The organism is Natrinema thermotolerans, assembly GCF_031165565.1.
Taxonomy (GTDB): domain Archaea; phylum Halobacteriota; class Halobacteria; order Halobacteriales; family Natrialbaceae; genus Natrinema; species Natrinema thermotolerans.
In genome coordinates this window covers 2,012,167-2,066,482 of the sequence record NZ_CP101873.1, presented here as the reverse complement: position 1 = coordinate 2,066,482, position 54,316 = coordinate 2,012,167, and the positions used below count along the sequence as shown (strand labels likewise).

Here is a 54,316-nt window from a genome sequence, read left to right as displayed (position 1 = left end):
CCAGGCGGTCACACAGCTCTCGGCCGACCAGCGCCGACGGCTGACCGACGGCCGCGTCGAAGCCGAACTCGAGGAGTTGCGGGACGAACGCGAGCGGCTCGAGGACGCGCTCGAAACCGAGGACCCGGTCTGAGGCGTCGACCGGACGCGAGTCTCCGCGTCGGCGCACCCCCCTCGAGCCGCCCCCCGTACTTTAGCCGCCGCCAGCCGAACGACGCGTATGGGCAGACACGTCCTCGTGCCGATGGACGACTCCGAGCCGGCGCGGGCGGCACTGGACCACGCCCTCGAGTGGGTGCCGGCCGACCGCGTGACGGTCGTCCACGCGGTCGACGACCTCACGGCCGACTACGAGGGCATCGTTTCGGGGGCCGACGAGCCGGATTTCTTCGCCGACGCGCGGGCGATCGCCGAGGAGTATGGCCGGTCGCTCGAGACGACCGTCGTCGAGGGCGAGGGGGCGGCCGAGGCGATCCTCGAGTACGTCGACGAGGCCGACGTCGACGCGATCGTGATGGGCAGCGAGGGGAAGGCGGGCGTCTCGCGGCTGTTGTTGGGCAGCGTCGCAGAGGGGGTTACGCGGCGGGCCGCGGTTCCGGTAACGATTGTTCCCTGAGTCGGTCGCGCTGTTCAGTACAGATGCGTATGAAACACGATAGATTGAGCTACGAATTGTCAGAAGTTTGAAAGAGAGAATACAGACAAATAGCGATACTAATGAAAATCAGATATACTGTCCACGATTTGTCTCCACTTATAATAGTCACAACAGCAAGAACTGCAAACGCTAAGGCAACGATAGCCGAACGAATCGAACGGAGATGTGCTGTTAACAGCAAATACTGATCGTCATTCATAGATAATATATAGTATTTCTATAATATATGCCTTCTGTTAATAGAGGGTAGAGCTAATTACTACTTCGAGACCTGCATGGCCTGTACTGAACAGTTAGGCCGCTCGAGCGGACGATAGAAACCGGGTTCAGGCGTCGGCCTTCGCGTCGGCCAGCGCGTCGTACATGTCCGCGACGAGTTCCTCGGCGCGGTCGCCCTCGCGGGCCTCGGCGTAGATCCGGACGAGCGGCTCGGTGCCGGAGGGGCGGGCCAGCACCCACGCGTCGCCGTAATCCAGCCGGTAGCCGTCTCGAGTGTTGAGGTCCGCATCGGCCGCTTTGGCCTGGTTAGCGGCCGCATCGAGCATCGCGTCGCGTTCCGCCGTCGACTCGTACTCGAGGTTGCGCCGGACGTTGACGTAGCCGTCGTAGGGGGCGACGATCTCGCTGACCGGCCGCTCGGCGACCAGTTCGAGAAACCGGGCCGCGGTGAAGGCCCCGTCCCGCGAGAGCCGGTAGTTCGGGAAGAAGATCCCGCCGTTGCCCTCGCCGGCGATCGGGACCCGCTGGCCCGAGGCCTCGAGTTCGCGGATGCGGGTGATGATGTTCGTCGAACCGATCGGGGTGAGTTCGAGGTCGGCCCCGACCTCGTTCACGACGTCGACGAGCCGCTGGGAGACGTTGACCGCCGAGACGGTCGTGTCGCCGGCCTCGAGTTCGGCGGCGGAAAGCGCCGCGAGGGTGGCGTCGCCCTCGACGTACTCGCCGTCCTCGTCGAAGAAGATGGCCCGGTCGGCGTCGCCGTCGTGGGCGATCCCGACGTCGGCGTCGGTCGACCGGACGAGCCGGCCCAGATCGGCGAGGTTGTCGGGGACGGGTTCGGGGTCGCGCCCGGGGAAGTGGCCGTCGGGCTGGCCGTTGACGGTGACGACCCGACAGCCCAACTCCCGGAAGAACTCCGGGCTGGTCAGCGCGCCAGCGCCGTGGCCGGGATCCAGCGCGACGGTCAGGTCCGCGTCGGCGATCGGCTGGCGGTCGGCGGCCGCGAGCAACCCCTCGACGTAGGCCCGGCGAACGCCGTCGATCTCGCGGACCCGGCCCGTCTCGTCCCAGGCGGCCGCGGTGAACGATTCGGTCAGCAGTCGGTCCTCGATGGTCTCGAGGGTCGCGACCGAGAGTTCGACGCCGTCGGCCCCGACGAGTTTGATCCCGTTGTACTGGGGCGGGTTGTGCGAGGCCGTGACGACGATCACCGGGACCGCCTCGTGTTCGGCGTAGGTTTGTGCCCCCGGCGTCGGAACGATCCCCAGTCGGTCGACGTCGATGCCGATACTCGCCAGCCCGCTCGCGGCCGCATCGGCCAGCATTCGTCCGGTGTAGCGGGTGTCGCGGGCGATCCCGACCCGTTCCGCGCCGGCGTCCTCGGCCCAGATCGTCCCCGCCGCCTTCGCGACGCGGAGGACGAACGCGGGCGTCAACTCCTCGTTGGCGACGCCCCGCGTCCCGCTCGATCCGAATATCTCCATTACGCGTTAGTCGGCGGGGACGCCCCATAGTGATTCCGCAAACCGCTCCCGAAGACGGCCCCGGGACGGAACGTTTTCGGCCCGTCCCGTCCACGGTCACGTATGCACTCGATCGAGGAGAAACGCGTCTACGGCGACCGAGAGGGCGCGATCACCGCCTACGTCGCGAGCGCGTTCGGTGTCGTTCGGGTCCGCGTCGCCGGCGACACCGTCGGCGAGTTCGGTCTCTGCGACCGCCATCCGGCTCGAGGCGTCGCGACGACCGACGAGAGCGTCGCGATCGCGACCGACGAGGACGTCCGGGTGGCCCCGCTCGAGGACGGAGACGGGGGCGAGGAGACGTTCGCCGAGACCGGGTTCGGCCCGGCGGTCGCCGTCGGGTACGACGACGGCGACCTGATCGCTGCCGGTCCCGACGGCCGGATCGCCCGCCGGGAAACTGAGGCGGAGGAGTGGGCCGCGCTCGAGGGCGAGCCCGTCGCGGCAGTGCGGGCGATCGACGGCGACCTCGTCGGCACCGCGGACGGCGTCTACCGCGTTCACGACGGCGGACTCGACCACGCTGGTCTGACCGACGTACGAGACGTCTCGGCCGCCGGCGTCCCGCTCGCGGCCACCGCCGAGGGCCTATACAAACTGGGCAACGGGTGGATGGCGGTCCGCGGGGGACCGTTCGATGCCGTCTCGGCGGACCCCCAATCGGAACAGGGGACGCTGACGCGCGCACACGCAGTCGCGAGCGAGGAAGTATACGGCTACGCCGGCGACGACGAGTGGGACGCGCTCCCGGACGCGAGCGAACCGATCGTCGACGTCGGCTACGGCGAGACGGTCTACGCCGTGACCGAGGACGGAACATTCCTAGCGGCCGCCGAGGACGGATGGCGACCGCACCCGATCGGGGTCCGAGACGTGACCGGGCTGGCCGTGCGATAGCGGGAGACCGCCGATCCGCGTCTGACGGAGGTTTAATTACGTGGGCTGCTACCCACGGGATATATGGGAGCGCTACCACGACGGAAACTGCTCGCCGTAAGCGGTACTGCCCTCACCGGCACGGTCGCCGGCTGCATGGGCGGTGACGACGGCGACGACGGGAACGGTGACGGATCCGGGGACGGCGGGACCGACGACCCCGCCGACGGGGAAACCGAAAGCGAAACGGTCGACGGGACGATCCTCGGCGAGATCACCGTCGACAACCTAGACGGCGATGCCCACACGGTCGACATCATCGTCGAATTCGACCGGGAAATCGAGGACTGGGCGACCGAGGAACTCGAGGCCGGCGGCGGGACGACCCTCGATCGAAACTGGCCGACCGAGTCGGGGCAGTTCCGCGTGACGACGCGGCTCGATCAGGGCGAGCCGGTCGAAGTCACGCCGGCGGACTGGAACGACCCGTCGTGTCTGAACCTCTTCGTTCGGATCGATCGGAACGGGGAACTGACGCTCCTGAGCGATACGACCAGCGGACCGTGTGGTGCCGGCGATCCGAGCGTCGACGACACCGACACGTGACAGGCCCCGCCGGCCGCGCTCACGCCTGCCCGAACGAGGGTGTGGGTCCAGAACGAAAACTGGTTTAGCCCCCGCGCTGTCGAACCGACTATGATCGTCAGCGGATCCGCGTCGCAGGCCCTGGCCGCGGCGCTGGCACGCGAACTCGAGGAATCGCTCGCCGCCGTCGAGTACGACCGCTTTCCCGACGGCGAACTGCTCGCGGCCGCCCCCGGCGTTGCCGAGGCCGACCCCGATCGAGCCGTGATCGTCGCCTCGACCGTCTCGAGCGACGCCCACCTCGAACTACTCCAGCTCCAGGACGCCGTCCGCGAGGCCGGCGTCGAGGAGGTCGTCACCGTCCTCCCCTACATGGGATACGGCCGTCAGGACGCGGCGTTCGAACCGGGCCATCCCGTCTCCGCGCGAGCGGTCGCCCGCGCGATTTCGACCGGGAGCGACCGCGTGCTGACGGTCAACCCCCACGAAACCGCCGTCTGCGAGTTCTTCGAGCCGACGGCGACGGCCGTCGACGCGGCGGGCCGGCTAGCCGATCCCCTTCCCGACGACCTCACCGAACCCGTCTTTCTCTCGCCGGACGCTGGCGCGATCGAGTTGGCCGAGACGGCCCGCGACGCCTACGGGACGGGCGAAACCGACTACTTCGAGAAGACCCGCCACTCCGGTACCGAGGTCGAAATCTCGCCAAGCGACGTCGACGTGGCCGGCCGCGACGTCGTCGTCGTCGACGACATCATCGCGACGGGATCGACGATGAGCGAGGCCGTCAGCGTCCTCTGCGATCGCGACGCCGGCCGCCTGTTCGTCACCTGCGTTCACCCGCTGTTGGCCCGCGATGCCGTCACGAAGCTCTCTCGAGCCGGTGTCGAAGCGATCTACGGCACCGACACCATCGAGCGGGGCGTCGATACCGTCTCGGTCGCCCCCACGATCGCCGAACACCTGTAAGTAAACGATTAAGTAGCCGCCGAACACGGGTCTAGGTGGTATCGCGTCGCACGACTGCGGTCGGATCGACCGCTCGGCGACGCGGGGGAGCCCGATGCACGGAATCGTCCACAAGACCCTCGAGGAGTACGTCGTCGAACGGACCGACGACGACACCTGGGACACGATCGTCGAACGCTCGGAACTGGAGCCACAGCTGTACCTGCCCGTCTCGCATTACGACGACGACGAGATCGACGCCATCCTCGAGACGCTCTCGGGGATGGCGACGCAGGACAGGGACGCGATCGAACGCGATTTCGGCCGGCGGCTGGCCCCGGAACTACTCTCGACGTTCAGCGCACACGTCGGCAGCGACTGGGACCTGCCCGAGTTGCTGGTCGGTCTCGAAGACGTCTACGACGACATCGAAACCGCAACCGACGAGACGTCGCTGCCGAAGCTGTCCTGTACTCGCGAGTCCGATCACGCGATCGTCACGTACGACACTCACCGAGATCGCCAGTACTGCGGGCTCGCCCACGGAATTCTCGACGGGCTCGTCGCTGCGTTCGACGCCGACGCGACGGTCACGAAAACCGACTGCGTCGCGGACGGGGCCGACGCCTGTCGGTTCCGGGTCGACTTCGAGTGAGTGCCGGCACGGGAATTATCGTCGCCGAGCCGCCAGAACGGTCACGACCAGCAGAAGGAACGCGCCGAGCGTCGCCAAAACCCCGAAGCCGGGGACGTCGTCGATCGCCGCGGCCGGCCCCGTCTCGCCGACGCTGACCGTCGCCGTTCGCTCGCCGACGCCGACCTCGTACCGACTCGCCTCGTCGAACCGGAGTTCGGCTTCGACCGTCGCCGTCCCGTCGGGACGAACCGCTACCGGTCGCTTGGCGGCGACGCCGTCGACGGTCCGGAACGCGAGAACGGCAGCCCCGGGCCCGTCACCGGCGGCCTCGACGGTTGCGGTCGCCGTCACCGGCTCGCCGGGGTCGACCGCCTCGGGCTCGAGCCGGAGGTCGGTGACGGTCACGCTCGGCGACGAGCGGACGACGGCCGTCACTCGATCCGAGCCGATCCGCAGGACGTACGTCCCGGGTTCTGCGGGTGTCCACGAGAGCCGGTGGGACCGCTCCCCGCCGGGTGCGAGCGTCCCCTGCCGGTGATCGACGGTTCGGCCGTCGGCCCCCAGCGTCAAATCGTACGTCCCCTCGCGCTCGCCGACGTTGGTGACCGTCGCCGGGAGCGTCACCGACTCGCCGGCGGGCACGACGATCACCTCGTCAGTGCCGGCGTCGACGCCCGCCTCGGACGCCGACCACCGCGGCCACTCCTCGCCAGCGACCTCGATCGGACCCGTCCCGAACCCGTACTCGAAGCTCGCGACCGACTGGTCGAACGCGGCGCGGTGGTCCGTTCGACTCCACACGGCGGGCGTCGCGTCCGTGCGAGTGTAGCGCTCGGCATCGGTCCGGACCGCCGTGCCGCCGTACTCCCCGATCGTCCCGAGGAAGTCCGACTCGGTCACCGTTCCGTTGTCGGCGTTCAGTTCCCGGACGACATCCGCCAGCGTTCGATCACCGTCGGTCGCAACGCGTAACTGGCGGTCGATCTCGCCGGCCACGAGCGCGCCTTTGACGTAATCGGTCCGTTCGTGCTCCCACGTCCCGGGGTCGGCGAGCGCGCCGTCGGCGTAGGGCGACTCCGTCCCGCGCTCGAGCAGTCGGCTGAACCCCTCGAAATCGGTGTAACCGGCCTCGAGAGCAAGCAGTCCCGCGTGGTAATCGGCCTGTCCCTCGACGACCCACTCCGTCTCGGTCGTCGTCCCGTCGGCGGTGTTGGCAAAGCGCTGGCGGACGTGGACGTACTCGTGGAGCCAGGCCGGGTTCGGACTGTCGAGCGGTTCGTCCGCGACGACCCAGGCGTCGGACTCGCCGTACTGGATGCCCCGCGGCCCCCAGTCGACGGTGTCGGGGACCGCGACGACGAACACCTCGTCGGGTCGCGCGCCGACCTCGAGCCGGTCGCTCGCGTCGACCAGTGCGGAGAGGATCGTGTCGGGCGACTCCTCGAGCGTCGCGGCCTCGGGGACGGCCAGCCGGAACCGCTCCCCATCGACGGTCCGTTCGCGTTCGGTCACCGCGCCGAAGAAGGCGATATCGCCGCCGGTCGCGCCGGGGCCGTCCACCCGAACCGTCTCCTCGATGCCGACCGGATCCGTCCGACGCAGCGAGATCGCCACGTCCGGGACCGGGACGACCGCCCACTCGCCGGTGTCGACGAAGGAATATCCCTCGCCGGTCGCGCTGGCACCCTGGGTACCCGTTCGATCGGCCGGCATCGTATATCGGACCGTCGGCTCGTCGGTCGCCCCCGTCCACTCGAGGGTCCGCTCGCCGGTCCGCTCGAACCCCGTCGTCGACTCGACGGTCGCACCTCGCTCGAGTTCGATCTCGAGTTCAGTCACCGAGTCGGGCACCCGAAACGTCGTTTCCGTCTCGAAGACATCGGTGTCGGTCGGCCGATGGCGGAGCGTCGTCGTTCGATGGAGGACGTCCGACGAACTCCCAGTCGCTGCCGCGCCGACGGATGGACTCTCGAGATCGGCGCTCGCGGGCGCTCGATCGGTCGGTGTCCCGGCGGCGATGCCGGCCGGGAGGCTACAGGCGAGCAAGACGACGAACGCGAGGGTCACGAACCGGGAGGTCACTACCCCCCACTGGTGAATCAGCGGACAAGACTTTTATGGCAGCGTTACTGTCACTCGGTCTCGAAATATCCGGAATCGAGTGATTCTCGAGACGCAGTCGGTGGACGAACTGCGCTCACTGCCCTCACTCGCTGCGGGTGGCGCGCGCTGTCGGCCGCCTGAGTGCGAACGAAGGCGGCCGTCGACGCTGCGCGAGGGATGAGTGAAGCGACCATCGGGAGCGAACGAATCGGCTGGGGAGGGCGTGGCAATTCCGTATTGCCACGGTAGCAGGACACTCCGTTCCGGTCACGGCCAGTCGAACAGAGTGTGAATGGAACAGCAGTTCGTGATATGGTTCTCACACAAAGTATCCTGCTACCGTGGCAACGATGAGAACCACGCCCTCCCCAGCCGATTCGTTCGCTCCCGATGGTCGCTTCGCTCATCCCTCGCACGGTGGCGTCGACCGTCCTCGCTATCGCTCGGACAGTCGACAGCGCGCGCCACCGCAGGCTGGACAATCAATCTGCGAATGCAGTGGTAGCGCTGGCTTGACGAAGGAGAGATTCGGCTACTACTAGTCCGACGCCTCAGCAGCCGCCAGCGGCTCGAGCGCGATTTCCATCGTCACACCTTCGACCCCCCACTCCTTGCGGTGGCCGTCCTCGACCGCGCGGCGCTCGTCGGCACGGACTTCCTCGCTGATGAGGTCCGTGCGCTCGGCGACGAGATCGGCCACGCGGTCGTCCTCAATCGTGAGATCCAGCGCGATCCGTTCCTCGACGTCGAGGTCGAGGTCCTTACGCATCTCCTGGACCCGGCGGATGACTTCGCGGGCATAGCCCTCGCTCTCGATGTCGTCGGTCAGCGAGGCGTCGACGTAGACGACGCCGCGGTCGTCGCCGTCGAGGCCGAAGGCGGTGCCGGCGACGCCGTCGGGGGTCTGGGTGACGAAGGAAACCATCTCGTCGGTGATCCCCTCGTCGTCCTCGAGGACGTCCGAAACGGCGTCTTCGATGGCCTCGAGGCCGGGCTCATCGATGCGGGCCTCGTTGAGTGCGTTCATGACCTGCCCGGCGCGGTCGCCGAAGGCCGGCCCGAGTTCGCTCATGTCGGCCTCGGCGCTGTAGGAGAGTTCGCCCCAGCGCTCGCCGGGCGAGACGAGTTCGATCTCACGGGCGTTGAGTCGCTCCTCGAGCAGGCCGGGGTGGCGGGACACGGCCTCGACGACCCGGTCATCGTCGGCGGCGACGACGACCCGCGGGACGGGCCAGCGCAGCTTCCGGCCGGCCTGCTGACGGGCGTTCGCGCCGGCCTCCTCGATCGCACGGAGGAGCGCGACGTCGGTCTCGAGCTGGTCGTCGGCCCAGTACTCCTCGACGGCGGGCCAGTCCTCCATGTGGACGGTCGGGTGGCCGTCGTCGCCGGTCAGCGTCCCGTAGATCTCCTCGCTGATGAACGGCGCGTAGGGGGCAAGCAGCGCGACCGTCTCCCGCAGCACGCGGTAGAGCGTCGCGTAGGCGGCCTGCTTCGAATCGCTGTCGGCCTCGTCCCACATGCGCTCGCGGACCGCCTGCACGTAGAACCGCGAGACGTCCTCGACGACGAACTCGAGGAGGGCGTCGATCGCCTTGTCCTGGCGGAACTCCTCGAAGGCCGCGGTCATCTCGGCTTTCGTGGACTGCAGTCGGGCCAGCACCCACTCGTCGAGGGGCTCGAGGTGGTCGTCGACCGACTCGAGGGTCGTCTCGGTGGGATCGAACTCGTCCAACCGCATGTACGGCAGCGGGAACCGGAAGACGTTCCACAGCGTCCGGAGGTGGTTCTCCATCGTCTGCATCCCGTCCCAGTCGAAGCGCATGTCCTCGCCCTGTGGGTTGTTCGACAGCAGGAACAGCCGCATCACGTCCCGGCCGTGGCGGTCGATCGCCTCGTGGGGATCGATCAGGATGTCCTTGGACTTGGACATCGCGCGGCCGTCGGGCATCAGCGCGTGGCCGTGCATCAGGACCTCCTGATAGGGACTCTCGCCGAGCGCGGCGGTTCCCATCCCCAGCTGGGACCAGAACCAGCCCCGGGTCTGGTCGTGGGCCTCGAGGATGAAATCGGCGGGCCAGAGTTCGTCGAACCGGCTGTCGTCCTCGGGGTAGTTCAGGGTGCCCCACGAGGCGACCGAGGAGTCGAGCCAGACGTCGAAGACGTCGGGGACGCGGGTGTAGGTGGTGCCGTCCTCGGTGATCGTCAACTCGTCGACGGTGTCCTTGTGGAGGTCCACGGTTTGGGAATCGATCTCCTGATCGACCCGCTCGGCGAGTTCCTCGCGGTCGCTGATGACGATTCGATCCTCGTCGTCGTCGCGGTCCTCGGGGGTCCAGACGGGCAGCGGGATGCCCCAGTAGCGCTGGCGGGAGACGTTCCAGTCCGGCGCTTCCTCGACGAAGTCCCGGAAGCGGTTGTCGCGGGCCCACTCGGGGTGCCACTCGCTGTCCTCGATGTTGTCGAGCAGCTCGTCTTTCACGTCGGTGATCGTGATGAACCACTGGTCGGTGACGATCTGGACGATCCCCGTGTCACAGCGCCAGCAGTGGCCGTAGCTGTGGGAGATCGTCTCCGACGCGAGCAGGTCGCCGTCGGCCTCGAGGTCGGCGATGATCTCCTCGTTGGCGTCGCGGACAAACTGGCCCTCGTATTCGCCGCCCTGATCGGTGTAGACGCCGTCGCTGCCGACGGGACAGAAGATCGGGAAGCCCAGTTCCCGGCCGCGCTCGAAGTCCTCCTCACCGTGGCCGGGCGCGGAGTGAACGAGGCCGGTCCCGTCGCCGTGCGTGTCGACGTAGTCGGCCGCGTAGACCTCGCATGCTCCCTCGTGGTCGGGGTGGGCGGGGACGCGATCGGCCATCGGATGGTCGTAGGCCCAGCCGAGCAGGTCCTCGCCGGTGTGTTCCTCGACGACCTCGTAGTCGTCGTACCGGCCCGCTTTCAGCACGTCCTCGAACTTCGGCTCGGCGACGTACAGCAGTTCCTCCTCGCCGTCTTTCTCCGCGCGGACGCCGACGTAGTCGCCCTCTTCGTCGACCGCGACGAAGGTATTGGCGGGAATCGTCCACGGCGTCGTCGTCCAGATGACGAGTTTCCCGTCCCGATCCTCGAGGTCGAACTTCACGTAGACCGAGGGGTCCTCGACGTCCTCGTACTCGACCTCGTTGTTCGCGATCGCGGTCTCACAGCGGGGGCACTGCGAGATCGAGCGGTGGCCCTTCTCGACGAGCCCGCGGTCGGCGGCGTTCGAAAAGCCCCACCAGGCGGCCTCCATGTACTCCGGTTCGACCGTCCGGTAGGGGTCGTCCCAGTCCATCCAGACGCCGAAGTCCTGGAAGTCCTCCTGGAGGCCCTCGAGCTGCTCGTCGGCGTAGTCCTTGCACTCCTGGATGAAGTTCTCCTCGCCGAACTCCTCGATGTCCTTCTTGTTCTCGAAGCCGAGCCGCTCCTCGACGCGGGTCTCGATGGGGAGCCCGTGCATGTCGTAGCCCGGGCGGTCGGTGACGTCGTACCCCTGCATCCGGAAGAAGCGGAGGTAGACGTCCTTCAGCGACTTGTTCCAGGTCGTCCCCATGTGGGCCGATCCCGACGTGTACGGCGGGCCGTCGACGAAGAAGAACGACTCACCGTCCGACCGATGCTCGACCGTCTGCTCGTAGGCGTCGACGTCGTCCCAGTACTCGAAGACCCGCTGCTCGAGTTCGTGGGGGTCGTACTGGTCGTCGACCTCGGCGAACCTGCTCATACCCGACCTAATCGCCTCCGGCAGTAAAGAGGAATCGATATCGCGGGTCCCGCGCTAGCCGCAGTGTCGGCTCGGCGTCGTGGCGGGCAGCTCAGTCCGTGACGACGACGACCCGCTCGGCCGCCAGATCGACCTGCGCTTCGTATCGCACCTCGTTCGAGTCGGGATCGCTGATCGCGACGGTGACGTCGTCCTCGGCGTACGTCTGCTCGGCCGGCGAAACCACGACTGCGTCGGCTCCGCGCTCGACGGTGAAGTCCCCGGATTCGCCGGTGAACGTCCGGGCCGTGGTCCCGTTTTCCGCCTCGACGGTCGTCGGCCCCGAAAGGGAGACCGACGTTTGCTGCATCGAATCGGCGTGGATCCCCTTGATGGGTTCGACCGCGAGTTCGTACTCGTCCATCGATTCGAGCCGCCGCGTGACGGTCTCGTTGGCGCGCGCGATCTCGAGCGCGCGGTCTCGTTCCGCGTCCGTCAGCGGATCGGCCGGCTCGGAATCGACGGTCAGCCGACCGTCGGCCGCCGCGATCTCGATCGATTCGGTTCCGGAGACGTTCTCGAGGACGGTGACCTCGCTGTCGCCGTCCGAAAACGTCACCCCGTTCTCGGAGACGCTGAACTCGCCGCCGGAGCCGGTCGCGATCGGGTCGCCGAGTCCGACGGCGGCCCCCGCCCACGCCGTTCCGACGCCGAACGACGCGAGAGCGAGCAGCGCGATCAGCCGGACGGCGACGGGACGGTTCATACGTTCTCCGTTGTCCGGAAGCCCTCATCAACGTTGTGTCGAAACTCGTTTGAAACGCGTTTCAAGCGCGTTTCAGTGGTGTTTCACGGCGGTTCTCCCGGTCAGAATCGGTGGTCATTAGGAGACGTGTTCGAATGGCGAACTATGAATCTGCGGGCCCTCCACACGAGACAACTCTTTGCGGCGGTCCTCTTTCTCGCATCGACGGTCGTACTGGCGATCCAGCTGATCAACCCGTCGCCGGTCATGGTCACGGTCGGCGAAAACGGGACCGAAGTCGCCGAGTTGGGCGGTTACTTCGAATACACCGACGTTGCAGTAATCGCGATCGCGGCGTGTTCGCTCGGTGCGAGCGGCACGTACGTCCTCCTCGGCGGGTCTGTCGGGGACCCGGCGAGCGCACGGGAACGGCGAACCGGCGACGGGGACGTAGCGGGGCCGGCTCCCGTCGAGACGGAACCCGACGGTGAACCGAGCGACGAACTCCTCGAGGCCCGCCGCCGGGAGTGGGAGGAGACGGCCGAGCGGCTCGCGAACAACGAGCGGACGATCTACGAGACGCTGCTCGAGGCCGACGGCGTGTTGCCCCAGAGCGAGATCGTCGAGCGGACCGACCTCTCGAAAGCGACCGTCAGTCGGGGATTGGACGGGCTCGAGACCAAGAACCTCGTCGAGCGGAAGCGCCGCGGGATGGGGAACACGGTCTTGCTGTTGTAGCCACAACCGGCGTATCGGCCGAAATTCGGCCCGTAACCGTTCCGAAACACGTTTTCAACGGGTGACTAAGGGGGCTTTCAAACGACCCGTAACCGGGCGGCGCGAACGACCGACCCGACGAACGACCGACGCTCGTCGACGGCCGGTCGACGCGCTCGCCCGAGAGAGACATCATGCAAACGAAAACGAAACTGACCGCACTCGCGCTCGCAGTGTTGCTTGCCATCGGGACCGGTGGCATCGCCGCCGCGACCGGCGCGAGTTCCGGGACTGACGAACTGGCCGACGAACCGCACCACCAGTCGACGGTCGACGTCGACGGATACGAGTTCACGGTTTCGACCGAAGACGACGGGTTCGGCGCGGATCGAACCGCCGACCTCGAGGCGATACCGGCGATGGTACTGAACGACGACGAAGCCGGGGACTGGCTCCGCGATCACGTCGGAACGGACGACGACCTCGTCCTCGAAGTCTACGGCTCGCTACAGCGAGACGACGACAGCGCACACGTCCGTATCCATCCGGACCGAACGGCCGAACACGGGGACGCGCGTCCCCTGCTGGAGGCGACGGTCGACACCGAGACCGGCACCGTCGACGTCGTCGGCACCGACACCGAGCCCGTCGAGTCGGCTCACCGACTCGAGGCCGCCGAATCGACCGATATCGACATGTCCGACCGACGGGTCACACTCGTCGATGACGGCGCAGTCGTGGACGAACTGACGACTGACGTGGTGTCCACCGTGGAGTCCATCACCCGGTTCGACATCCGATCGGTAGCGGCCGTCGACGACGGGGAGACGTTCACCGTCGATACCGACGCCGACGACACCGATCGAGCGACGACCGACGCCGATCTCGCGGTCCGCGATCCGAACGATGAACTGACCGACGCCGAACTCGAGACGGTTCGAACGCTCGTGACGAACGACGAAGCGGCGACGGAGCGGTTACGGGATCGGTTCCCGACCGCCGAGACGATCACGCTGACCGTCCACGGCGTCGAGCCGAGCGGAGACGTACACGTCGACGCTACTGCACCGGGTGACAACCCCGAGACGGCAGTCGTCGTCTCCCCGTCCAGCGGCAACGTGTCGGTCGATGCGGCTACGCTGCTCGAAGCCAGTGAGAGTAGCCGGATCGACACCGATGGCTCGACGGTCGTCTGGAAAACCAACGCAGCGTAACTGACCGGCGTCCACTGACGACCGGCAAGCGGAATTCGAAGCGGCGCTCACGACGATCGCACGACGGACGTGCGATCGGCCGTGACGTACTGTCAGCGGCTGGTCGGTAGAGCAGGTGCGACGCGGGGTTCAAAATAGACCGGCGAACGGACGACTCAGACGTACTCCGAGAGGACCTTCTGGTAGCCGACGCCGTACGCACCGGCATACAGCATGAGGCCGCCGAGCGCGCCGAGCCACAGGGCGATCATCGCCTCGCCGGTACCGAGGTGTTGGAGACTCGCCTGCTCGACGAGGACGCCACCGACCGTCAAGACGCCGGCGACGACGGTATACAGGACCAGTTGCAGTGATTCCGCGAGCAGTTCCGGGCCGAGGGATGTCATTAGGACTTCTCTACCCACCCACCCAACGTAAACCTGTCCCCTCGAGTGCGACGCATCCACACGGTCGGCGACGACTACTCGACCGGCAGCCGCAGCCGGGAACCGACTCGGCTAAACCGCTGGGAACGTAGTCCGGACCGTGCCCGCGTCCGATTCCGAGGCCGACGCCGACGACGGGTCGGCGACCGGCGACGATCCCGCCGTTCCGACCGAGCGCAACGTCCTCGAGCCCGACTGTACGCGCTGTCCGAAACTGGCCGAGAGCCGCGAATGCATCTCGTGGGGGACCGGCCCGCTCGACGCGAGCGTCGTGGTCGTCGGCGAAGCACCCGGCTACGGGACCCCCGACGCGGACCGCTGGCAGGGCGGCAACTGGACCGGGAAGGCCTACACCTCGCGCCATTCGGGCCGACGCATCCGCCAGATGCTCGCCGACGTGGGCTACGGCGACGACGCCTACTACACGAACGCGGTGAAGTGTTTTCCAGCAGATCCGGACGACCCCACCACCAACCGCGAGCCGACGCCCGAGGAACGAACGAACTGCCGATCGCATCTGCTGACCGAACTCGAGGAGATCGATCCGACGGTCGTCCTCGCGACCGGCAAACACGCGACGAAGACGGTACTTTCGGCCGAAGGACGGGACCTCGAGGGGTTTCTCGACAGCGTCCTCGAGCCGGTGTGGTGTGACCGCCTCGGCGTGTGGCTCGTACCGATCCTCCATCCCTCGTATCAGGACGTCTGGATCGGCCGGCTGGGATACGAACCCGAAGAGTATCTCGCGGCGATCCGCGAGACGCTCGACGACCTGTGTCGTGGCCGGGACAGCGGTGGCGGCGAGTAAGCTTCTTACGACGAGACGACACATACCCGCGTATGAGTACGATCTTCAGCCAGATCGTGGCGGGGGAGATCCCCGCACGGATCGTGTACGAGGACGAGACGACGATCGCCTTCCTGGATGCCAATCCGCTCGCGCCGGGCCACACGCTCGTCATCCCGAAAGACGAGTACGAGCGGCTGAACGACGTCCCCGACGACGTCGCCACGGACCTCTACGAGACCGTCCACCACATGGTCCCCGTCGTCGAGGACGCGGTCGACGCCGATGCGACCACCGTCGCGTTCAACAACGGCGAAGAAGCCGGCCAGGAAGTACCCCACGTCCACTGTCACATCGTCCCCCGATTCGAGGGCGACGGCGGCGGCCCGATCCACGCCGTCGCGGGCGACCGCCCGGATCTCGACGACGACGAACTCGACGACATCGCTGACGACATCGAGTCCAGCGCCTGAGATCGGCGGCTCAGTTCTCGCCGTCGCTCGAGCGGCCCACCCGCTCGAGCGCGCCGGCCACGTTCCGTGAGCGGAGCGCTCGTCCCTCGGTCGTCCGCCGCCGGCGAATATATTCGTCCCGAGGGCTTTGCACCGTCGCCCCGAGGTCGGGAACGAATGAGCGATCGGGAGGAGACCCTGCGGGAGCTGGCGGCGCGGCTGTGCGAGAAGGAGGTCGTCGCCGACGCGTTCGTCGCGAAGAGCTTCACCGACCACCACCTGCTGGTCGACCTCGAGGACGGGGAGTCGATGCCGACGGAGATCCGCGAGCTGCTTGCGGCCCACGACCTTCGTGGGGCGAACGCGGAGTACGACACCGACGCGGATGATCCCTCGTTCGCGGGCGAGTTAGAAGACGGAACGCGTCACCAGTTCGTCGATACCGAAACACGGGGTGACCACCAGTCCTACGTCGTGGACTGACGGCGGTGCCGTCGGTGGACGACCCGTTGGCTGCCACGGTATGGCTGTCGTGACGTTTTTGCCGTCCGCACGCGACGCTGGCGTATGGCCTTCGCCGGCATCGTCGCCCAGTTTCGCGCCCACCCCGTTGCCACCGTCCTCGAACTCGGCAGCGTCCTCGTCTGCTGTCTGCTGTTTGCCGGTACCTTCGTCCTGCTCTCGACTGGCGTGCCGACCGGGCGGGGCGACCCGTGGCTCGTCCTGATCGGGATCGGTGTCGCGTTCGTCCTCTTCTGGACGGCGCTGGTGCCGCTCTACGAGCGGACCCTAGAGTAGGGTCCCAAGCAGCAGGTCGCCGTAGACCAGTGCGATCACCAACCCGGCGAAGATTGGCACCAGGAACGGCGTCCCCGGCGAGATCCAGACCGTCTCGTTTTCGCATAGCACCGCGAGTCCCTCCCGGAGCGTCTCGGGCGTCGTCCCGTAGGCCGAGCCCTCGATGTCGTCGAGGAACGCCTCGGCACCCCACGGATCGTCGACCGTGGGCGCTCCCTGCGGGTCGGTCGCCGCGGTCACGGCCGTCTCGGTTTCGGCCCCCTCGAGCGCGCCGCCGTCGCCCCGGAGATCGGCGTCGGCAGTCACCGCACCGTCGGTCGGCGGGTTCGGCTCGTCGGGGAGGGTGGCGGGGTCGCGGTACCGCTCGGGGGCTTCGCGCAACTGCGCCAGCGAGAGCCCCCGCCAGCGCAGGTACATCCGCAGGGCGTCGAGGTCGAGGCCGCCCCGCGAGAGCCCCGTCGGCGTCTCGAGCAGGCGGCCGTGGGTCTCCGGAATCCGCTCCCACGGGACCGGCCAGCCGACGAGCATCACGGGCGCGATCCGGCCCGCGGCGGCGTTGCGGATCGCCAGCACGACCGGGAGCGCGACCGCGACGAGGACGGCGTTGGTCAGGATCGTAAACGAGAAGGCACCGATCCGGGTCGGCTCGAGCGGCAGCGTCACCGGCCCCAGCGCGTACTCGGGGAAGGTCGGGAACAGGACCGCGAGGACGAGTAAGGCCTTCGCGTCGGCCCCGCCGAAGCCGCCGACCCACCAGAACAGGTAGGCGATGGGGACGACCAGCCCCAGGCTGATCGCCGTCGGGACGAGGAAGTCGTAGCTCCAGGCGGTCCCGCCGGCGACCCACGCCAGTCGGGCGTCCCAGAGCAGCAGGACGGCCCCGAGGAGCGCGAGGGGGATCCAGACGGTACTCGAGACGCGCCTGGTCTCGATGTCGCGGTAGGCGGTCCAGGCGAAGACGGGGACGGCGACGAGTCGAAGGAGGTCCGGCCCGGTCGCAACGGTACCAGCGAGCGTCACGGGCGTCCCTGCGAAGCGCGGTGCCGTTACGTTTTCGGCCTCCGGGCGGCATCGGGGGCGACCGCGACCGTACCGGTTTCCCCGGGTGTGCCGGTATCGGACAGCGAACCGGCCGGGAACTGAACGCAAGAGCAGCGGTGGTCGCTCACGGTCGAATTCCGACACCGGCTCGCGCGTTCGGCCGGTGATCGTCACAGCAAACGGCATATCCGTCCGTCCCCCGAACGCCTCGAGCATGAGGGACGGCGCGGCCTTCTCGACTCTGTACACCGGCGTCTTACTCGCGGTACCGGGCCTGCTGGCGTGGGTGACCGGGCAGGCACTGCTCTTTCCGAGCCTGGGGCCCACGGCGTTCCTGCTGGCGACAGTTCGGGAGGGAGAGGTGACCGCGCCGCGGCGGGTCATCGGCGGCCACGTCGTCGGGATCGTCGCCGGGCTCATCGCCTACCACACCATCGCGCCCGGCCTCGCGGTCACGACGGCTGCACCGATGTTCGCGGTCGGCCAGCTACGGCTGGTCACGAGCGGCGTCGCCGCCGTCGCACTGACCGCGGGTGGGATGCTCGCGACCGAGACGGTCCATCCGCCGGCCTGCGCGACGACGCTGATCGTCTCGCTGGGGCTGCTGGCGTCGCCGCTCGAGGGCGCGCTGATCGCGCTTTCGGTCGTCGTCCTCGTCGGCGCACACGAACTGGTCACCCACGACCGCCCGTTCCGGGAATACGTCCCGGTCGGGCGCTAGGGGAGTTCTCAGGGCGCGTCGTCCAACTCGTCGAACAGCGCCGTAACCCGGCGCTCGATCTCGTCGCGGATCTCCCGTACCGCCTCGGGGTCGCCGCCGTCCGGATCGGGCAGCGCCCAGTCGCGGACGTCGACGCCGTCGACGTCGCCCAGCTCGAGCGTCGAACAACCCATCGTCGCGACGTAGTCACACGAGCGGAGTTCCTCGGTGGTGACCTCCTGCGGCGTTCGGTCGGACAGGTCGAACTCGAGTTCGGCCATGGCGTCGATCACGCCCGCGTGAACCTCGTCGGCCGGGTCCGTGCCGCCGGTCAGAATCTCGAGGGAGTCCGCGAGGCCGCGACGCTCGCGTTCGCGCTCGGCGAAGGCGGTCGACATCTGGGAGCGGCCGGCGTTTTGCACGCAGACGAAAGCGATGCGGATCGGGTCGTCGGAGTCGGTATCGGTGGTCATGGTGTGTTCTCGTAATCAGTCGTCGGTCGGTGTCTCTCGCGGTGTCGGCTCGAGGCTCCCCGTATCGCGCTCGCCCCAGTCGAACCGGCGCTGGAAGTACAGCGCGACGTTGACCAGCGCGAGCAGGACGGGGACCTCGATGAGTGGGCCGACGACGGTGGCGAAGGCGACGCCGGAGCCGACGCCGAAGACGGCGACGGCGACGGCGATCGCGAGTTCGAAGTTGTTCGAGGCCGCGGTGAAGCCGATCGCGGTCGTCGTCGAGTAGTCCGCGCCGATCCCCCGGCCCATCCCGAAGCTGATGAGGAACATGACGACGAAGTAGATCGTCAGCGGGACGGCGATCAGCAACACGTCGGCAGGCGCGGCGACGATGTTCGCGCCCTGCGTGGCGAACATCACGACGATGGTGAACAGCAGGGCGACCAGCGTGAGCGGGTCGATCGTCGGGACGAACTCGTCGTCGTACCACTCCTCGCCTTTGGTTCGGGTCCCCACGTAGCGAGTGAGGATCCCGCCGGCGAAGGGGATGCCGAGGAAGACGACGATCGCCCGGAACACCTGTTCGGGCGAGACGTTGAACGTCGTGATCTCGGCCGCGAGCGCCTCCATTCCGAGCAACGGCGGGAGGACGAGCGCGAAGAACCAGACGTACACCCCGTAGGTGACGATCTGGAAGAGGCTGTTAAAGGCCACGAGGCCGGTCACGTACTCGGTCGAGCCCTCTGCGAGTTCGTTCCAGACCAACACCATGGCGATACACCGGGCCATCCCGATGAAGACGAGCCCGAGGAAGTACTCCGGACGGGCGGGTAGGCCGGGCACGAGCCCGCTGAAGAAGAAGACCGCCAGTCCGAACATCAGCGTCGGCCCGATGAGCCAGTTCTGGACGAGGCTCAGACCCAGCACCCGCCAGTTGCTGAAGACCGTCGGGAGTCGCGAGTAGTCGGCCTTCGCCAGGGGCGGGTACATCATCGCGACGAGTCCGATTTCCACGAGGTGCAGGTCTCGAATCGGCTCGGTCACCGACGGCGCGACCTGCCCCAGGCCGACGCCGACGATCATCGCCGCGAAGATCCACACGGTGAGATACTTGTCGAGGAAATCCATCGACCGCGGATCCCCACAGCCCTCACAGTCGCAGTTCGGTCCGTGGTCGTGTGACCCGCTACTCATCCACGCTCCCCTCGAGGACGGTCACGAGCGCTACGGCGCGGTTGGTCGCCCGGTACTTCTTCCAGCGGCCGTCCTTGCGGCCCTCGACGAGGCCGGCCTCGACCAGCCCCGAGAGCGCGTGACTGAGCCCGCTCTCGGTAACGTCGACGACCGCGTGGAGTTCGCAGACACAGAGTTCTGCCTCTGCGGCGACGAGAACGCGAACGAGCGTATAACGCGTCTCGTTGGCCAGTGCGGAAAGAACGTCGAGTTCGGTGTTGACCTGTTCCGGCCCGATCGCTGCCTCGAGCGTACTGAGTTCGTCGAGCCGTTCTTCGACATCTTCGCTGCGACACTCCCCGAGTTCGTCCTCGAGATATCGTTGGAGTCGCTCCGTCGCTCGTGCCATCGCTAGTTGGTTGAGTAGTAGCTCAATTAATGCTTCCGGTAGAAATCCATGCTAGTGGAAAGAGCCCTATATAGCGGGCATAGGACTAGAGTGTTGGAATCAGCCGAATACTTTTAGTTGAGCATTTTCTAAACTGTCATATGGAGAATCAGCAGAGAGGCGAGTCTCGTCTCGATCGTGTCAGTGAAAGCAGTCGGAAGCAACGGGACGGAGCAGAATTCGTCGGTGCGTTCGGGAAGAAAACCGGGAGTTCCGATCTCGTCTTTCTCGAGGGGTTGCTCCCAGAACGGGACGGTGAGGTCGCTCGTAGGGAACCGCCGTCACGGCAGCTAGAAATCTGTCTCCAAACGCTCAAAGCGGAACTGGACCGGTATGGCAAAGACCCGTCAGACGTTCTTCAATTAACGGTGTATCTCACAGACATGGATGCGTACGGGGAAATCAATGACACGTACGAGCAGTTCTTCGAGACGACATGCCCCGCACGTACGACGGTGGGCGTCTGTGAACTCCTCGGAGGGGCAGCAGTGACCGTTGACGGTGTTATCGCCATCGAATGAACGCGACGTTCGCGTACGCCCGTACCGAATCACCCCGTTACGTTCGACGCGGTAAACAGTGGGAGACTACTGATACCGTAGCGGTCGCCGTCGAAGCGGTAAATCGGTGATGGAATCGTGGAATTCGCCGAAGATGGGGATACTCTCGGGCGGAATCTCGTCCGTACCTGACTGAGAACGGCTGCCGGCAGTTCCTGTCGTCGCCGGAGACACGGTAGAAAAGAGTCGAGACTACCCGCGGGTTGGGCGGCACTTGTCGGTTCGAAAAAACGTTGTTGTGGCCACGATGTGGCCCGCTCAAATTTTAAATGACGCGGTTCTGCAGGTAGTCGAGGTGCTTGGCGTTGTAGACGATCTTGACCTCGTCGGTCTCGGGCGAGCCGATGCAGGTCAGGCGGACGTTCTTCTCTTCGACTTCCTCGTCGGAGAGGATCTGCTGCATGTCCATGTCGATCTCGCCCTCCTTGACGATCGCCGCACAGTTCGCACAGGCACCCGCGCGACACGAGAACGGCCAGTCGTAGCCCTGGGCCTCGGCCGCCTCGAGGATGTATTCGCCCTCGGCGACGTCGAGCGAGCCGTAGTCCTCGTCGTCGAGGCCGGCGTCTGCGGCCTCGTCGAAGAGGTCCTCGTCGTCCATGTCCCAGCCGTGGTCGTCCAGTACTTCGTAGTTGAGGTATTCTACCGTGGGCATCAGTCTTCGGTTCGGGTCCCGCACTGGTATAGCTTGCTGTTCAGTCCTAAATTGTCTATGAGTCAGAATCGACTAATTCGAAGGAAAGAATCCCCGTGTTCGTTATAGAATCGGTGGATAGGAACGAGAAGAAAAAGAAATGTCGGAAAGAACCCGCCAAATGGTGGTGGTATTTGCCGAATCCGAAACCCGCCGCTGTACGGACATGAATCGTTGCTGGTCGCCGTCAGCGACGGCTCCGGATCGCGTACGGTCCGGCCACAGCGGGACGACGGAACGAACGTATCGAACAATCCGGCCAAAACGGAGAGACCAATGAGAGGGTACGCGACGAACCGACCGGGACCCGCGGGCGGTCAGAACCCGAAGATCGGGACGAACCGGAAGGTGAAGTAGGCCCCGATCGTCGAGATGGCCGGGACGACGTTTTGCATCAGGATCACGCGGGCGGTCGTCGAGGGATCGAATAGATCCGACGCCTTCGGGATGTCCTCGACGTCTTCCTCGCCGATTTCGGGGGAGCGTTCGCCCTCCGCTTCCGCGGTCAGCGCGCCGACGGAGACGCGGGTTTCCTCGCCGCGGGCGGCGTCGGACAGCGTCGTCGTCCGGGTGGCTCGCCCCCAGCCCAGCCCGACGATGCTCATCGTCGCGATGACGACGAAGCTCGCGGGGATCCCGATCCACGAGAGGCTGACGACGATCCCCGAACTGATAACCGCGACGACGATCGCCGCGGTCAGCGGGAGGTTCGTGATGTCGCTCCCGAGCGTGTCGAGGGTCCGGCGAGCGATCGTGAAACAGCCGACCGCGACCGCCGCACAGCCGATCAGGATCAGCGGCACCATGTCGACGTCGCCGGTGCCGTAGATCGGCGCGATCGCGTTGGCGATGTTGCTCGTCCCGGACGCAAAGCCCATCAGACACCCGATGGCGACGACAGTCAGTGCGCCGGTGATTTCCCGGCGGTCGGCATCGGCGCCGAACTGGAGCCGCGGGACGAGCCCCGACCGGTCGATCGAGACCATCGGCCGGCCCTCGTCTTTGGATTCGATGGCGATCCAGGCGTTGATCTGCGGATAGAAGTATCGTCCGACCACGCCGGCCACCCAGAACCCGATGATCGGCGCGACGATCCACCAAACGGCGATTTCGCCGAGTTCGTTCCAGTTGAGTTCGCCGGTCGCCATCCCCAGCGCGGCGATAGCGCCGACCGCGGTCATCGACGTCGAGGCGGGGACGCCGGCGTAGTTGCCGACGAACAGTGCGCCGCCGATAAAGAAGAGGACGGCGACGTTCGAGCGCAGCGTGAAGATCGAGGTGTCGGTAACGAGTTCCTCGCCGAGCGTCGTAACGACCTGCGGACCGATGGTGTAGGCCCCGACGAAGAAGAAAATCGACATCAGGCCGGCGGCCATCACCTTCGTGATCACGTTCGCGCCGACGGCCGGCCCGAACGCGGGGCCGGTCGTCGAGCCGCCGATGTTGTAGCCGACGAAGATGGCGGTGAGGATCCCGACGATAAGCAGCGGTTCCGCGTTCACGGTCAGTAGTCATGCGATCGGATATTAAAAATACGCCTATTCATCGCGCCGGTCGTCCGCTCGTGTCGTCAGGGAAGGAACTCGCAGCTGACGGAATCGGCGCGCGTCTGCTACAGTCACGACGGTGGATCACACCACGGGACCGCGCGCTCGAGCGAGTCGCGGAAGGCGGCGAGCGGGTCGTGATCGATCGCCGTGCCGACCGGCGGGTCGTCGGCCCGTCGGCCCGCGGCTTACCGGACGACGACGACCGGAACCGGGGAACTCCGGAAGACCTTCTCGGCGACGTTGCCAACGAAGATACGATCCGCGACGGATCCACTGTGAGTCCCGATAACGACCGTCTCGTAGTCGTCCGACCGGTTGATGATCGCACGCGCGGGATGGCCGAATTCGATCGCGGTCTCGAGTTCCGCGTCGCCGTCGGCGTCCGCGACGATGTCGCGTGCGCGATCGAACACCTCTTTCGCGCGTTCCTCCGCCGCTTCCTCGAGATCGTCGGCGAGCGCGAGCCCCGTCGCGTGTCCCCACATCTGTGACGGTTCGCCGACGACGTGTAAGGCGGTTATCTCGGCGTTCGGGAAGACCTCGAGGGCGTACTCGAGGGCACGGTCGCTCATTTCCGAGTCCTCCATCGGGACCAGGACACGTGAGACCATACGTCCCCTTCACCGTTGGGACGAATAAACACGCGGGGGCCGGGTCGAGCTGAGCGGGCACGTCGAGTCAGAGGCCGAAGACTGGAACGAACCGGAAGGTGGCGTACGCGCCGGCCGTCGCGATGACCGGGACGATGTTCTGCATGAGGACCACGCGGGCCGTCGTTGCCGGATCGAAGAGATCGGACGCACGTGGGATCCGTTCCGGGTCCTCGTCGCCGATCGGCGGCAGCGTTTCGCCCTCCGCATCGGCGGTCAAGGCGTCGACGGAGATCGGGACCGATTCCTCGCCCCGGACGGCATCGGCCACGGTTATCGGGCGCGTCGCCCGTCCCCAGCCGAGGCCGATGATACACATCGTCGCGATGATGACGAAACTCGCGGGAATGCCGATCGCGGAGAGAAAGATGACGAGCGAGGCACTTACCGTCGCGGTGACGATCGCCGCCGTCAACGGCAGCTCCGTGAGATCGTTCCCCATCGTCTCGAGGGTGCGGCGCGCGATCGTGACCGTGCCGATCCCGACCGCGGCACAGCCGATGACGATCGCGGGGTTCATCGCGAGTTCGCCGCTGCCGACGAGCGGGGCGACCGCGTTCGCGATGTTCGAGGTCCCCGAGGAGAACGCCATCAGACAGCCGATGACGATCACCATCGCGATGCCCCCCAGCTCGCGCCGATTCGTGGTCTCGGTCGGGACCGGAACCGGAACCCGACGGGACCGATCGATTCGGTAGAGGGGGCCCTCACTGCGAACCATCGCGAGCCGTCGATTGAGCGACGAGTAGAAGTAGCGGCCGATGATCAGCGAGACCCAGAACCCGATAAACGGCGAGACGACCCACCAGATAGCGATCTCACCCATGACCGCGACGTTGAGTTCGCCGGCGGCGAGGCCGAGTCCCGCGATCGAGCCGACGGCCGTCATCGACGTCGAGGCGGGGACGCCGAAGAAGTTCCCGACGAACAACGCAGCGCCGATAAAGAAGAGGACGCCGATACTCGCCTCGAGCGTGAAGACGCCGGGATCCCGGACGAGTTCGCGGCCGAGGGTATCGACGACGCGGCGACCGATCGTCCACGCTCCGACGAAGAAAAACACCGTCATCAACACGCCGGCCGCGGTCTTCGAGATCGCATCGGCACCGACGGCCGGGCCGAACGCCGGTCCTGTCGTCGCACCGCCGACATTGTATCCGACGAAAACGGCCACGAGGATCCCGACGAGAAGCAACGCGGACACCATACTGAGAGGTAGCTATCACGTCGATTCGGATATTCGTTGTGCCGTCTCGTACGCAGAGAGGATCGACGGCCGTCGGACACGGGTTTCGATCGTCGACGAGGGACTATCGGGCGGGGTCGTCGGTCTCGTCCGATTCGTCGGTGTCGACGACAGTCTCCTCGAGGAGATTCTCGATTTCGTCCTCGCGTGGCCGACGATCGATGCGTTCGTCGACGGTTTCGATCCGTTGCTGGACCGTATCGACTTGCTCACCGATCGTCTCTTCGACGGCCTCTTCGACCGTCTCCTCCATCTCCGTCGTCATCCATTCCGGATCGAAGCGTGCCATCTTCCAGATGACGTGTAGTGCGTACGAGACGAGGACGCCTAACCCGAGCGCTAACCCGACTCGTGTTCCCTCGACGACGATCAAAACGACCGACACGAAAATCAGACCGCCGTAGGCGAGATCGATGATCGCGTCGATATAGCGTGGCTTCATCGCTCGGTCAGCCCCTTCAGCGCAGTCGCGGGTCGGTTTCGAACTCGAGCCATACGGGATCGCATCACATACCGTCATTTCAGGACAACGTGTGAAAGCACTTTGGGGAATCTGCATCGAACGGCCCGGAGGGACGCGATCGCAAACACCGTCCCGAGCGACGGAAGCAGCTGTAAGGTACACCGATCCGGCCGACGGTACCGAACCGGTAGCTGCCGGGGTCGGAATCAGGTGGACGTCGCCGAGTCGATAGGAACCCCGTCGGCTGGACGACCAGCCAATGTCCCGCCACCGGCCTCCTCGAGCCCGATCCCACGCGGAATCGCACCGCCCAACAGGAAGTTGATCTCCCACTCGACGGTCTCATCGAAGGCGATAGGCGCTAAGACGCCGATTGTGCCCACCGCGACGACGGCAGTCGACGAAACCGTCGCCTTTACTCGCGCCGGCCTCGCGCACTCGAGTATGGGTACTGATGGCAACGACGGAAGCGGGACGTTCGAGGTGATCCCGGCGGTCGACGTACAGGACGGCGAAGTCGTCCAACTCGTCCAGGGAGAACGCGGCACGGAAAAGAGCTACGGCGAGCCGATCGAGGCCGCTCAGCGGTGGCTCGACGCCGGTGCGGAGTCGCTGCACCTGGTCGATCTCGACGGGGCGTTCGAGGGCGAACGGGGGAACGCCGACGCCATCGATGCGGTGATCGACGCCGTCGACGTCCCCACGCAACTGGGCGGGGGCATCCGCACCGTCGACGACGCCGTCGACCTGCTCGAGCGGGGCGTCGACCGGGTGATCCTCGGGACGGCGGCGGTCGAGAACCCCGAGATCGTCGGCGAGATCAGCGAGCGCCACCCCGAGAGCGTCGTCGTCAGCCTCGACGCGAAAGACGGCGAGGTCGTCGTCGAGGGCTGGACCGAAGGCGCGGGGATTAGCCCCGTTGAGGCAGCCAAACGGTACGAGGATCTCGGTGCCGCCGGGATCCTCTTTACCAACGTCGACGTCGAGGGGCGACTCGAGGGGGTCGCGACCGAACCGGTCCGCGAACTGGTCGCGGCGACGGACATCCCCGTGATCGCCAGCGGCGGCGTCGCGACCCTCGCGGACGTCCGCGACCTCGCGGACGCCGGCGCAGCAGCCGTTGTCGTCGGGAGCGCGCTCTACGAGGGGCAGTTCACGCTCGAGGAAGCACAGGCGGCGGTCGACGCCGCCGAGTAGCGTCGCGGATCGGTAGTGGCGGCCAGTCGCGGAAGAACGACGGACCGGTTCGGACGGCGGGCGGCGACCGACCGGTCGAACCGGGTGCGAAACCGCCTCGCGATGCAGCGTTACTGGTTGTAGCCGTGACCGAGGTAGAGTGCGAGGACGTTGATCGCAAGCAGGGCGAGGAAGGCCAGCGTCACGTGGGGATCGCCCAGTCCCTGCATGAGAAGCGGCACATGGACGAAGGGCAACGCGATGGCGCCCCAGAACGACAGGAACTGTGCAGGGCGTTTGACCGACCGGCGGAGTCGGCCGCGGTCACGCTCCGTCTCGGGGTTCGACGGAGCGATCGATTCGTTCGACAGTGGGGAGGGGTTTGACATCGGATCGGGGCACCTCGTCTCGACTGTGAGATTCACTGCAAACGTCATATAACGGGTCGACGGTTGGCGTCGTTTCGGCCCGTTTCAGCCCGTACGTGGCGAGTGAATGACTTTTTTATGGCGGCTGAAATCCCTTTAGACGTTTTATTATAGCATCTCCTCCGCTATCGGGAGTGCAGAGCTGAGTTGCCGAATTCGGCGGTCGATTCGGGAGGCGGTGCGATGCGAGTACCGACGAGCGGAACCGCCTTGTATCGGGGGCGGCATGGGTTCGACATGAGCGAGCGAACGGCAACGGTCACGCGCGAGACGGCCGAGACGTCGATCGAGTGTACTCTCGAGATCGACGGGAGCGGGACGGCCGCGGTCGACACCGGCATCGGCTTCTTCGATCACATGCTGACGTCGTTCGCGAAACACGGCCTGTTCGACCTCGAGGTCGACTGCGACGGCGATCTCGAGATCGACGACCACCACACGGTCGAGGACGTCGCGATCGTCCTCGGCGAGGCATTTGACGCGGCGCTTGGTGATCGATCGGGTATCGTCCGGTACGCCGACCGACGCGTTCCGTTGGACGAGGCAGTCGCAGGGGCCGTCGTCGACGTCAGCGGCCGCCCACGCTTTTACTTCGAGGGGACGTTCTCTCAGGCGTCGATCGGCGGGTTCACCAGCGACATGGCCCGTCATTTCGGGGAATCGCTGGCGATGAACGGCGGCCTGACGCTCCATCTCGAGGTCGACGGCGAGAACGCCCACCACGAGGTCGAGGCGCTGTTCAAGGCGCTGGCGCGGACGCTCGACGACGCGACCCGAATCGACGAGCGCCGGGAGGGGACGCCCAGTACGAAAGGGACGCTCTAGTCACGGTCGCCGAAGCGTCTCCCCCTTCTCGACGAACTCTCCGTCTTCGATCGCGTAGTCGACGATCGCCTCGGCCTCGCGTGGCTCGAGGTCGTAGGCCCCGGCGGCCAGTTCCTCGACGGCGCTGCGGTCCATGGGAAACTCGCGGTTGCGCAGGAGCCGAACGACCTTGGCGTAGGCCGCCGGTCGGCCGGTCGCGGTCCCGTCCCGATCGTCACCTCGGTCGGGCTCGCCATCGGCGGCGTCGGCCGCGCCGGCACCGTCGTCGCCAGCGGTATCGGCCGCCGTCTCGTCGGCCGACTCGGTGGCGGCACCGCGTTCGTCGCGTTCGAACGTGATCCCGTCCTCGAGCGATGCGTCGGCAGCATCGGCGTCGGCCGTCGCGGTGGCGGCGTCGTTGGAGCCACTCTCGGGGACTGAATCGGCTTCTGCCGCGTCGGCAGTCGTCGGAACCGTCGCGGCCGAACTGCCCCCGTCGGATCGGTCGTCGCCGGTCGCATCGGTGTCCGTCCCACCGGCAGCCGCGCCGTCGCGGGCCCGGGCGAGCAACGGTTCGAGCAGCCCCTCGAGTCGCTCCCGACAGTCGGGACAGAGAACGACCCGTCGCTGTTCGGCTTCGGTCGGCTCGAGTTCGGGCGGGACGATCTCGAAGGTCCCGGCGGCGTCGCCCGCACAGAAGTCGCAGGTCCGGAGTTGGCGCATACGGACGGTATCGGACGGGGCGTACAAAAGCACACGTCAGACGGGTATCGGGGACGCCGTCGTCGAACGAGGTCAATCACCGGACATTATACCACCCCGGCCGTAGGGACGACAACGAATGTTCGACGAGATCATGGAGAAGTTCGAGGGATCACCGAGCCAGCAGGCGGTCATCAGGCTGCTGCTCGAGCGGGGCTTTTCGGTCAACGACGACGGCCGGGTCGTCTCCGGCGGGATCGAGATCCCGAACACCGGCATCGCCCGCGAGATCGGCGTCGATCGGCGGGTCGTTGACTCGACGACCGACGTCATCCTCGAGGATCCCGAACTGCGGCGTATCTTCCAGAACATCTCGCAGGTACCGAGCCTGATGGATCTCGCCCCGGTGTTGGATCTGACCGTCCTGTCGGTCGCGGTTCAGAACGCCGAACAGGAGGGGATCGTCGCCGAGGTCACGGGAACGCTCGCTGACAACGGCATCTCGATCCGACAGACGATCAGCGAGGACCCCGAGTTCACCGACGAGCCGAAACTCTACCTGATCGCCGACGGCGACCTGCCGGGCGAGGTGATCACCGAGATCCGCGATCTCGAGTTCGTCCGGAAGATCGAACTCCAGTAACGGGTCAGGCGGCGTCGGTCCCGTCGGGGGTCGGCGCGTCGACGCTGTCGGCGTACTCGTCTAACACCGACGCAAGCGCGCTCGTTAGTTCCTCGAAGCGCTCGATCGACATGTCGTCGGTCGTCACCCAGACGCCGTGGGGCCCCCGGATGACTCGCGAGAGGAACCCGTTCTCGAACATTCGAATCGTCGCCTCGTACTCGCCGAGTTGGGTGTTCCGGTAGGCCGACTGCGAGTGGAACCCGAGCCGTTCGTGTTCGGCGAAGCCGATCAGATCGGCCGTCTGCTCCAAGTCCGACCGGAGATACAACTGTTCGACGTCGTCCTCGGTGAAGTAGGTGATACTGCGGAGTTCGTCGCCGACCGTCGTTCGGCAGACGCTGTGGATCTCATCTGCGAGGTCGGAATGGATTGCATCGCCGTCCATGTGTCCACATTGGGCATGGGGGAATAATAGCGTATGGGAGCCAGCGACATACCCCGTGAGAAGCGACGAACCGCCGGCGCGTGACACCGGGCAAACGTTTGTGAGCCGGTCGAGGCGGTCCCGACGAGCGCCAACCGACGGGCTCTTTTCGCCGACCGTTGTAGCGGCAAATATGACACGCGTCCGGACTCGATCGCGGAGGGAACGCCCGTGAGCGACACCTACCGGACCGTCGCGGCGTCGGCCACCGCCGAGTTCGTCGTCCAGGGATCGGAGTTTCTCGGCCACGTCCGTCCCGTGGACTCCGTCTCAGCGGCCGAGGCGTTCGTCGAGACCGTCCGCGAGGAGTACGCCGACGCGACCCACAACGTGCCCGCCTACCGGGTCCGGGCCGGCGACGACGGCGAGTTCCTCCGGGAGTACTCGAGCGACGACGGCGAACCCTCCGGGTCGGCCGGCAAGCCGGCGCTGAACGTCCTCACCCAGCGGGAGATCGAGAACTGTGCGGTCGTCGTGACGCGGTATTACGGCGGGACGAACCTCGGCGTCGGCGGCCTCGTCCGGGCCTACTCCAGGGCGGTGAAAGACGCCCTCGACCGGGCCGGCGTCGTCGAGGAACGCCCCCACGAACGGCTCGAGATCACCGTCGATTACGACGACTCGGGGACCGTCCGCTCGATCCTGGAGAGCGAGGGCCACGAGTTCGACGCCGACTACGAGGCCACGGTCACCTTCGACGTCCGCGTCCCGCTCGCGGAAAGCGAAGCGCTACGGGATCGGCTCCGAAGCGCGACGAGCGGCCGAGCCGACCTCGAGTAAACCTATCCCGCCGTGCCGTTCGGGAGCCGCCCCTCGATCTCGGCCCGGAGCGCCTCGAGGTCCGGGAGTTCCTCGCGGTCGAAACGCACGTCGAAGAGTCCCCGATCGAGGACGAGTTCGTCTTCGCGGAGTCGGACGTGAGCGACATCGTCCCAGGGAACGAACTCCCGGGTGTAGGGCCGACGCTTGACGAGACCGTCCGCGTAGACCCGTATCTCGGGCGTGGCTCCGAACGCGCCGAGCCGCCAGCGACCCTCGACGAGTCCGCTGGCAACCCACGCGATCGCCAGCCCGGTCCAGACGAGCGTGCCCACCCAGTTCCCGGCGAGCCCGTCGCCGATTCCCAACAGGAGCCACATCGCAAGGAGGAGGGCGTCCAGCTTGGGGCTACTCGGCGGGTTCCATCGCCACGTTGCGATGGGGTCACTGGGCGTGCACGCGTCGGTATAGCGGGTCGCGACCAGCCAGCGGAGGACCAGACCCGCGACGGCGGCGGCGATCGACGCCGCGAGCGCCACGACGCCGACGGGCGACTCGAGCGGCGTCACCAGCGAGACGCCGGCCGCGATCCCGACTGGAACTGGCAAGAGGACGAGCGCGGCCCGTCGACCCCACGTTCGGCCGAGCCGGACCGCCAACCCGCGGACGCGACTCGCGAGGACGACGCCGACGAGACAGCCGCCGCCCAGTCCAGCGGCGTACGTTCCCGCCACGCCGTTCGAAGTCGTCTCCGGACGGACCAGCACGACCAGTACCGTCACGAGACCCGCAACGAGAACGCCGACGTAGCCGCCGAACGCGAGTCGAAACACGCGGTCCGGTGAGGGCACGTCGTTAGGAACGAGCGAGCGATCCGACTCTCGAGCAGTCACGAACGACTCTTGGGCAGATTATGTTAAAACAGTAATGGGTCGACGGTTCGATTACACGTCGTTCGGCGTCGGTGTGGCGGCCCCCAACTCGGCACCGGATGCACGGGCGGAGTTGCGGTAGGAAAGCGAGACGAGAATCGCCAGTCCGAGCGCCCGGAGCGGGAGCGTGACGAGGAGGTCGGTGAGGCCGACGGACAGTCCGGCCAGCGAGAGGACGCCCTCGAGGACGAGGAGCGGCACCTCGGGGACCATCAGGAAGATCGACGCGGCCGCGTACAGCGTCCGGCGACCGGAGTCGACCGGGGAGTACTGACAGCCGATGATCGTGACGCCGAGTGCGTACACGCCGAGGAACATTCCGAGGACGGGAACGACGACCTCGGGGAGGAAGAAGCCGAGGTCCGAGATATCGGCCCAGCCGATGAGTCCCCATTCACCACCGGTCTCTCGGACGAGCAGGATACCCGGCGAGAAGACGAACGCGAACGGGACGAGGATCTTGTTCAGCGAGAGGAGGAACGCAGTGATCGCGGTTTTGAGTTCGTCGGCTTTCGCGACGCCTGCACCGGCGAACGCGGCGACTGCGACGGGTGGCGTGACGTCCGCCATCAGCCCGAAGTAGAGGATAAAGAGGTGGGCGGCGACGACCCAAACGCCGAGGTCCTCCATCGGTCCGCCGAGCATCGCGACCAGGATGATGTACATCGCGGTCGTCGGCATCCCCATTCCGAAGATGATCGCCGCGACGCCCGTCAGGGCGAGCAGGATCAGGATCGACCCACCGCTGACGGCCTCGATGAGCGCGGCGAGGTTCGGGCCGAGCCCGGAGACGCTGATCACGCCGGGGACGACGCCCGCCGCTGCGACGGCGATGACGACCGTCGTTGCGGTCCGCGCACCCGAATCCATCGATTTCACGACGAACGTGCCGAAGCGGTAGCCGGCGTTGCCGGCGATCGACGGACGGCCGATCGCTTCCGCGCTCCGGCGTGCGGAGTCGTCGACCGCACTGTCGAGTTCGAGCAGCGGTGCGTCCGACCGCGGCCGAGCGAGCAGGAAGCCGACGCTGACGAGGATCGCGATCGTCCCGAGGTCCGACGCGGCGGCGGTCGCCGCAGCACCGAGCGCGTACGGATCGGCCGCCGACTCGAGGCCGATCGGGACCTGAATCGCGGTCCCGAGCCCGACGCCGTAGGTCGCGAACGCCGCGGCGTGGGCGAGCGTAATCGCGGCGATCGATCCGAACAGCGGGCCGCGACTGCGTTCGTCGTAGGCGGCCACGACGGCGATCAACGCGACGATAGCGATGATCGTATACCAGCCGGCGCGGTTGATCGACAGTCGAGCGATGACCAGGAAGTGAATCAGGAGGACGAGCGGGATCAGATAGAACCATCCGGTGCGGAAGTTCTCGAGACCGTTCGGAAGCTCACCGCGTGCGATCCCGCCGATCCCGCCACGAACCGCCTCGAAATGGACCATGACCCACATCCCGAAGAAGAAGGCGATCGCGGGCAGAGTCGCCGCCACGATCACGTCCGAATACGCCGTCCCGGTGAACTCGACGATGAGGAACGCGGCCGCACCCATCACCGGCGGGAGGACCTGCCCGCCCGACGACGCCGAGGCCTCCACCGCGCCGGAGAACGATGGCGAGTAACCCGACCGTTTCATCAGCGGGATCGTGAACGCGCCCGTCGTCACCGTGTTGGCGATCGACGAGCCACTGAGCATTCCCATGAAGCCGCTCGAGACGACGCTCGCTTTCGCCGGGCCGCCCTTTCTGGTGCCGGTCAGCGAGTACGCGAGGTCGATGAACCACTTGCCGGCACCGCTCATCTCGAGGAAGGCACCGAAGAGAATAAAGATGTAGATGAAACGAACGCTGACCGCGACGGGCGTACTCATGATGCCCGCTTCGGTGGTGTACCAGAGGTCGTAGACGATACTCGCCCAGGTATCGGGCTGGATCGCCAGCGCCCCGATCGCCGAGTCGTGCGGGATGAAATATCCCCAGCGAGCGTAGGCGATGAACGACGCGATCAGCGACATGAGGACGACGCCGAGGGTCCGGCGCGTCGCCTCAAGCACCAGCACGATACCGAGCGCGCCAAGCAGGAACGCACCGGACTGCTCGTCGATCGGTACGCCGAACGTGGCCAGTGCGACCACGAACGGCTCGAGTAGCGGGATGGCCTCGCCGAGCGGCTCGCCCGACTGGATACCGAAGGTCGCCAGCCGCTTGATCTCGTCGTACGAGGTGACGACGTAGTACATCGGGAACAGCGAGAGGACGGCGAGGACGGCGTCGAGCGGCGTAATCCGTCGCAGGTTCGGATCGACGGCCGCCCAACGGAGCCCGTCTCCGAGCCGTTCGACGGCCCGGGTAACGGAGCTGTCCGGACCGAATCGGCGTCGGGCAGCGGGAACGATCGCGCCGAGTCGACGGGCGATGCGCCCGTCGCCGCCGCTCGCCGGGAACAACAGGAACGCGAGGACGAGCGCGAACGTCACGTGGATCGAGTACACCTGCAGTGGCTGTAGCGAGGCGATCTCGACGGATCCGACGACCGGTAGCGTCACGCTGAACTGATAGCTCCGGGCCGCGATCCACATCTGGAACGCCGAAAACGTGATCCCGATCAGGGCGACGAGCGCAGCCGAGAGTCCCTGATGGGTTCGGCTTCGATCGACCTCCTGTAGTACGTCGTCCTGTTCCTCAGTCGAAAGCGCGTCTTCGTCTCGTGTGTCCGTACTCATGGTTGCATGTGTAGTGATCTCGGATCGTCTATCGACGCGAAGCGAGCCTCGGTCCGGAGGAAATCGTCGACGAACGTCGGCTCGAGTATGGAGAGGGAAACTGCCCCATCGGAGAGCGAGACCAGATCGTAGCGCTCGCCGTCGACGATGAGTTCGTGTCCGGCGATCGATCCCGGAACGACCCCGACTTCGTCGTACGATTCGTTGAGGTCGAGGACGAGCCCCTCGTCGGTCGTCTCGATCGGCGCGTCCGAGGGCAGCCCAGCACCGTGTGAGTGAAAGACCATCCGATCCATTCGGAGCTGGGTGCCGTCGACGACGTAGATATCCTCGACGGGCGTCTTCTCGACGCTGTGCGTATACGAGAGCGTAACGACGTCGCCGTCGTCTACCGGCACCGAAAGCAGTTGCTCGTCGGTTTCCGTGTCGGTAACGACGAGCGTCCGATCCGCTGACGCCGTCGGCGCGACGGTCGCTGCCGCTCCGAGCAGGACGAGAAGAGCCAGTATACCGGCCAAGTAGCGCGACATTGAGCGGGTCACGGTCAGTGAGTGCGTATCAAGAACGGCGGAGCCGATCAGTCGAAGTACGCTGCAGCGCCCGAGTGGAGATCGATCGACATCCCGTTCTGTGCCGACTCGACATCGATGAACTCCGCCTTCTGATCGATGTCGCCGGTGTGGTCGAAGATCGCCGTCGTAACGGCCTCGACGGTCTCCTCGTCGACCCCCTCGTGGGTCGCGATCATCGCCTGGACCGACACCGTCTCGACGGCCTCACTGACCCCGTCGTAGGTGTCGGCAGGGATCGTGTCCTCGGCGAACCAGTCGGCCTCGTTCATTACGTTTTCGCGGGTCTCGCCGCCGATCTCGACGATAGAAATACCCGCACTGGTCGCGAGGTTCTCGATGGAGCCGACCGGCCAGCCACCGACGACGAACGCCGCGTCGACGTCGCCGTCGCGGATCTGGTCGGTCGCCGTATCGAAGTCGGTGTTTTGCTCGGTGAAGTCGCCCTGTTCGATGCCGGCAGTTTCGAGAATCTGCAACGCGTTGACCTGCGTCCCGCTGCCTGCATCGCCGGTGTTGACCGTTTTGCCGCCGAGGTCCGCGACCGTCTCGATGTCCGAATCGGCCTGCGTGATGACGTGAATCGTCTCAGGGTACAGCGTCGCGACGCCCCGGATGTTCTCCATCGCGTTGCCTTCGAGGTCCTTGTGACCCGTGCCGTTGACCGCGAAGTAAGCGATGTCGTTTTGAATCAGTGCGAACTCGGCGTCCTCACGGTTGAGGCTTCCGACGTTCTCGAGACTCGCGCCCGTCGACTGGACCTGCAGGGAGTACTCCGTGTTGTCTTCGACGATCGTTTTGAAGTTATTCGAGAGCGGGTAGTACGTGCCGCCAGTACCGCCCGCGTGCCACGAAAGCGTGTTTCCGTCACCGCCGCCACTGAGACAGCCGGCGAGACCGGCGATCCCAGCAGCACCCGCTGCCTTGACAAAATTGCGCCTGTTGAAATGAGATGACATACTTCGATTCCAAGTAACGGGGCTATATATACATTATTGATTGTCAATCGTATCCTCAGTATTAGTTTGCATCACTACATTACAGACCCTAATGACGGATATTCGTTCAAAAACATAATTATCTATATAGCCTTATATTCCTCGCGACAGATGAGGGGAAGACAAAAGTCGGGTTCGACTGGAAACGAAGGGGTCGCGGACACCCATACTCACACCGGGATCGTTCGAATGAACACGGCCAGAAACGTCGGCGGTCTCGGTTGCATCGTCCTCGCAGTGCGTCTCAATCGGCTACCGGACCATATCCGGCCGATCGGCACCCCACGTTCATCGCCGGCAGTGACCTGCTCGCCACCGCGGTCAGCCAGCAGTAGCCGGTGAACGCGGCGCTGGGAATCGATGCCTGCAGCGGGGAGGTGGCGGACGCTCGAGGTTACGCCTCGGGTTCGTAGGGCGCGACGTCGTCGACCGCCGGCGCACCGATCGCCACGACCGACACCCGTTCGTCGGCGTCTTCGGGATTGTAGGCCAGGTGTGGCGACTCCGGCCGGGCCGCGAACAATGATCCCTCGGGAACCTCGAGGTCGCCCTCGGGCGTCTCGACGTGGAGCGTCCCAGAGAGGACGAGGAACGCCTCCTCTTGGGTGTCGTGGACGTGATAGGCCAGCGGTAACTGTTCGCCCGGTGCCGCGTCGAAGCGGTTGATCGCGACGTTGTCCAGGCCGGCCGCGTCGCTCAGTCGACGGAGGTCACAGGGCCGTTCGTCGACGTACTCGAGGTCGTCCGGATCGACGACGCTGTACTCCATGGGGGTCTGTACGAGGCGGTCCGCAAAAGTCCGTCGCCACCAGTCCGCTCGGTGATACCTCGAGCGCGAGTTCATACGGTCGACTGTCCGTCATTACCGGTGGGACCGCGACCGCCCTGCAGTCCCGCCAGGACATCGGGACAGCAAACCGTATCAGGTCGTGCGGAACGCGCGGTCGCCGGCGTCGCCCAGTCCGGGGACGATGAAGCCGTTCTCGTCGAGTCGGTCGTCGATCGACACCGTCAGCAGGTCTGCCTCGTCGAACTTATCGTCGACCCGGAGCAGCCCCTCCGGTGCCGACACCGCCGAGAGGACGATCAGGTTCTCCGGTTGCACCGCGTTCTCGACGATGTGATCGAGGACGGTACACATCGTACTCCCGGTTGCGAGCATCGGGTCGGCGATGATGACCGTGTCGTCCTCGGTGATTTCGGGCAGTTTCACGTAGTCGACCGTGATGGGGAACGAGCCGTCCTCCTCGCGGCCGGCCTCCTCGTCGCGGCTCGCGCTAATGACGCCCTGTCGCGCCCGCGGGAAGGCCTTCAGCAGTCCCTCGACGAACGGCGTCGCCGCGCGCAAGACGTTGATGATCACGACGTCGTCGAGCCCGCGGACGCGCTCGCCCATCGTCTGCTCTAAGGGCGTCTCGATCTCGACGTACTCGGTCTCCATGCGGCCGTCGATGATCTCGTAGCCGCAGATCCGGCCGAGTTTGACCAGTCCCTTCCGGAAGCTGACCTGCTCGGTTTCGACGTCGCGGAGCCGACTCAGCGTGTCCTTGGCCAGTGCGTGAGTGATGAGATAGGCGTTGTCCCGGTCTTCGATCGGCATACCCGTATGGCCACTCGCCGGGTAGTTCACAGTGTCGATCAGCGGCGACGACCGTGCGACGCGACACCGTGTCGAGACGGTCGCACCGGGGGAAAGGATGAATTGTGACCGCTAACAGGGTTTTACCGAGGCGCAAGCCACACTTCGCCCGAAATTCGGGCGGTCGCTACGATACCCGAAACCGGCCTTCGTCCGGCCGAAACGGTCGTAACGGTGGCTCCGGTTTAATCGGCCGATCGGCGTAGCCACCGGTGCCCGATCACGGGCGAGGAATTCCAATGAGCAACCAGCACCACCAGCAGCCGCGACAGGGACCGACGGGAGAGCAACCGACGAGCCGAGGCGGAATGCAGGGGACGGGCGGGCAACAACCGATGGGCAGGCAACGAATGAGCGGCCAGCAGCCGACCAGCGGCGGCCAACAAACGGGTGGTCAGCAGTCGATTGGCGGCGGCCAGCGGATGGGAAGCCAGGGAACGCAGGGCCAGCGATCGTTCGAGGACCACCTCACCAACGAACTGCGAATCGCGCTCGAGGACTTCACCGAACTGTCCCACGTCGCCGACTGGTGTGCGAAGATGTGTGCCTCGGAGGGGCCACAGCTGGCGACGTGTGCGGCGATCTGTCGCGACATCGCGGAACTGGCCGCGTTCAACGAGAAGCTGATCGCCAGGGACTCGATGTTCGGCCCCGAAATCGCGGACACGTTCATCCGGATCGCCCGGGAGGGCCTGCCGGAACTCCAGCAGTTCCAGCAACATCCCCACGTCGCCGAGACGATCTCAGCGATCGATCGGACGATGGACTCCTGTACGACGCTGCTCGAGATGGTCGGCGGGCAGTCGATGGGCGGCCAAGGAACGCAGGGATCGATGGAACGGTCCGGCGGCCAGGGGATGGGCCAGCAGTCGATGGGCGGCCGCGGGACGAGCGGCCAGCGGTAACGTCCCCCGGAACCGATCCACGTGACCGACGGCAGAGAAGTTTATACCTGTCCGCACGCTACCACTCGGCCAGCCGAATGGAAGAGAGCATCTCGGGGTTCAAAGTCCGCGGTGACTGGGGCGATATCGTCGAACACGGGGAGCGAATCACGCGCGCGCTCCGCGACGTCGACGTCCACGATCCCGACCAGGAGTGGGACGCGCGCTTCGCGCGCGCCTTCGAAGAGTGGGACGAGTGGCGACCCAAGGCCCACGAAACCCTCGATTCCGACGTCAGTGAAAAGACCGCCGACCAGGCCAGCGTCGAGGAAGGCAAAGGCGAGAAAGCGGGCAAAGAGCCCGACGAGGACATCAAGACCGCCGGCGAGAAGCTCTCGGAGTCCTACGAGAGCCTCGAGGACGACGACGCCGGGGCCGCGGTCGACAACTGGAAGGAGTCGATCGACTACGTCGCGCGCGCGGCCGACTCCGCGAGCCGCAAGGCCCTGCGTCGGGTCGAGGACACGGTCTACCAGAACGTGATGACCCAGCTCGCGCCCTACTACTTCGACAACGAACTCGTCAGCGCAAACGTCCAGCAGTCGACGCGCAACGGCGGCAACGGCGAACAGTTCGTCTTCGAGGTCAACGTCAACGACGACGACCTCAAGGAAGCCGTCTCGGAACGACTCGCCGAGTACGAGGACGAGATCGACCGCTGGCACGTCGAAGTCGAAAAGGACACCGACGCGGCCGAGGCCATCGAGGGCGCGGAGCCGCCGCCGGAGCCCGACGACAACTCGCGGTCGACGACGAACTGAGACGCCCCGTCGGATCGCCGCCTCGCTCGGTCCCGGAGCGATCCGCTAGAAAATAAAAAGGGTATATGTCTGAATGATAGAAGCATCGTATGGAGCGCGACGGATGCGCGACCGCGAAATGGCTCCTCGAGCCGACCGCCGACGGGACACCGCTCAGCGTCGGAATACTGGGCTGGCTCATCCTAATCAACGGAGTTAGGAACGGTATTCAAGCCAGTAGTGGAGAGAACCCCCTGGAGATCTGGCCAGCAATCGTCATCAGTGTGTGTACAGTCGGTATCGGCTGGACGATTATCACTGGCCGGCCAATCGGCCTCGCCGGTGGATTCCTCGGTTGGAGTTTTCATATTACAGGGGGATTTCTTGGGATTCTCGACTCAGGTACTGTCCAAGGCGATGACGATCTACTACTAAGTGCCGTGGCTGCCACAACACTCTGGCTGACCGGCCTATGGATCCTGTACAAACACAGGGCGTTCTTTCTCGAGCACGTCGCGACCGATTCCGAGCCAGTGGAGTGATGTATGCGGGTTTCCGACGCGGCACAAAACGGATCTGTGATCGGACAGTTTCTCACGGATCTTTCCACCGCATTGACTCGAGCAGACTCCGCGGTTTAGCCGCTCGGCCGCCACTGGCGACCGCAGGTCGGCACACACTTGTAGGGGCCGCTAATAGGAAGCGGATAGATGGTCGATATCGCCACGCTCGGGACCTTCGGCGTCGCCGCGATCGCGAGCCTCTTCATGGCGTGGGCGATCGGTGCCGGCTCGAGCGGGTCGACCCCGTTCGCGCCGGCGGTCGGTGCGAACGCGATTTCGGTGATGCGAGCGGGCTTTCTCGTCGGGTTGCTCGGCTTCTCCGGCGCAGTCTTGCAGGGAGCCAACGTCTCCGAGGCGGTGGGGACGGAACTGATCGGCGGCGTAACTCTCTCCTCGCTGGCCGCGACGCTGGCGCTGCTGATCGCGGCCGCCCTGGTTGCGATCGGGATCTTCACGGGGTACCCGATCGCGACGGCGTTTACCGTCACGGGGGCAGTCATCGGCGTCGGCCTCGCGATGGGCGGCGATCCGGCGTGGGCGAAATACAGCGAGATCGCCACCCTGTGGGTTCTCACGCCGTTCGTCGGCGGCTCGATCGCCTACGCGGTCGCTCGAGCGCTACGCGCCGAGGTGGTCCCCGAGGAGTATCTCATCGTCGTGCTGGCCGCCGTGGTCGGCGCGATCGTCGCCAACATCGAGTTCGCGCTGCTGGGCCCGGCGGACGCGGGCGGACAGTCGATCGCACAGGCCTCGAGCGTCTCGCTTCCCGGGCCGGCGATCGCCGGGACCGCCCTCGCAACGGCCGTGATCGCGGTGCTGTGGGCGGTCGCGATCGGGCTGGACCTCCGCAACGGCACCGAACGGGGCGAGCGGCACTTCCTGCTCGTGTTGGGCGGGCTCGTGGCCTTTTCCGCCGGCGGCAGTCAGGTCGGGCTGGCGATCGGCCCGCTGATCCCGCTGTCGGGCGAACTCGATCTGCCGCTGCTCGCGATGCTGGTCGGTGGCGGGTTCGGCCTCCTGCTGGGGTCGTGGACCGGTGCGCCACGAATGATCAAGGCGATCTCGCAGGACTACTCCTCGCTGGGTCCGCGGCGGTCGATCGCCGCGCTCATTCCCTCGTTTATCATCGCCCAGACCGCCGTCTTCTACGGCATTCCGGTCTCGTTCAACGAGATCATCGTCAGCGCGATCATCGGGAGCGGCTACGCCGCGGCCGGCGCCGGCGGCGGCGTCAGCGCCCGCAAAATGGGCGTGACCGTCCTCGCGTGGATCGGGTCGCTGGCCGGCGCGATCACCGTCTCCTTTGTCGGCTACACCGCCGTCGCCGCGGTCCTGCTGTGAGCCGGCCGACATCGAACGGTCTTTACCCGACGGGTCGTGAGTCCGACGTATGGACGAGGACGCCGTCGACGTCACCGATGCCGACGACGAGACGATCCAGTGGCGTCGTGACGCCAGTACCTCACGTACCGTCCGACTGCTGTGGACGTTCGGCGTCGGCACCTTTTTCGCCGCGATCCTGACGGTCGTCTGCTGGCGGCTCTACAGGCTCGCCGGCGAGGCAGCCGGCGGGACCGGCCACACCGTCGTCGTCGCGCTCATCGCAGCCATCGCCGCGACCGTCCTCGCGGTCGCCGCCTCGAGCGACACCGAACGCCACCTCGAGCGACTCCCGGTCGACATCCCCGGCGAGAAGCGACTGGACCGCGCGGTCGACGCGGCCGTCGGGACCGTCGTGATGGGGGGTGTCATCGGCCTGTTGATGGGGGTCGGGCGGTACGTCTCGCAAAACGAACTGTTGGCCGTCGGTGCCAGTCCCTTTACCTTCGTCGCGGCGGCATCGGTTCCGCTCGCGCTCGTCGCGCTCGTTCTCGCGTCGTTTCTCCAGTCGGTCGGCAGGCTCGACCCCGAGGAGCGAACGATCTATCTCTACGAACCCGAACAGGTGATCGATCTCGCAGTCATCGAAGCGGTTTCGATCCGCCGCCTCGGCGACGCGGCCGTCCTCTCGCTGACGTACGCCCAGCCGGACGGGCAGTACGTGCAGGGACCCCGTCGAATCGTCGTCCCGCCGGCGGTCGCACGCGATGTCGCCGCACTCGTCGGTTCGGAGAGCTGATCCGGCCCGCGGTCGCGCTCGATCGACAGGAAGCAGTGACCCGGCGGGCTACTCGTGGTCGTTGTCGGCCTCGAGCGGCGCTGCGTCGTCGGGTTCCGGTTCGTCGTCGTCCGGCTGCTCGAGTTTCGTGAGTCGGGCTTTCAGGATGCGGGTGTTCTCGACGGTCTCGACGGTGATACGGACGCCGTCGTAGGTGATCTCCTCACCCTCCTCGACGAGCCGGCCGGCACGGTTGAAGATGAAGCCGGCGATGGTCTCGAACTCCTGTCCCTCGGGGAGTTCGATGTCCAGCGCTTCGTTGACGTCCTCGATGTTGACCTCGCCGCGGACGAGGACGGTGTCGTCGGCGATCTCCTCGATGGGCTGTTCCTCGCCGCCCTCCAAGATTTCGCCGATGATCTCCTCGATCATGTCCTCCATCGTCACTAGCCCCTCGGTGGTGCCGAACTCGTCGATAACGATGGCCATGTGCATCCGGTTTTCCCGCATCTCGGTCAACAGTTCGTCGACGTTTTTCGACTCGGGAACGTGTAGCGTCGGCTGGATGAGATCCGCTAGCTCGAGTTCGTCGTTTGCCGCCTCGCCGTAGTTCAGGTCCCGGACGAGATCGCGGATGTGGACGACGCCTTGCACGTTGTCGAGGCTGCCCTCGTAGACCGGGATGCGGGCGTGACCGCTCTGGATACAGGTCTCGATGGCCTCGTCGATCGGGGCGTCTTTCGGCACCGCTGTCATGTCGAGTCGCGGGGTCATCACCTCCTTGACGATGGTGTTGTTAAAGCGGAAGATCCGCGTGAGCATCTCGTGTTCCTCTTCCTCCAGGACGCCCTCGCGCTCGCCGGATTCGATCATCTCTTGGATCTCGTCGCGGGTGACGTAGGGCGACTCGATCGCGCCCGTCGAGCCGATGAGGCGGTTGATCTGCCGGGTGAGGTAGTCGAAGAGGACGATCAGCGGAAAGAGTAGGTACTCGGTGAGCTTCAGCGGTTTCGAGATGCGGACCGACCACGACTCGGTGTTCTCCACGGCGTAGGACTTGGGGACGCTCTCGCCGAACAGGAGGACGATCGCCGTCACGCCGAACGTCGACAGCACGACCGGCACCAGCCCCGACTCGAAGTACAGGCCGAGCAGCGCCGTCGCGATCGACGACATCGCGATGTTGACGAGGTTGTTGCCGACCAGAATCGTCACGAGCAGCCGGTGGGGATCGTCTTTGAGCGACTTCACCAGCTCCGCGCCGGTGATCTCTTCCTCTAACATCCCCTCGAGACGGTGTTTCGGGAGGTTGAACATCGCGATCTCCGAGGAGGAGAAAAACGCCGACAGGGCGACGAGAACGACGATCACGAGTGCGCCGAGGGCCGCCACTATCGACTGATCGAACTCGACGCCCACGACCGGCAGCTCGTAGGCAACCATCGGGACCGCAAGCGACGGAGACAACGCCATTGATGTACAGCCTAATAGCCGGATCGGTTAACCGTTTCCCATTTTACAATGACGGCCATCGCCGCCGCCGACGACACGTTTACCCGGCTGTTTCCCCTAGACGCGACGATGAGCGACACCGACGACCGACAGATCACGTTCTACCGGCTCCAAGGCTGTCCGTTCTGCGAGCGAGTCGCGCGGCTCCTCGAGGAGTACGAGCTGGGCTATCGCTCGCGGTTCGTCGAACCGATGCACTCCGAGCGAGACGTCGTCAAACGCGTCGCCGGCGTCCGGACCGTTCCCGTCGTCGTCGACGAGAACACCGGCGTCACGATGGCCGAAAGCGCCAATATCGTCGACTACCTCGAGTCGACCTATGGCGAGGGAGCCGCGGCGACGGCCGGAGGTGACGACTGATGCCGGAGTTCGATGTCGTCGAGTTGGGGCCGGCGGATCATCCCGAGCCCGGCACGACGGCACCGGATTTTACCCGGCCGCTCGTCACCGACGAGTTCTGGGAGGACCGAACGCTGTCGGAGATCGTCGCCGAGACCGACGGCCCGACGATCCTCGTGTTCACGCCGATGACCGGCTCGTTCCTCGCCAAGTACGTCTGGGACGAACTGACGGAGCGAAACTGGGACGACCGCGCCGGCCGCGTCGTCGGCCTCACGGCCTCGACACCCTACGGCGTCAAACGATTCCTCGGGGACAACGACTACCCCTTCACGTTCTTTAGCGACCCGAGCAACGAAGTCGCCGCGTCCTACGGCATCGCCCACGACCTCGACGGCATGACCGGCCTCGGCGAACCCCGCGTCGCCTTCTTCGCGCTCGCGGACGACCGCACGATCGAGGGCGCGTGGGTCGCCACCGACTGGCCCGACTTCCCCGACTACGACGCCCTCGAGGCCGAACTCGGCCTCGAGTGACCGGCGCTGAGCGACAGGTTTTTGCCCGAGATCCGCCGAGTTCGACCCGAATGAGCGAGTACGACCGCGCAGCCGAGGCGATCGAGGAGGGGAAACTCGTCGTCTACCCGACGGAGACGGTCTACGGCCTCGCCGCGGACGCCCTCTCGCCCGCCGCCGTCGAGCGGGTCTTCGAGGTGAAAGGCCGGGACCGATCGAAGCCGGTCTCCATGGCGGTGCCGTCGGTCCCGTCAGCGCTACAGCACGTCCGCGCGACCGAGCGGGAACGGCAGTTCATGGGCACGTTTCTCCCCGGCCCCGTGACGGTCCTCTGTCGGCGACGCGAGAGGGTTCCGGACGAACTCACGGCTGGCCAGGACCGCGTCGGGATCCGTGTCCCGGACCACGCGGTCGCGTTGCGACTCTGTGAGCGGGCCGGGACGCCGATTACGTCGACCAGCGCGAACGTCAGCGGCCGGGAAAGCGCACGCCGGATCGACGACCTCGATCCGGAAATCCGCGAAGCCGCGACCGTCGTCCTCGGCAGCGGCGAGACCGATGGCGGGACCGAGAGTACCGTCGTCGACGTCTCGAGCGGAACGATCCACCGCCGCGGTGCGATGGCCGACGAGATCGAGGCCTGGCTCGAGCGACACTGAACCGCAGCAGCCGTGGCTGCCGGTCGCTCCGAACACGTCGCTGCTGCCCCCTTTGACAACGAAACCCACATACGACAACGGTACGACGTGTTTCCGTACGCCGCCCATGAGCAGTCAGCCCATCACCGACTCGTGGTTTCGGACGCGGCCAGTGCTATGGCTCCTCCTCATCGTGACGGTCCCCGGCGGTGTGTACGCCGGCAGCCAGATCGTGATCGGCGGGCAGTCGCCCGAGAGCGCGGTGCCCATCGGCATCGTCTTCGGGCTCGTCTTCGCCGTCACGACCGCGGTCCTGAAACACGTACTGGCACGGTAGCCGAGCCTACAGCCCCAGCAGCGATCGAAGCGTCCGCGTCTTGACCCCGCACTCGGCCGCGAACTCACAGGACTCACATTTCGAGCGGTTGGTCGTCCGCGCCGGCGGCCCGTCGATCTCCCGGACCGCCCGCAACGCGCTTCTGTAGGTCGCTTTCCGGCGGGTCGTCATGTCGACCGAGCGGATCACGCCATGGGCGGGATACTCGAGCCAGGCCCGTTCGACCGACGTCTCGTGTTCCCAGGCGACTGCCTTCGCGGCCGCGACCGCCTGGACCGACTGGGACTCCCAGACGCCGTTCTCGGGTGGGTCTCCCGAAGACACCAGCACCGGCTCGAGCGGGTCGGAAAGGACCTTGTGAACGATCCCGCGACAGTGGCGGCCGGTGGCGAACACGTCGCGGTCGCGCGGGTCTCGAAGCCGGTCCCACTGCCCGCTCTCCGCGAGCCGGTCCCGGGTCGCCGCCAGTCGATCCCGGTACCGAACCGCCGGAACGGCGATCGGTTCGTCCTCGAGATCTCCCGGTGGGGCCGCGAGCAGCGATTCGTAGCGGGGCTCGAGCGCCCGGATCGAGTCGACTTCGGGCGGTGGCTCGCGCTCCTCGGCCGGCAGTCGCTGCTGATAGTAGCACTTTCGAGGGCAGTAGGCGGCGGTCCGCAGGTCGCTGAACGAGACGGGAGAGCGGGTCACGCCTCGTCTGGCCGCGGCTTCGTATAAGAAGTCTCGCCGGAAACGGCGGTGCAATCGGTCGTGCCGAGCGCGAGCGGAGCGAGCGCTCGGCCTTTTTCATCGAAGTTTTTGCGCCGAGTGGTTCGCCTGCGGCGAACCCGAGGCGCAAAAAGTTCGGTTCTAGAACTCCACGTCCGTCTCCATCCCCTCGGTCGCATCCTCGAGGCCGTCCTCGCGGAGGTCGGAGGCCATGCGTTCGGAGAGGTCGGCGTCCGAGAGGACACTATCGAACTCGTCGCGGTAGCGGTCGTTCGCCGTCCGAGACTGGTCGTCCGCCTCGGCGACACGGCGGTACCGACGGATCCGGTCCTCGCTGACGCCGTACTCCGCCGCCAGCGTCGCGTCGTCCTCGCCGCGATCACGAATCGCCGCGAGGTCGACTTCGTCGGCGTCGTCCTCGTCCACGAGATGCAGCGACATGCGGGCCTCGAAGACCGCGTCCACATCGACGCCGAGTTCGTCGGCGATCTCGTCGTCGCTCCGAGCGTCGTAGAAGGCTCTGGCGACCGTTATCAACTCCTCGTCTGCGAGGGGCGTCTCGAACTCGTAGCGCTCGCGCATCTGCTGGACGACGCTCTCGAGGCGTTCCTGATCCGTCCGTTCGTCCCGCTCTAAGGAGCCGCGGGTATCTTCTTGGGATTCGGTGACGGTCTCCTCGCCGTCGGTGACGTCGGTGAAGATGTCCCGGAGTTCCTCGGTTTTGTCGTTCATGGGTGGACACTCCCGACGGGCGGCTATTTAAGCCTGTTGCCAGATAGGTTGGGCGGGCGAAACGAACATGGACGACTATTATAAACTCGAAATAGTAGGAAAATTTTCGCAAGACGGCGTCGGGGTTGCCTTCGACCGAGTGTGGCAAGAATTAAGTTACCGCCCTCCCCGTCATTGGATATGCATGCACTAGCACAGTCAGACGTGGCGAGGGAGACGTACTGGGGTATCACCAGCGTCGAGTACGCGACGTTTTACTTCCTCGCGTTTACCGCCATCGCCGTCTTCACCTACGGCGTCTATCGGCGGTTCGCCCGCTACTCGCAGGGCGACGACGACTCCTTCGCGCGTCTGAACGACCTGCCGAACCGCATCGTGAGCTCGGCCAAGATCGTGCTCTCGAACGAGAAGCAGTTCAACAGGGACCTCTACGGCGGCCTGATGCACTCGTTTATCCTGTGGGGATTCCTGACGCTGTTTATCGCGACGCTGATCCTGATGGCCGAGGAGTACGCCGCCCAGAAGATCCTTCACATGTCGTTCTGGGACGGTGACTTCTATCTCGCCTACCAGTTCATGGTCGACGCGCTGGGGCTGCTGTTCGTCGTCGGCATCGGGATGGCGATGTATCGGCGCTACTGGGTGCGCAACCACCGTCTCTGGGGCCGACACACCTCCAACGAGGACGATATCTTCATCTGGACGCTGTTCGCGCTGGGCATCGGCGGCTTCCTGCTCGAGGGGCTGCGCGTCTACAGCGCCGGGATTCCGGACCACGAGGTCGTCAGTTTCGTCGCCTACGGAATGGCGCTTGGCTTCGACGCCGTCGGGCTCCCGACACTGGGTGCCGACCAGGCCGGACTGAACGGGGGCGGCTTCAACGTCGAGAACCTCCACTGGCTCGCGTGGTGGTCCCACTCGCTGATCGCGTTCTTCTTCATCGCGTGGATCCCCTACGCGAAGCCGTTCCACATGATCTCCTCCTTTGCGAACGTCGTCACGCGCGACGAGAAGGCCGGCGCGCGTCTGCCGAACGTCCCCTCGGATCTGGACGCGACGAACGCCGAATCCATCGACGACTTCACCTGGAAGGAAATCCTCGATCAGGACGCCTGTACCAAGTGCGGCCGCTGTTCGTCGGTCTGTCCGGCCAAGGCCTCCGACCGACCGCTCGACCCGCGAAACGTCATCCTCGACCTGAAGGCCTACCGGGAGGATCTCGAGGCCGGCGGGGAGGAGAAACCGATCATCGCCGACGGCGGTACCTCGGTGATTAACTCCGAGACGATGGACTCCTGTATGGCCTGTATGGCCTGTATGGACGCCTGCCCCGTCGAGATCGAACACCTCAAGAGCTTCACCCGGCTCAACCGCCAGCAGACCGATCAGGGCGACGTCTCCTCGAGCATGCAGGACGTCTTCCAGAACGTCATGCAGAACGGCAACACCTTCGGTGACTCGCCACGCAATCGCGGCGACTGGACCGAGGACCTCGAGTTCGACGTCACCGACGCCCGCGAGGAGGAAGTCGATTACCTCTGGTACGTCGGCGACTTCCCGAGCTACGACGAGCGCAACAAGCAGGTCGCCCGCTCGCTGGCGACGATTCTGAAGGAGGCCGACGTCAGCTTCGGCATCCTCTTCGACGACGAGAAGTTCGATGGCAACGACATCCGGCGGGTCGGCGAGGAACTGCTCTACGTCGAACTGGCCGGCCACCACGTCGAGACGTGGGAGGACTGTGAGTTCGACAAGATCGTCTGTACGGACCCCCACTCCTACAACACCTTCAAGAACGAGTACCCGGAACTCAACTTCGACGAGTTCTCGGACGATCCGATGATGCCCTTCGAGTACGACGAGCAGTGGAACGACGACGGCGAGATCGACGTCTACCACTGGACCCAGGCCGTCGAGGAGCTCGTCGAGGACGGCAAACTCGACCTGGACGGGACCGAACTCGACTACACGGTCACCTACCACGACCCGTGTCATCTGGGTCGATACAACGACGAGTACGAGGCCCCGCGCGAACTCATCAAAGCGACCGGCTGTACGCTCGACGAGATGCCCCGCAACCGCAGCAACTCCTTCTGCTGTGGCGGCGGCGGTGGCGGCCTCTGGATGGACTTCGAGGAAGAGCCAAAGCCAAGCGAGGAACGCATTCGAGAGGCGCTCGAGGACACCGACGCCGGCAGCGGGATCGAGAAGTTCGTCGTCGCCTGTCCGATGTGTATGACGATGTACGAGGACGGCCGCAAGACCGGCGACTTCGAGGACGAGATCGAGATCGTCGACGTGGCCGAACTCATCGTCGAGGCCATCGGCAAGGCAGACGAAGCGAAGGTCGAAGTCGCCGCGGACTGATTGGCACTCCGGTCGGTCCGGTAGCCGACGAATCGGATTCGTTTTGCGGATCGGTCGAACGGGAGAATTCGAACGGTTGTACTGCTATAGTAGCCGCTGAAAGTCATTGCACACCTGATCGCACGACAGCGTTGCGATCAGCGTGTAAATCGTTTCAACGGCTACTATAGTCGTCGCCGATTATCGTCGGATCGATCCGATCGACGAGGCCGTCGAAGTCGTCGTCGAAGCTGAGAACGGAATCGATACCGTCCCGCTCAACGATCGCGATCGTGTTCGCGTCCGTGAAACTAAGCGAATGATCCCGATAGTTCTCGAACGTTTCGAGCGTCTCCTCGAACAGTTCCGGTGTCGTCTGCTGTAGTTCGATCCGATCCGGGTATCCACCACGACCGAGGATTCGCCGTCCGATAGTCCACGCGGCGTCGTAGCTACCCGTTCGTTTCCGGGTAAGCGTGATCGCTTCGTCGATCACGTAGTCGCTCGTGTATGGACGGCCGAGACTGCCTGCGAGGACTGTCTGCATTGCATTGGCTGCCGCTTCATGCCTCGCTGCGGCACGATCGTGCTGCGCGAAGAAAACACCAGTGTCGATAAATACGCTCATTCGCCGTACAGAACCTCATCGATGTCTTCTTCCGTCGTCTCGACACCTGAGTCGACGGTTCCGGACAGCCACCGATCGATCTCGTCCTCCGACAGTGGCTCGAAATCGTCCCGATACGAGTCGATTATCTCGTCTTTCGATTCGTACGTGTTCGTAACGATCCGTTCGAGGAGGTCCTGTTGAGTCACGTTCGTTCCCGTCTCGAGGCGAATCTCTGCTTGAAGTTCCTCGAGGTACGATTTCGTGACATCCGTGACCTTGATCGAGGTACTCATATGCGCTAGTAGCGGACTCCACTGAGAAAACTGTTCTCCCGCTACGAGCAATGTCTTCCGACGGGCGAATTCAGAACGTTACAGTCGCTATCGAATGCCGTTCGAGCAGATAGCAATCGGAGGGGGAACCGGCTAGTCAGTCGGAGCGACCGGCTCGAGTCGCAGTCCGATTGTCGGTCCCGGAATCGACACCGTCCGCGCGCACCTCGCGAACGAACTCGAGGAAGTTGTCGAAGACGAGTTTCGCTTCGCTGGCCTGCCGGTAGTTCTCCGCGGTGATCTCGGCGAGGATCGACTCGCGGCGCTCGTCGGAGAGGTCCTTGCGGTGGACGAGTTCGCGGGCGGTTTTCGCGTCGTACTCGGGGTGGAACTGGACGCCGAAGACGCGGCCCGTGCGGAAGCCGTGGTTCGAGTAGTCGTTTTCGGCGAGGGGGTCGGCACCGGGCGGGAGGGTAGTAACCGCGTCGGAGTGGCTGGTAAAGGACAGGAAGGTCTCGTCGATGCCGTCGAACAGCCGCGAGTCGCCGGTGTGTTCGATCTCGCTGTAGCCGACCTCGTAGACACCCATGTCCTCGACGGTGCCCCCGAGGACGTCGGCGAGCAGCTGGTGGCCCCAACAGACCCCGAGGAAGGGGATCCCGCGATCGATCGCCTCGCCGACCCACTCCTTGACGGGCCGCATCCAGTCGTCGTCCCAGTAGACCGACGAGCGGGAGCCGGTGACGACGGCACCGTCGTAGTCGAAGTCGTCGGGGACTGTACCGTCGGTGGCGTCGAACTCCGCCAGCGAGGCGTCGAGTTCCCGTCGGAAGTTCCGCGTCGTGTTCTCGTCCCGGTGAGCCGCGTTCAGGACGGCGATTCGGGGTTTACTCATTACGCCATACTGCCCACTGGACAAGAATAGGTGTTCCGCCCGATGCCGTGGTTGCCGCAACTGCCGACGGCCAGCGCCGCGCCTCGAGCGCCGACGGAATCGAAATCGGTTACGCTCGCGACTGCGACTCATCGCAGGTAGTAGGTCCCCGCTTCGTCCCGCCGGAACCGGTCGCCCGTATCGAACCAGCCGTCGGCGATCCAACCGCGGTCGCCGGCGTCGTCCCCGGTACGCTCGAGTGCGGTCGGCTCGTCCCGCTGTTCGTCGGCGGTTCCGGCAGCGTTTACGTAACCGTCGGCCACCACCGGCCCCGAGAGTTGGAGGCGGCCGTCGGCCGCTCCCTCGAGGACCGTCCCCTCGTCGTCGACCAGCCGGGCACGACAGTCCGGAACCGGACGGCCGACCGGTGACCCCTCGGACTCGTCGACACGGGTGTCGCCGACGAACCCCTCGCTCAGGGCCGTCGGACACTCGAGGCGGCCGTAGGCCCGTGCGACCGGCACGTCCCGGTCCCGGTAAGTTTCGATCACGTCGTCGTCGACCGGCGCTTCGCAGACCGCACGCTCGAGCCGGTCGGCGGCGGCGTCGAAGCCGGTTTCGGCTGCGATATCGCGGAGGACCGTCGCTCGACCGGGCAACAGCGTCGCTCCCTCCTCGGCGATCGCGGTCGCGGCGTCGCCGGGGTCGAAGGCCCGATCGAGCAGGAGCGTTCCGCCGACGTACACCACCGACAGCGCGACGCGGACGAGCCCGTCCGGCGCGGCCAGCGGCGTCGTGAGGGGGACGACGTCGTTCGCGGCCAGTCCCCACGCGGCGACGGCCGTCCGGCAGTTGCGTTTGAGGGTCTCGCTCGCATAGCCCGCGACCGGTCGACCTGACTGGCCATGGAGGGCGAGCAGCGGAGCGTCGCCCGGCCGGCGATCGTCGACTTCGACACCGGCGCGATCCGTCTCGGACAGTTCCGCAAGCGTCACCGATCGGTCGAACGGGATCGACCGCACTAGATCGCGCTGGGCCGCCTCCGCGACGACGATCTCGGGCTCGAGGACACCGAAGGGACGCTCGACGGAGGCGGGCGTCAGCAGATGGGAAACCGGCGCGAGCGTCGCCCCGAGCCGTCGACAGGCGAAAAACAGCCCCAGCGTCGCGACCCGGTTTCGGGTGACGAGACAGACCGTGTCGCCGGGTCCGATCCCGAGCGTGGCGAGCCGTTCGGCGGTTCGGTCTGCGATCGCCGACAGCGCTCCGTAGGAAACCCGGTCCTCGTGAATCGTCTCCGCGGGCGCGTACAGCCGATCCTCGGAGATGTCGACGACCGCCGTCCGATCCGGGAAGCGGTCCGCCCAGCGGGCCAGCGAGAGGGTCACGGAGGTCGCTTCCACGCTCGCATACGTAGTATGGCGGGGGTCAGTCGCAAGCACTCCCCGCGTCGGCCGAGCCGTTACGTGGATTCATCCGTCCGATCCGCGAGAAAGCCCAGCAGGAGATCGTTGACCGTCCGCGAGCGCTCGATGAAACAGAGATGCCCCGCGCCCTCGAGGTTGCGGAACTCCCCGCGGGGCAGTCCCCGCGCCAACGCCGTCCCGGCCGCCGGCGACACGAGTTCGTCCGCGCCGCCGTGGATCACCCGCGTCGGCTGGGTCACCTCGACCAGCCAGTCGGTCGCGTCGAACCCCTCGAGCGCCGCGACCTGTGCCTCCCAGCCGTCCCGTTCGGCGTCGCCGTCGGCCCGCCAGTCGACGATCCCCTCGAGTGCGTCGGGTTGGGCCTCGCGGAAGTCCGTCGAGAGGCCGGCCGTGAGCGACTCCCGAAGCGCGTCACGGTCGTCCGGCGGCGCAAAGAGCGGTTCGAGGTCGAACGCCTCGCCCTCGGCCGCCGTTCCGAACAGCGTCAGCGTCGCGACGCGACTCGAGTCTCGAGCGGCACGAAGTGCGATCGCACCGCCGAGCCCGCAGCCGACGAGATGTGCGTTCGGAATCCCGCAGTCGGCCAGCACCGCCTCGAGGTCGGCGGCGAGCGTCTCGAGGTCGTAGGGACCGGGCGGTGCATCCGAGCGACCCGTCCCACGGAGATCCCAGACGACGGCCTCGTGGGGGCCGGCGACGGCGGCGTGTTGCCAGCCCCACAGCCAGCCGCCGAGGCCGGCCTCGGGGACGAAGACGACGGGCGCGCCCTCGCCCGCACGGTCGTAGTACAGCGAGACGGAGCCGTTCGTTGCGGTCGGCATGAGAGAATCGACGGGGCGGCGGTGAAAGAAGGGGACGGTTTCGACTCGAGCGGGAGATCGAACGGCGTCGAACCGCCGATCAGGCGTTCAAGATCTGGCGCAACACGTCGGGGGCGTCCTCGAGCGCGCCATCCAGGTCCTCGACGTTGGGGCCGCCGCCCTGTGCGAAGTCCGGTGGGCCGCCGCCGCCGCCGCCGACCTTGGCTGCGAGTTCGCCGACGACCTCGCCGGCGTTGACGCCCACGTCGTCAGGGACGGCGACGACGAACTGGGCACCGCTCTCGCCGCTGCCGAGGACGGCGATCTTGCCGTCCTCGACGAGGGCGTTGGCGGTCGCGCGGAGTTCGTCCATGTCGGCGTCGATGCGGTCGACGACGGCGGTCGTCTCGCCGACCTCGACCTCCTCGCCGCCGCCACCGCCGCCGGCGCGGGCCGCGGCGAGCTGTTCGGTCAGGTCCTCGATCTCCTTGCCTCGAGCTTTCCACTCCTCGAAGAATCGCTCGGCGGTCTCGGGGACGTCCTCGGGGGAGACGTCGAGGGTGTCGGCGGCCTCGTAGAGGGCGTCCTCCTTCGCTTGCGTGGCCTCGATGGCGGCCTCGCCGGCCGCGAAGGTGATCCGCTCGACGCCGTCTTGGACGCGCTCGGTCGAGAGGACCTTGATCGTGCCGATGTCGCCGGTGCGGGCGACGTGGGTCCCGCCGCAGGCCTGGACGTCCTCGTCGACGGTGATCAGCCGGATCTGCTCGCCCGGCGGGATCCCGCCCTGATAGAGGTCGAAGCCGTGTTCGGCCTCGGCGTCGTGGCGGTCGGGCCACTCCTGTGTGACCTGCGTGTTGTCCATGACGATCTCGTTTGCCAGGGACTCGATCTCCTTGACGTCCGCCCGGGAGATCCGGTCGTAGTGGCGGACGTCGATCCGCGAGGAGTCGACCCCCTTCTGTGCGCCGGCCTGGCGGATGTGTTCACCGAGTACCTGCCGGGCGGCGTGGATGACGATGTGGGTCGCCGTGTGGTGGCGCATGAGCTGACGGCGACGACCGCCGTCGACCTGCCCGTTGACGAACTCGCCCTTGCCGGGGCTCTCGTCGGTCCGGTGGAGGATCACGCCGTCCTCGATCTGGACGTCTTCGACCTCGACGGTGGTGTCGTCGGTCGAGAGCGTCCCCGTGTCCGCGGGCTGGCCGCCGCCCTCGGGGTAGAACATCGTCTGATCGAGGACGACGTCGTAGCCGTCCTCGCGCTCGAAGACATCCAGCACGACCGCCTCGAACTGGGTGCGCCCCTGATCGTCGTAGTAGAGCTTGTCCGTCTCGGGGAGGTCCGCGAAGCGCTCGTCTTCCTCGTCTTCGTCCTCGGCGACGGCCTCGGGCGTGTCGTGGCGCTTCGCGACGAGGCTGTAGAAGTCGTCGGGGATCTCGACGTCCGCGCCCGATTCCTCGGCGATCTCCGCGACCATGTCCGGCTGGATGCCGTGGGAGTCGTAGAGTTCGATCAGTTCCTCGGTGGGGATCGGCTCGCCTTTCTCCGCGTACTCCTCGGCCAGCGTCTCGACCCGTCGACCGCCCCGCTCTAAGGTCTCGCGGTACTTCTCGACCTCGGTGCGGACGATGTC

Annotated in this window: 60 protein-coding genes (2 of these 60 running past the window's edge); 28 read left to right on the top strand and 32 right to left on the bottom strand. The window is 66.0% G+C overall.

All coding sequences use genetic code 11. The annotated features are described in order from the left end of the window. Window positions 1-133, top strand: the 3' portion of a protein-coding gene (locus tag NP511_RS10670; RefSeq protein WP_049965200.1) for a DUF7118 family protein. 1,046 nt of this gene lie to the left of the window's left edge; the window shows 133 of its 1,179 coding nt (coding positions 1,047-1,179); the start codon falls outside the window, past its left edge; the stop codon is at window positions 131-133. A gap of 87 nt (window positions 134-220) precedes the next feature. After that, window positions 221-616: a universal stress protein gene (locus NP511_RS10665; RefSeq protein ID WP_049965201.1), complete on the top strand. Its 396-nt coding sequence runs from the start codon at window positions 221-223 to the stop codon at window positions 614-616. Between the two features lie 368 nt (window positions 617-984). Here NP511_RS10665 and glmM read toward each other — a convergent pair whose 3' ends face one another. Next, window positions 985-2,361 (bottom strand): phosphoglucosamine mutase, encoded by a 1,377-nt coding sequence (glmM, locus tag NP511_RS10660; protein ID WP_049965203.1) that lies wholly within the window; start codon window positions 2,359-2,361, stop codon window positions 985-987. Window positions 2,362-2,463: 102 nt separating this feature from the next. On the opposite strand from glmM, the gene NP511_RS10655 reads away from it, so the two are divergent. From NP511_RS10655 to NP511_RS10640, 4 genes are all read left to right on the top strand, one after another. Next, window positions 2,464-3,297 carry an HVO_0234 family beta-propeller protein gene (locus NP511_RS10655; protein ID WP_049965205.1) on the top strand — a complete coding sequence of 278 codons (834 nt, stop codon included), beginning with the start codon at window positions 2,464-2,466 and terminating at the stop codon, window positions 3,295-3,297. A gap of 63 nt (window positions 3,298-3,360) precedes the next feature. Beyond that, the gene (locus tag NP511_RS10650; RefSeq protein WP_049965206.1) at window positions 3,361-3,882 is read left to right on the top strand and encodes a hypothetical protein; all 522 of its coding nucleotides are present in this window, start codon (window positions 3,361-3,363) and stop codon (window positions 3,880-3,882) included. A 90-nt stretch (window positions 3,883-3,972) separates the two neighbouring features. Beyond that, window positions 3,973-4,830: a ribose-phosphate diphosphokinase gene (locus tag NP511_RS10645; RefSeq protein WP_049965208.1), complete on the top strand. Its 858-nt coding sequence runs from the start codon at window positions 3,973-3,975 to the stop codon at window positions 4,828-4,830. 94 nt (window positions 4,831-4,924) lie between these two features. Beyond that, entirely contained in the window at window positions 4,925-5,464 is a 540-nt protein-coding gene (locus tag NP511_RS10640; RefSeq protein ID WP_049965209.1) for a heme NO-binding domain-containing protein, read from the top strand. A 15-nt stretch (window positions 5,465-5,479) separates the two neighbouring features. On the opposite strand, the gene NP511_RS10635 is transcribed toward NP511_RS10640, so the two are convergent. From NP511_RS10635 to NP511_RS10625, 3 genes are all read right to left on the bottom strand, one after another. Then, window positions 5,480-7,528 carry a CARDB domain-containing protein gene (locus tag NP511_RS10635; RefSeq protein ID WP_049965210.1) on the bottom strand — a complete coding sequence of 683 codons (2,049 nt, stop codon included), beginning with the start codon at window positions 7,526-7,528 and terminating at the stop codon, window positions 5,480-5,482. 559 nt (window positions 7,529-8,087) lie between these two features. Then, complete coding sequence (gene ileS, locus NP511_RS10630) at window positions 8,088-11,294, bottom strand: isoleucine--tRNA ligase (RefSeq protein WP_049965211.1); 3,207 nt, start codon at window positions 11,292-11,294, stop codon at window positions 8,088-8,090. Window positions 11,295-11,385: 91 nt separating this feature from the next. Continuing rightward, the gene (locus NP511_RS10625; protein WP_049965212.1) at window positions 11,386-12,039 is read right to left on the bottom strand and encodes a hypothetical protein; all 654 of its coding nucleotides are present in this window, start codon (window positions 12,037-12,039) and stop codon (window positions 11,386-11,388) included. Window positions 12,040-12,183: 144 nt separating this feature from the next. On the opposite strand from NP511_RS10625, the gene NP511_RS10620 reads away from it, so the two are divergent. Both NP511_RS10620 and NP511_RS10615 read left to right on the top strand, forming a co-directional pair. Then, window positions 12,184-12,756: a helix-turn-helix transcriptional regulator gene (locus NP511_RS10620; protein WP_049965213.1), complete on the top strand. Its 573-nt coding sequence runs from the start codon at window positions 12,184-12,186 to the stop codon at window positions 12,754-12,756. Between the two features lie 173 nt (window positions 12,757-12,929). After that, complete coding sequence (locus NP511_RS10615; protein ID WP_049965214.1) at window positions 12,930-13,949, top strand: hypothetical protein; 1,020 nt, start codon at window positions 12,930-12,932, stop codon at window positions 13,947-13,949. A gap of 155 nt (window positions 13,950-14,104) precedes the next feature. On the opposite strand, the gene NP511_RS10610 is transcribed toward NP511_RS10615, so the two are convergent. Beyond that, window positions 14,105-14,335, bottom strand: a complete 231-nt coding sequence (locus tag NP511_RS10610) for a DUF8151 family protein (RefSeq protein ID WP_006648523.1) — start codon at window positions 14,333-14,335, stop codon at window positions 14,105-14,107. 139 nt (window positions 14,336-14,474) lie between these two features. Here NP511_RS10610 and NP511_RS10605 point away from each other — a divergent pair, with 139 nt between their 5' ends. From NP511_RS10605 to NP511_RS10590, 4 genes are all read left to right on the top strand, one after another. Beyond that, window positions 14,475-15,182 (top strand): uracil-DNA glycosylase, encoded by a 708-nt coding sequence (locus NP511_RS10605; RefSeq protein WP_049965215.1) that lies wholly within the window; start codon window positions 14,475-14,477, stop codon window positions 15,180-15,182. A gap of 32 nt (window positions 15,183-15,214) precedes the next feature. Next, window positions 15,215-15,634, top strand: coding sequence for an HIT family protein (locus tag NP511_RS10600; protein WP_049965216.1), 420 nt, complete (start codon window positions 15,215-15,217; stop codon window positions 15,632-15,634). A 156-nt stretch (window positions 15,635-15,790) separates the two neighbouring features. Continuing rightward, on the top strand, window positions 15,791-16,096 hold the full coding sequence (locus NP511_RS10595) for a hypothetical protein (protein WP_049965217.1): 306 nt from the start codon (window positions 15,791-15,793) through the stop codon (window positions 16,094-16,096). 84 nt (window positions 16,097-16,180) lie between these two features. Continuing rightward, the gene (locus NP511_RS10590) at window positions 16,181-16,411 is read left to right on the top strand and encodes a hypothetical protein (RefSeq protein WP_049965218.1); all 231 of its coding nucleotides are present in this window, start codon (window positions 16,181-16,183) and stop codon (window positions 16,409-16,411) included. On the opposite strand, the gene NP511_RS10585 is transcribed toward NP511_RS10590, so the two are convergent. Further along, complete coding sequence (locus NP511_RS10585; protein ID WP_049965410.1) at window positions 16,403-17,431, bottom strand: A24 family peptidase; 1,029 nt, start codon at window positions 17,429-17,431, stop codon at window positions 16,403-16,405. The genes NP511_RS10590 and NP511_RS10585 overlap by 9 nt on opposite strands. A gap of 235 nt (window positions 17,432-17,666) precedes the next feature. Here NP511_RS10585 and NP511_RS10580 point away from each other — a divergent pair, with 235 nt between their 5' ends. Continuing rightward, window positions 17,667-18,173, top strand: coding sequence for an HPP family protein (locus tag NP511_RS10580; RefSeq protein ID WP_049965219.1), 507 nt, complete (start codon window positions 17,667-17,669; stop codon window positions 18,171-18,173). Window positions 18,174-18,181: 8 nt separating this feature from the next. On the opposite strand, the gene NP511_RS10575 is transcribed toward NP511_RS10580, so the two are convergent. The 3 genes from NP511_RS10575 to NP511_RS10565 are packed head-to-tail and all read right to left on the bottom strand — an operon-like array spanning window position 18,182 to window position 20,189. After that, window positions 18,182-18,625 (bottom strand): arsenate-mycothiol transferase ArsC, encoded by a 444-nt coding sequence (locus NP511_RS10575; protein ID WP_049965220.1) that lies wholly within the window; start codon window positions 18,623-18,625, stop codon window positions 18,182-18,184. Between the two features lie 15 nt (window positions 18,626-18,640). Continuing rightward, on the bottom strand, window positions 18,641-19,801 hold the full coding sequence (arsB, locus tag NP511_RS10570; protein ID WP_084158266.1) for an ACR3 family arsenite efflux transporter: 1,161 nt from the start codon (window positions 19,799-19,801) through the stop codon (window positions 18,641-18,643). Further along, window positions 19,794-20,189, bottom strand: coding sequence for an ArsR/SmtB family transcription factor (locus tag NP511_RS10565; protein ID WP_006648514.1), 396 nt, complete (start codon window positions 20,187-20,189; stop codon window positions 19,794-19,796). The genes arsB and NP511_RS10565 overlap by 8 nt, the downstream gene beginning before the upstream one ends. Before the next feature lie 140 nt (window positions 20,190-20,329). Here NP511_RS10565 and NP511_RS10560 point away from each other — a divergent pair, with 140 nt between their 5' ends. Beyond that, a complete protein-coding gene (locus NP511_RS10560) occupies window positions 20,330-20,749 on the top strand; it encodes a RidA family protein (RefSeq protein ID WP_006648513.1) in 420 nt (139 codons plus the stop codon). A gap of 304 nt (window positions 20,750-21,053) precedes the next feature. On the opposite strand, the gene fer is transcribed toward NP511_RS10560, so the two are convergent. The 5 genes from fer to NP511_RS10535 all read right to left on the bottom strand — a co-directional run bounded on the left by fer (window position 21,054) and on the right by NP511_RS10535 (window position 25,370). Further along, a complete protein-coding gene (gene fer, locus NP511_RS10555) occupies window positions 21,054-21,443 on the bottom strand; it encodes a ferredoxin Fer (protein ID WP_006183160.1) in 390 nt (129 codons plus the stop codon). A gap of 356 nt (window positions 21,444-21,799) precedes the next feature. Then, window positions 21,800-22,984, bottom strand: a complete 1,185-nt coding sequence (locus tag NP511_RS10550) for an inorganic phosphate transporter (RefSeq protein WP_049965222.1) — start codon at window positions 22,982-22,984, stop codon at window positions 21,800-21,802. Window positions 22,985-23,217: 233 nt separating this feature from the next. Continuing rightward, entirely contained in the window at window positions 23,218-23,643 is a 426-nt protein-coding gene (locus NP511_RS10545; protein WP_049965223.1) for a universal stress protein, read from the bottom strand. A 67-nt stretch (window positions 23,644-23,710) separates the two neighbouring features. Further along, window positions 23,711-24,889, bottom strand: coding sequence for an inorganic phosphate transporter (locus tag NP511_RS10540; RefSeq protein WP_006648510.1), 1,179 nt, complete (start codon window positions 24,887-24,889; stop codon window positions 23,711-23,713). A 103-nt stretch (window positions 24,890-24,992) separates the two neighbouring features. Then, window positions 24,993-25,370 carry a hypothetical protein gene (locus tag NP511_RS10535; protein ID WP_006648509.1) on the bottom strand — a complete coding sequence of 126 codons (378 nt, stop codon included), beginning with the start codon at window positions 25,368-25,370 and terminating at the stop codon, window positions 24,993-24,995. Window positions 25,371-25,835: 465 nt separating this feature from the next. Here NP511_RS10535 and hisA point away from each other — a divergent pair, with 465 nt between their 5' ends. Then, entirely contained in the window at window positions 25,836-26,588 is a 753-nt protein-coding gene (hisA, locus tag NP511_RS10530; RefSeq protein WP_006648507.1) for a 1-(5-phosphoribosyl)-5-[(5-phosphoribosylamino)methylideneamino]imidazole-4-carboxamide isomerase, read from the top strand. A 110-nt stretch (window positions 26,589-26,698) separates the two neighbouring features. Here the strand turns inward: hisA and NP511_RS10525 are convergent, their stop codons facing one another. Next, window positions 26,699-26,956 carry a DUF8028 family protein gene (locus NP511_RS10525; protein ID WP_006648506.1) on the bottom strand — a complete coding sequence of 86 codons (258 nt, stop codon included), beginning with the start codon at window positions 26,954-26,956 and terminating at the stop codon, window positions 26,699-26,701. A gap of 276 nt (window positions 26,957-27,232) precedes the next feature. Between NP511_RS10525 and hisB the strand changes: the two genes are divergently transcribed. After that, window positions 27,233-27,820: an imidazoleglycerol-phosphate dehydratase HisB gene (gene hisB, locus NP511_RS10520; protein WP_006183152.1), complete on the top strand. Its 588-nt coding sequence runs from the start codon at window positions 27,233-27,235 to the stop codon at window positions 27,818-27,820. Here hisB and NP511_RS10515 read toward each other — a convergent pair whose 3' ends face one another. Then, a complete protein-coding gene (locus NP511_RS10515; RefSeq protein ID WP_049965224.1) occupies window positions 27,821-28,522 on the bottom strand; it encodes a hypothetical protein in 702 nt (233 codons plus the stop codon). Between the two features lie 118 nt (window positions 28,523-28,640). Here NP511_RS10515 and trpY point away from each other — a divergent pair, with 118 nt between their 5' ends. Next, window positions 28,641-29,144, top strand: a complete 504-nt coding sequence (trpY, locus tag NP511_RS10510) for a TrpY family transcription regulator (protein ID WP_006183149.1) — start codon at window positions 28,641-28,643, stop codon at window positions 29,142-29,144. 4 nt (window positions 29,145-29,148) lie between these two features. Here trpY and NP511_RS10505 read toward each other — a convergent pair whose 3' ends face one another. After that, window positions 29,149-29,571, bottom strand: a complete 423-nt coding sequence (locus NP511_RS10505) for a DUF7522 family protein (protein WP_006183148.1) — start codon at window positions 29,569-29,571, stop codon at window positions 29,149-29,151. A gap of 210 nt (window positions 29,572-29,781) precedes the next feature. Between NP511_RS10505 and NP511_RS10500 the strand changes: the two genes are divergently transcribed. Next, window positions 29,782-30,390 (top strand): IMPACT family protein, encoded by a 609-nt coding sequence (locus NP511_RS10500; RefSeq protein ID WP_049965225.1) that lies wholly within the window; start codon window positions 29,782-29,784, stop codon window positions 30,388-30,390. A 2-nt stretch (window positions 30,391-30,392) separates the two neighbouring features. On the opposite strand, the gene NP511_RS10495 is transcribed toward NP511_RS10500, so the two are convergent. The 6 genes from NP511_RS10495 to upp form a co-directional block, all read right to left on the bottom strand. Next, window positions 30,393-31,262, bottom strand: coding sequence for a hypothetical protein (locus NP511_RS10495; RefSeq protein ID WP_233274326.1), 870 nt, complete (start codon window positions 31,260-31,262; stop codon window positions 30,393-30,395). 51 nt (window positions 31,263-31,313) lie between these two features. Further along, window positions 31,314-34,022 carry a TRAP transporter permease gene (locus NP511_RS10490; RefSeq protein ID WP_049965227.1) on the bottom strand — a complete coding sequence of 903 codons (2,709 nt, stop codon included), beginning with the start codon at window positions 34,020-34,022 and terminating at the stop codon, window positions 31,314-31,316. Next, window positions 34,019-34,552 carry a DUF1850 domain-containing protein gene (locus NP511_RS10485; protein WP_049965228.1) on the bottom strand — a complete coding sequence of 178 codons (534 nt, stop codon included), beginning with the start codon at window positions 34,550-34,552 and terminating at the stop codon, window positions 34,019-34,021. The genes NP511_RS10490 and NP511_RS10485 overlap by 4 nt, the downstream gene beginning before the upstream one ends. A 47-nt stretch (window positions 34,553-34,599) precedes the next feature. Then, the gene (locus NP511_RS10480; protein WP_049965229.1) at window positions 34,600-35,550 is read right to left on the bottom strand and encodes a TAXI family TRAP transporter solute-binding subunit; all 951 of its coding nucleotides are present in this window, start codon (window positions 35,548-35,550) and stop codon (window positions 34,600-34,602) included. 433 nt (window positions 35,551-35,983) lie between these two features. Continuing rightward, the gene (locus NP511_RS10475; protein WP_049965230.1) at window positions 35,984-36,358 is read right to left on the bottom strand and encodes a cupin domain-containing protein; all 375 of its coding nucleotides are present in this window, start codon (window positions 36,356-36,358) and stop codon (window positions 35,984-35,986) included. A gap of 153 nt (window positions 36,359-36,511) precedes the next feature. Next, window positions 36,512-37,189 carry a uracil phosphoribosyltransferase gene (gene upp / locus NP511_RS10470; protein ID WP_049965231.1) on the bottom strand — a complete coding sequence of 226 codons (678 nt, stop codon included), beginning with the start codon at window positions 37,187-37,189 and terminating at the stop codon, window positions 36,512-36,514. Between the two features lie 461 nt (window positions 37,190-37,650). On the opposite strand from upp, the gene NP511_RS10465 reads away from it, so the two are divergent. The 5 genes from NP511_RS10465 to NP511_RS10445 all read left to right on the top strand — a co-directional run bounded on the left by NP511_RS10465 (window position 37,651) and on the right by NP511_RS10445 (window position 41,594). Further along, the gene (locus NP511_RS10465; protein WP_049965411.1) at window positions 37,651-38,133 is read left to right on the top strand and encodes a four-helix bundle copper-binding protein; all 483 of its coding nucleotides are present in this window, start codon (window positions 37,651-37,653) and stop codon (window positions 38,131-38,133) included. A 77-nt stretch (window positions 38,134-38,210) separates the two neighbouring features. Then, a complete protein-coding gene (locus NP511_RS10460; RefSeq protein WP_049965232.1) occupies window positions 38,211-38,933 on the top strand; it encodes a DUF5828 family protein in 723 nt (240 codons plus the stop codon). A gap of 89 nt (window positions 38,934-39,022) precedes the next feature. Further along, on the top strand, window positions 39,023-39,454 hold the full coding sequence (locus tag NP511_RS10455; protein ID WP_049965233.1) for a hypothetical protein: 432 nt from the start codon (window positions 39,023-39,025) through the stop codon (window positions 39,452-39,454). A gap of 168 nt (window positions 39,455-39,622) precedes the next feature. Further along, window positions 39,623-40,816: an inorganic phosphate transporter gene (locus NP511_RS10450; protein ID WP_049965234.1), complete on the top strand. Its 1,194-nt coding sequence runs from the start codon at window positions 39,623-39,625 to the stop codon at window positions 40,814-40,816. A gap of 49 nt (window positions 40,817-40,865) precedes the next feature. Further along, window positions 40,866-41,594, top strand: a complete 729-nt coding sequence (locus NP511_RS10445; RefSeq protein WP_049965235.1) for a hypothetical protein — start codon at window positions 40,866-40,868, stop codon at window positions 41,592-41,594. A gap of 48 nt (window positions 41,595-41,642) precedes the next feature. Here NP511_RS10445 and NP511_RS10440 read toward each other — a convergent pair whose 3' ends face one another. Further along, entirely contained in the window at window positions 41,643-43,046 is a 1,404-nt protein-coding gene (locus NP511_RS10440) for a hemolysin family protein (protein WP_049965236.1), read from the bottom strand. Window positions 43,047-43,154: 108 nt separating this feature from the next. Here NP511_RS10440 and NP511_RS10435 point away from each other — a divergent pair, with 108 nt between their 5' ends. From NP511_RS10435 to NP511_RS10420, 4 genes are all read left to right on the top strand, one after another. Further along, window positions 43,155-43,445: a glutathione S-transferase N-terminal domain-containing protein gene (locus NP511_RS10435; protein ID WP_049905504.1), complete on the top strand. Its 291-nt coding sequence runs from the start codon at window positions 43,155-43,157 to the stop codon at window positions 43,443-43,445. Beyond that, window positions 43,445-43,960: a redoxin domain-containing protein gene (locus NP511_RS10430; protein WP_049965237.1), complete on the top strand. Its 516-nt coding sequence runs from the start codon at window positions 43,445-43,447 to the stop codon at window positions 43,958-43,960. The genes NP511_RS10435 and NP511_RS10430 overlap by 1 nt, the downstream gene beginning before the upstream one ends. A gap of 50 nt (window positions 43,961-44,010) precedes the next feature. Continuing rightward, complete coding sequence (locus NP511_RS10425) at window positions 44,011-44,598, top strand: L-threonylcarbamoyladenylate synthase (RefSeq protein WP_006648490.1); 588 nt, start codon at window positions 44,011-44,013, stop codon at window positions 44,596-44,598. A gap of 106 nt (window positions 44,599-44,704) precedes the next feature. Further along, complete coding sequence (locus NP511_RS10420; RefSeq protein ID WP_049965238.1) at window positions 44,705-44,914, top strand: hypothetical protein; 210 nt, start codon at window positions 44,705-44,707, stop codon at window positions 44,912-44,914. Window positions 44,915-44,920: 6 nt separating this feature from the next. On the opposite strand, the gene NP511_RS10415 is transcribed toward NP511_RS10420, so the two are convergent. Both NP511_RS10415 and NP511_RS10410 read right to left on the bottom strand, forming a co-directional pair. Continuing rightward, complete coding sequence (locus NP511_RS10415; RefSeq protein WP_049965239.1) at window positions 44,921-45,604, bottom strand: CRISPR-associated protein Cas4; 684 nt, start codon at window positions 45,602-45,604, stop codon at window positions 44,921-44,923. 159 nt (window positions 45,605-45,763) lie between these two features. Beyond that, window positions 45,764-46,354 (bottom strand): hypothetical protein, encoded by a 591-nt coding sequence (locus tag NP511_RS10410; RefSeq protein WP_049965240.1) that lies wholly within the window; start codon window positions 46,352-46,354, stop codon window positions 45,764-45,766. A gap of 180 nt (window positions 46,355-46,534) precedes the next feature. Between NP511_RS10410 and NP511_RS10405 the strand changes: the two genes are divergently transcribed. Beyond that, the gene (locus tag NP511_RS10405) at window positions 46,535-48,721 is read left to right on the top strand and encodes a (Fe-S)-binding protein (protein WP_049965241.1); all 2,187 of its coding nucleotides are present in this window, start codon (window positions 46,535-46,537) and stop codon (window positions 48,719-48,721) included. A 154-nt stretch (window positions 48,722-48,875) separates the two neighbouring features. On the opposite strand, the gene NP511_RS10400 is transcribed toward NP511_RS10405, so the two are convergent. From NP511_RS10400 to alaS, 6 genes are all read right to left on the bottom strand, one after another. Beyond that, a complete protein-coding gene (locus NP511_RS10400) occupies window positions 48,876-49,328 on the bottom strand; it encodes a type II toxin-antitoxin system VapC family toxin (RefSeq protein WP_049905484.1) in 453 nt (150 codons plus the stop codon). Continuing rightward, a complete protein-coding gene (locus NP511_RS10395; protein ID WP_006648485.1) occupies window positions 49,325-49,603 on the bottom strand; it encodes a hypothetical protein in 279 nt (92 codons plus the stop codon). Before NP511_RS10395 ends, NP511_RS10400 begins: the two co-directional genes overlap by 4 nt. A 136-nt stretch (window positions 49,604-49,739) precedes the next feature. Beyond that, window positions 49,740-50,477 carry a type 1 glutamine amidotransferase gene (locus NP511_RS10390; protein ID WP_049965242.1) on the bottom strand — a complete coding sequence of 246 codons (738 nt, stop codon included), beginning with the start codon at window positions 50,475-50,477 and terminating at the stop codon, window positions 49,740-49,742. Window positions 50,478-50,605: 128 nt separating this feature from the next. Further along, window positions 50,606-51,859, bottom strand: a complete 1,254-nt coding sequence (locus tag NP511_RS10385; protein ID WP_049965243.1) for a class I adenylate-forming enzyme family protein — start codon at window positions 51,857-51,859, stop codon at window positions 50,606-50,608. A 59-nt stretch (window positions 51,860-51,918) separates the two neighbouring features. After that, a complete protein-coding gene (locus tag NP511_RS10380; protein ID WP_049965244.1) occupies window positions 51,919-52,704 on the bottom strand; it encodes an alpha/beta fold hydrolase in 786 nt (261 codons plus the stop codon). Between the two features lie 79 nt (window positions 52,705-52,783). Then, window positions 52,784-54,316: the 3' portion of an alanine--tRNA ligase gene (gene alaS / locus NP511_RS10375; protein WP_049965245.1), read on the bottom strand. 1,245 nt of this gene lie beyond the right edge of the window; 1,533 of the gene's 2,778 nt are visible here — the last part of the coding sequence; its start codon lies off the right edge, out of view — the gene reads right to left on this strand; its stop codon occupies window positions 52,784-52,786.

Coding starts and splice junctions, on each gene's coding strand:
- NP511_RS10665 (WP_049965201.1), top strand. CDS start 221: ATGGGCAGACACGTCCTCGTGCCGATGGACGACTCCGAGCCGGCGCGG.
- glmM (WP_049965203.1), bottom strand. CDS start 2,361: ATGGAGATATTCGGATCGAGCGGGACGCGGGGCGTCGCCAACGAGGAG.
- NP511_RS10655 (WP_049965205.1), top strand. CDS start 2,464: ATGCACTCGATCGAGGAGAAACGCGTCTACGGCGACCGAGAGGGCGCG.
- NP511_RS10650 (WP_049965206.1), top strand. CDS start 3,361: ATGGGAGCGCTACCACGACGGAAACTGCTCGCCGTAAGCGGTACTGCC.
- NP511_RS10645 (WP_049965208.1), top strand. CDS start 3,973: ATGATCGTCAGCGGATCCGCGTCGCAGGCCCTGGCCGCGGCGCTGGCA.
- NP511_RS10640 (WP_049965209.1), top strand. CDS start 4,925: ATGCACGGAATCGTCCACAAGACCCTCGAGGAGTACGTCGTCGAACGG.
- ileS (WP_049965211.1), bottom strand. CDS start 11,294: ATGAGCAGGTTCGCCGAGGTCGACGACCAGTACGACCCCCACGAACTC.
- NP511_RS10625 (WP_049965212.1), bottom strand. CDS start 12,039: ATGAACCGTCCCGTCGCCGTCCGGCTGATCGCGCTGCTCGCTCTCGCG.
- NP511_RS10620 (WP_049965213.1), top strand. CDS start 12,184: ATGAATCTGCGGGCCCTCCACACGAGACAACTCTTTGCGGCGGTCCTC.
- NP511_RS10615 (WP_049965214.1), top strand. CDS start 12,930: ATGCAAACGAAAACGAAACTGACCGCACTCGCGCTCGCAGTGTTGCTT.
- NP511_RS10610 (WP_006648523.1), bottom strand. CDS start 14,335: ATGACATCCCTCGGCCCGGAACTGCTCGCGGAATCACTGCAACTGGTC.
- NP511_RS10600 (WP_049965216.1), top strand. CDS start 15,215: ATGAGTACGATCTTCAGCCAGATCGTGGCGGGGGAGATCCCCGCACGG.
- NP511_RS10595 (WP_049965217.1), top strand. CDS start 15,791: ATGAGCGATCGGGAGGAGACCCTGCGGGAGCTGGCGGCGCGGCTGTGC.
- NP511_RS10590 (WP_049965218.1), top strand. CDS start 16,181: ATGGCCTTCGCCGGCATCGTCGCCCAGTTTCGCGCCCACCCCGTTGCC.
- NP511_RS10580 (WP_049965219.1), top strand. CDS start 17,667: ATGAGGGACGGCGCGGCCTTCTCGACTCTGTACACCGGCGTCTTACTC.
- NP511_RS10575 (WP_049965220.1), bottom strand. CDS start 18,625: ATGACCACCGATACCGACTCCGACGACCCGATCCGCATCGCTTTCGTC.
- arsB (WP_084158266.1), bottom strand. CDS start 19,801: ATGAGTAGCGGGTCACACGACCACGGACCGAACTGCGACTGTGAGGGC.
- NP511_RS10565 (WP_006648514.1), bottom strand. CDS start 20,189: ATGGCACGAGCGACGGAGCGACTCCAACGATATCTCGAGGACGAACTC.
- NP511_RS10560 (WP_006648513.1), top strand. CDS start 20,330: ATGGAGAATCAGCAGAGAGGCGAGTCTCGTCTCGATCGTGTCAGTGAA.
- fer (WP_006183160.1), bottom strand. CDS start 21,443: ATGCCCACGGTAGAATACCTCAACTACGAAGTACTGGACGACCACGGC.
- NP511_RS10545 (WP_049965223.1), bottom strand. CDS start 23,643: ATGGTCTCACGTGTCCTGGTCCCGATGGAGGACTCGGAAATGAGCGAC.
- NP511_RS10540 (WP_006648510.1), bottom strand. CDS start 24,889: ATGGTGTCCGCGTTGCTTCTCGTCGGGATCCTCGTGGCCGTTTTCGTC.
- NP511_RS10535 (WP_006648509.1), bottom strand. CDS start 25,370: ATGAAGCCACGCTATATCGACGCGATCATCGATCTCGCCTACGGCGGT.
- hisA (WP_006648507.1), top strand. CDS start 25,836: ATGGGTACTGATGGCAACGACGGAAGCGGGACGTTCGAGGTGATCCCG.
- NP511_RS10525 (WP_006648506.1), bottom strand. CDS start 26,956: ATGTCAAACCCCTCCCCACTGTCGAACGAATCGATCGCTCCGTCGAAC.
- hisB (WP_006183152.1), top strand. CDS start 27,233: ATGAGCGAGCGAACGGCAACGGTCACGCGCGAGACGGCCGAGACGTCG.
- NP511_RS10515 (WP_049965224.1), bottom strand. CDS start 28,522: ATGCGCCAACTCCGGACCTGCGACTTCTGTGCGGGCGACGCCGCCGGG.
- trpY (WP_006183149.1), top strand. CDS start 28,641: ATGTTCGACGAGATCATGGAGAAGTTCGAGGGATCACCGAGCCAGCAG.
- NP511_RS10505 (WP_006183148.1), bottom strand. CDS start 29,571: ATGGACGGCGATGCAATCCATTCCGACCTCGCAGATGAGATCCACAGC.
- NP511_RS10490 (WP_049965227.1), bottom strand. CDS start 34,022: ATGAGTACGGACACACGAGACGAAGACGCGCTTTCGACTGAGGAACAG.
- NP511_RS10485 (WP_049965228.1), bottom strand. CDS start 34,552: ATGTCGCGCTACTTGGCCGGTATACTGGCTCTTCTCGTCCTGCTCGGA.
- NP511_RS10480 (WP_049965229.1), bottom strand. CDS start 35,550: ATGTCATCTCATTTCAACAGGCGCAATTTTGTCAAGGCAGCGGGTGCT.
- NP511_RS10475 (WP_049965230.1), bottom strand. CDS start 36,358: ATGGAGTACAGCGTCGTCGATCCGGACGACCTCGAGTACGTCGACGAA.
- upp (WP_049965231.1), bottom strand. CDS start 37,189: ATGCCGATCGAAGACCGGGACAACGCCTATCTCATCACTCACGCACTG.
- NP511_RS10465 (WP_049965411.1), top strand. CDS start 37,651: ATGGGAAGCCAGGGAACGCAGGGCCAGCGATCGTTCGAGGACCACCTC.
- NP511_RS10460 (WP_049965232.1), top strand. CDS start 38,211: ATGGAAGAGAGCATCTCGGGGTTCAAAGTCCGCGGTGACTGGGGCGAT.
- NP511_RS10455 (WP_049965233.1), top strand. CDS start 39,023: ATGGAGCGCGACGGATGCGCGACCGCGAAATGGCTCCTCGAGCCGACC.
- NP511_RS10450 (WP_049965234.1), top strand. CDS start 39,623: ATGGTCGATATCGCCACGCTCGGGACCTTCGGCGTCGCCGCGATCGCG.
- NP511_RS10445 (WP_049965235.1), top strand. CDS start 40,866: ATGGACGAGGACGCCGTCGACGTCACCGATGCCGACGACGAGACGATC.
- NP511_RS10440 (WP_049965236.1), bottom strand. CDS start 43,046: ATGGCGTTGTCTCCGTCGCTTGCGGTCCCGATGGTTGCCTACGAGCTG.
- NP511_RS10435 (WP_049905504.1), top strand. CDS start 43,155: ATGAGCGACACCGACGACCGACAGATCACGTTCTACCGGCTCCAAGGC.
- NP511_RS10430 (WP_049965237.1), top strand. CDS start 43,445: ATGCCGGAGTTCGATGTCGTCGAGTTGGGGCCGGCGGATCATCCCGAG.
- NP511_RS10425 (WP_006648490.1), top strand. CDS start 44,011: ATGAGCGAGTACGACCGCGCAGCCGAGGCGATCGAGGAGGGGAAACTC.
- NP511_RS10420 (WP_049965238.1), top strand. CDS start 44,705: ATGAGCAGTCAGCCCATCACCGACTCGTGGTTTCGGACGCGGCCAGTG.
- NP511_RS10410 (WP_049965240.1), bottom strand. CDS start 46,354: ATGAACGACAAAACCGAGGAACTCCGGGACATCTTCACCGACGTCACC.
- NP511_RS10405 (WP_049965241.1), top strand. CDS start 46,535: ATGCATGCACTAGCACAGTCAGACGTGGCGAGGGAGACGTACTGGGGT.
- NP511_RS10400 (WP_049905484.1), bottom strand. CDS start 49,328: ATGAGCGTATTTATCGACACTGGTGTTTTCTTCGCGCAGCACGATCGT.
- NP511_RS10395 (WP_006648485.1), bottom strand. CDS start 49,603: ATGAGTACCTCGATCAAGGTCACGGATGTCACGAAATCGTACCTCGAG.
- NP511_RS10390 (WP_049965242.1), bottom strand. CDS start 50,477: ATGAGTAAACCCCGAATCGCCGTCCTGAACGCGGCTCACCGGGACGAG.
- NP511_RS10380 (WP_049965244.1), bottom strand. CDS start 52,704: ATGCCGACCGCAACGAACGGCTCCGTCTCGCTGTACTACGACCGTGCG.